Origin of the sequence: Nocardia wallacei (genome assembly GCF_029868745.1) — a bacterium.
Lineage (GTDB): Bacteria > Actinomycetota > Actinomycetes > Mycobacteriales > Mycobacteriaceae > Nocardia > Nocardia wallacei_B.
In genome coordinates this window covers 1-42,727 of the sequence record NZ_JARWOP010000053.1, presented here as the reverse complement: position 1 = coordinate 42,727, position 42,727 = coordinate 1, and the positions used below count along the sequence as shown (strand labels likewise).

Here is a 42,727-nt window from a genome sequence, read left to right as displayed (position 1 = left end):
CCCGTCGCCAACACCGCCCCCGATTGCGGGGTGCCGCCCATCCCCCAATTCAACCCCGAAACCCCCCCACCCCCCAGGGTTTGCGGCGGGGCGGGTTTTTCCGGGGCCGCCGCCCCGCGACGAAGGAGCAAGCGGTGGTCGCTGAAAACCGAGCCACAGGGCGCCGCAAACCCGCGACGCCGAAGGCGGCGCCATCAAAAACAGTTAGGGTTGGGGTGTTCGCGTTGACGGGCGGAGGTACTGGTGCCGGAACGATCGAAGGATGCGAGGACGGGCTTCATCGCGGGTAGATTCGGCGAATTCCCGGCACGCTGGAGCCAGGGCCTGTCCGATCAGCTCACTCGCATCGCGCGCAGCCCGTTCGGGCCGAGCGAGGAGGAGGTGCGCGCCAACCTGGCCGGTGAGGCCAGTGCCGACGCCGCCCTCGCGCTGCACGACGCCGAGCTGGAAGCCGGTGTGGCGGAACCGGATTCGGAGGTACCGCGGGATCTGACCGCGGCGGCGTTCTTCGACGTCGACAACACCATGGTGCAGGGCGCGTCGATCGTGCACTTCGCCCGCGGCCTGGCCGCCCGCAAGTACTTCAAGAGTTCGGACCTGGTCGACATCGCCTGGAAGCAGGTGAAGTTCCGGGTCACCGGCAAGGAGAACGCGGGCGACATGGTCAGCGGCAAGGAGAAGGCGCTGTCGTTCATCGCGGGCCGCTCCACCGCCGAACTCGCCGCGCTCGGCGAGGAGATCTACGACGAGATCATCGCCGACAAGATCTGGCCGGGCACCCGCGCGCTGGCACAGATGCACTTGGACGCCGGGCAGCAGGTGTGGCTGGTGACGGCCACCCCCGTGGAGCTGGCCCAGGTGATCGCGAAGCGCCTCGGCCTCACCGGCGCGCTGGGCACCGTCGCCGAGAGCGTGGACGGCGTCTTCACCGGCCGCCTGGTCGGCGACATCCTGCACGGCCTAGGCAAGGCCCACGCGGTCCGCACGCTGGCCATCCGCGAGGGCCTGAACCTCAAGCGCTGCACCGCCTACTCCGACAGCCACAACGACGTCCCCATGCTCTCCCTGGTAGGCACCTCGGTCGCCATCAACCCCGATTCGGACCTCCGCGAGGTAGCCAAGAACCGCGGCTGGGAAATCCGCGACTTCCGCACCGGCCGCAAGGCCGCCAAGATCGGCGTACCGACCGCCCTCGCCCTGGGCGCGGCGGGCGGCGCGGCCGCGGCAGTACTCACCCGCAAGCGCGACGCCACAACCTGAGCCCACGAACATGACCAAAAGTTTTTCGGCGCGAAGGCCGAAAGTACTATCCCGTAAAGGGATTTCGGCGCTTCATGAGCAGTTTGTAGAGCGTCTGCTGGATGGTTTCGCGGACCTGGTCGGTGACCTCGAACATGGTCATCGGGTCGTCGGCGGCCTCGGGTTCGTAGGCGGTGGTGGTGATCGGCGTGCCGAACTCGATGTACCACTTCGACGGCAGCGGGAGGGCGCCGAGCACGCCGAGGTGCGGGAACAGCGGGGTCACCGGGAAGTACGGCAGGCCGAGCAGGCGGGCGAGCGGCTTGAGGTCGGCGAGCTTCGGGTAGATCTCCTCCGAGCCGACGATCGAGCACGGAATGATCGGCACGCCCGTCTTGACCGCCGCCGACACGAAACCCCCGCGCCCGAACCGCTGTAACTTGTAGCGCTCGGAGTACGGCTTGCCGATGCCCTTGAAACCCTCGGGGAACACACCCGCCAGCTCGCCCGCGCGCAGCAGCCGCTCCGCGTCGGAGGGGCAGGCCAGGGTGTGACCGGCCTTGCGGGCCAGGCCGCCCAGCACCGGCAGCTCGAAGATCAGGTCGGCGGCCAGCAGCCGCAGCGCCCGCTGCTTCGGATGCCGGTCGTGCACCGCCAGCTGCAGCATCAGGCCGTCGATCGGCACCACGCCGGCGTGATTGGACACGATGAGCGCCCCGCCCGACTCGGGCAGATTCTCGATGCCGGAGACCTGCACCCGGAACCACAGCTCCGACAGCGGCCGCAGCGCGGGCAGCACCACCGACTCCAGCAGGTGCTCGTCGAGCCCGAACTCGTCGACCTGATAGTCGCCGGTGAGGCGGCGGCGGGCGAAATCGGCGGTACCGCGAATGCCGTCGGTGACGGCGCCCCGCACCATGTCGCCCAGCGTGCGCGGGGGCCGCGGACCCGCCTCGGCCAGCCGTTCGGTCAGCGACGTGACCGGACTCGGCGCCGATTCACCCGGCCAGCGGCGCGCGGGCGCGCGATGGCGCGCCTCGAAGTCCACATCGTGCAGCTGAATTACCTTGGCCACGTCATTCATTGGTGTGCTCCCGCTCCGGCCCCGACCAGGCCGAGAAGTTTCGTCTCTGCAGCGTCGATCCAGCGTGGATCTATGACGGGCCGCAACGCTGCGCCCCCGACGAAATCGTCGAATGCCTGCACTGTCGTCCAGCGCGGCTGGTATCCGAGTTCGGTGCGCATCCGGGTGGTGTCCAGTCCGCAGCCGAAATGGAAGTAGTCGATCTGTTCACTCGTGAATTCCCGCATCACCGGGCCCATGAACGAGCGGCCCACGCTGCGGAACAGTGCGAACGGGACCGGCAGCTCGATGCGACCGGCCCGGCGGACGGCCTGCGACAGCACCAGCGCCCCGTCGCCCGCCACATTGAAGGTGCCGCCCGGCGCGGCCAGCGCCGCATGGGTCAGCGCGGCTATCGCGTCCTCCTCGTGCAGCAGTTGGATGCGCGGGTCGCGGCCGAGAATCGTCGGCGTGACCGGGGAACGGAAATACTGCACGCCCCGGTGCGCCAGCCGCGGGCCGACAATCGGCGGAAAACGCAGAATGGACGCGGCGATATCCGGCCGGCGGCGCGCCAGGCCGCGCACGAAACCTTCCACTTCGATCATGTCGCGGGCGAACCACCCGCGCGGCGGCGTGCGCGCGCTCATTTCCTCGGTGAATTTCGCCGGGTCTTTCGCGCTACAGCCGTATACCGCCGACGACGAGCGCACCACCACCCGCCGCACGCTCGGCGACTTCTGGCAGACCGCGAGCAGCTGCATGGTGCCGAGCACGTTGAAATCCTTCATGACCGCGCGCCCACCGCCGGACGGCGGCCGCGACAGCACCGCCGGATGCACCACCGTGTCGACCTCGTTGCGGTCGAACACCTTGCGGATCAACGGATTTCGAATATCGGCGCGGACGAATTCGGCCCGGCCCATCCGGCGCAGCAACTCCCGGCCGGGCGTGCGGGCGTCGACGGCGATGATGCGTTCGACCGTGGGGTCGGCAGCCAGGCGCGCGACGACATTGCCGCCGAAGAACCGGCTTGCGCCGGTCACCAGCACCACCTTGGGCGTATGCCCGTCTCGCACGTTCGTAGCCACGCCGGATCCCACCTGTGCAGCCCCCATACCGCCGATTCCGCGTTCCAGAGTAGCCGCTGCCGAGAGCAACTCAGCCGGGTTTAACTTCCTTCTTACGATGAAATACGAAAACCCGCCACCACGGCGGGTGACGGGCTTTCGGCTACCGCAGCGTTACTTGCCGAGTTTGCGACGCTGCACCCGAGTGCGGCGGAGCAGCTTGCGGTGCTTCTTCTTCGACATGCGCTTGCGGCGCTTCTTGATCACAGAACCCATAGGGCTGTTCCTCGCGTTCTTTCTCTCCTCGGCGCGCACGCCGGTTCACGTACGCCCGTGTCCGCCCGGCCGGGACCAGCACTTCGGCTGGCGAACACGACGATGGTCCATGTTACCGGGCCAACCCTCGGCGAACGAAACGGGGATCACCGGGCGGTCGGCCCGTCTACAGGGTCGCCGAGCCCGCCGTTCCGGCTGTCGCCGCAACGGTTGGGGCCCGAGCGGCCGCCCTACCCCGCGTCGAAGTAGGACGTCTGCAGATAATCGTGCACGGCTTTGGCATGCACCCGGAACGATCGACCCACCCGCACAGCGGGCAGCTCACCGGAATGCACCAACCGGTACACCGTCATCTTGGAGACCCGCATCAGATTCGCCACTTCGGCGACGGTGAGGAACTGAGTCCCTCCACCGATAGCGGGACCGGTACTCGCAGAGCTGTTTCCAGACATCATTGCGCCACTGACACCTCCGGCACGTCCGCGCCGCCGGCTTCCCCACCGGCGGAACAGACACGCACGTGCTCCTTGAAGCTTAGCGGGACCAGTGGGATTACTGCGACGGGTGGGAGATAACAGTGTCGTTTGCGCGCTACTCCCCGGTCGATCCCTGTTCTACGGAGCGTCGCTTGGCGGCATGCAGCGCCTCCCAGAACGCCGAGCGCACGCCGCCGCGCTCGAGTTCACGCACCGCGGCCGCGGTGGTGCCGGCCGGCGAGGTGACCGCCGCGCGCAACTCCGCGGCGTCCTGTCCCGACTCTTCCAGCAGGGCGGCCGAGCCCAGCATGGTCTGGCCGACGAGCTGGCTCGCCACGTCACGGCTCAGGCCGAGACCGACTCCCGCCTCCACCATGGCCTCGACGACCAGGAAGAAGTACGCCGGGCCCGAGCCGGACACCGCGGTCACCGCGTCCATCTGCGACTCCGGCACGGTCACTACCTTGCCGACCGCCTCCAGCACCTCACTGACCTGCTGCAACTGCTCGGGCTTGGCGTACCGGCCCGAGGCCAGCACGCTCATCCCCTGACCGACCAGCATCGGCGTGTTGGACATGACGCGCACGACCGGGAAGCCCGCGGGCATCTTGGACTCGAGCCGGGCGGTCGGCACGCCGGCGGCCAGCGACACCAGGACCTGATCGCGGTCGTTGTCCAGTTCGGCCTTGCCCAGTTGGGTCAGCACCGCGTCGACATCGTGCGGTTTCACCGCGATCACCAGCAGATCCGCGGACGTCGCCGCGTCGGAGATGCTGTCGGTGACCCGGATGCCGAACCGTTCGACGAGAAACTCGGCCCGCGCCGGGGCCGTTTCGACGACGACCAGATCCTTGCTCGCCCGCCCCGATTCGAGCAGCCCGGCAATCAACGCCTCGCCGATCCGTCCGCCACCGATCACCGCAATTCTCGTCATGACGGTCAAGGCTAGTTGCGTGCTAGCGCGGCTGCGGGATCAGGGCGAGCTGCCGGGTCTGGGCGACGACCGCGCCGGTGGCGTCGAGCACCAGCTGATCCTCGTCGAACATGCCCGCGCCGATCTCCTGCGCGGTCGCGATGACCCGCAGCCAGCCCGGGGCCGGGCGGCGACGCAAGTACGTGGTCAGCTGCACCGTCGGCGCCCAGCCGAAGCGGCCCAGGTTCGCGGGCACCGGCGGACTCATATCTCCGGCCATCATGGCGAAGTAGGCGGCGACGTCCGGGTCCTGCTCGTCGCCCGGACGGGGACGGATCCACAGCCGCAGCCGGGGTTCGCCCTGCTCCCCCTTCAGGAAGACGGCCCATTCCGGATCGATGGCGACCGAAGCGGCCTGGGCGACATTGACGATGCGGCCCATCGGCGAATCGGGCTCGTAGCCGAGGGCGCCGGCGGGCGGCTCCGCGGGCATGTCGATGTCGATGTCACGGGTGTAGGCGGGTGCGGCATCGTCGAGGTGCGCGAAGGTGAAGGCGGTGTGCACCAGGGCGCGCCCGTTCTGCACGAGATCGGTGTCCACCAAGCTGATTCGTTTACCGGTCTTGCGGATGCGGACGTGGTACTCGACCTCGCCGGGATCCGGGGCGCCGAGAAAATCGCTCGAACCCGCGATCGGGAACATCTCGGACAGGGCGGGCGCGACGGTCCGCAACCGGCGAGTCGCGGCCGCGGCGCTGCCCGCGACCATGGTGCCGCCGTGCAGCTTGTTGCCGATGGTCCAGGTCGGGTCGATCTCGCCGCCGTAGCGACCGACATCCGGCAGGTCCGACGGCAGTTCGGTCACCGCGCACACCCGGCTGAACGGGGCATCGCCGAGCCCCGCACCGGTCCGTCCCACATCCATGGCCAGCTCCGTCACCGCCGCTCCTTTCTCCGAGCACATCCCACCCGACCCATGCTCGTACAGCGTATAAGCCTCGAGGTCCGCCCGCGATTCCCACCCACTGTGACGAACGCGGCACACCTGCTCACCAGTCACACTGGCCGGACCACGTCATTCCGGCATGCTCTTGGCCGGAATCCACGGTGGGTCCCGGCCAAGAGCATGCCGGGACGACGGGTTAGCACGCAGCGCTCAGGACTGCGGATCGCCGTCAGACGCGCTGGGCTCCGGTGGGTTCCGGGGTGGGCGCGGTCTGGAGGTCGTTGAGGTGGGCGCGGGCGAAGGTGAGGGCGCGGTGGAGGGCGGCGGCGCGGGCGGCCTTGGTGCGGGCGTTCTGGGTGTTGACCTCGATCACCGCGTGGCCGTGGAAGCCGTTGTGTACCAACGCTTCACAGACTTCGGCGCACGGCTGGTTGCCCTCGCCGGGAACCAGGTGCTCGTCGTGGGCGGCGCCGGTGCCGTCGGCGAGGTGCAGGTGGGCCAGGTTGTCGCCCATTCGGGCGGCGAGCGCGAGCGGGTCCACCCCTGCGGTCGCGGTGTGTGACAGGTCGAGGGTGTAGTTGCCGAAGCCGGTGTCGGTCGGGTCGTAGGACGGACTGAACGCGGTCAGCGAAAGTCCCGGTCCGCCACGGCGTTCCAGCCGTCGCGCCGACCCCGTCCGCCGCCCGAACAGGGTGTCGGCCCGCATCGGGAACATGTTCTCCACGGCCACCGCCACCGAGCTGTGCTCCTCCAGCTGCGCGACCTGCGCGGCGAACCCGTCGGCGTAGCGCCGCTGCCAGCGGAACGGCGGATGCACCACGACCGTGCTCGCTTCGAGCGCCTCCGCCGTGCGCACGCTGCGCTCCAGTTTCGCGATCGGGTCGGCGCCCCAGACCCGCTGTGAGATGAGCAGACACGGCGCGTGCACCGCCAGCACCGGCATCGAATACCGGCGCACGTAGTTCTCCACGGTGGTGATGCTCTGGCTGGCCGGTTCGGCCCAGACCATCAATTCGATTCCGTCGTAACCGAGTTCGGCCGCGTAGCGAAATGCCGCCTCGGTGTTCTCCGGATAGACCGAAGCCGTGGACAATCCCACCCGGATGTCGTTCCCCGCCTGCCTGTTCCCCACTGCCGCTCCCTGCTCAGTTGGTGCTGAGTAGAAAGGCTAGCGGGCCGAGCGTCACGAAGATGCCCACGATCACGGCGATCACGGTGCTCATGATGTCGTCGGTGCGGCGCAGGACGCGGACCAGGGCGACCAGGCCGAGGATCACGACCATGGCGAGCGTCAGGGCGACGAACGGCAGGACGTCCCACATCTTCTCGAAGCCCTTGAACAGCAGCATGCCCGCGACCGCGGCCCCGGCGACCTGACCGCCGAGCACCATCCACTGCTGCCGCGCCAGTTCGTCCGGGCTCTTGGCGGCGGCTCGGGCGCCACCGGACCTGGTGCCGGTCGCGCGGGAGGGGACCAGCGCGCGCGAGCGGGCGGCGAGGCGACTGGCGCGTTCGGCCCATGGGCGAGCCGGCTTGTCGAGGTCGTCGTCTTCGTCGTCGGCGAGGTCGGAGTCGAAATCCGGGTCGAACTCGTCGTCCGGGTCGAACTCGTCGGGCTCGATCGGCATGTAGACGTCGGTGCGATCGTCGGGGACCTCGAGCAGTCCGGCGGCACCGGCTCGTCCGGCACGCCGGTTGCCGCGAGGCGGACGCTCGCCGCGCTCGGCTCGATCGCGCAGCAGATCCCCGGCGACGGTGGATCCCGAGACCAGCTGTTGATCGGGGTTGGCCGCGGACCAGACCGCCGTGGGGTCGCCGTCCGGGGGCGGGGGCGGTGGTGCGCCGTTGCGGGCGGGATGGTCCGGGGGCGCGTCCGGTGGAGTTCGTCTTCGCGCCGACCACGCGGGCAGGGCGGCAGGGGCACCGCCGTCCCGGTTGCGGCGCGGCAATTGCGGTCGCGGCGGCGGTTCGGCGCGATCGGACTGATCGGGACCGCGGAAAGGCGTTGCGAACGGCTCGGACTCGGGGGTTCGCTGCGGGGCCCAGGCCGTGGGAGCGGCGTTTTCGACGGGCCGGAAGGGCCCGCCGCCGAACGGCCGGACCTCGGTCGCCTCGATGTCCGGTTCGCGACGGCGGCGTCGGCCGCCTTCCGATCCGGGGAGGCCGGGGTCGGGCAGTTCCGGCGCGGCCTGCTGCTCCGACAGCGCCTCGAGCGCCTCCATCCGTTCGCGCCGCGCGCGCCTGCCGCCCCGGGCGTTGGGTGCGAACGGGTCGGCTTCCGGTGCGGAAGCCGAAGCGTCGGAACCGGATCCGGGCCAGCCGAAGCCCGTCGGGTCGCGCAACGCGGCGTCGGACATGGCGGGCGACTGGTAGGAGTGCGCCTCGAAGGCGGGCGGCTCGTATGCCGCGGGCTCGAATCCGGGAGGTGCAACCGCGTTCGGCCCGGCGGCCCCGTTCGGCTGGTAACCGTTGCTCCCCGCGCCGTTCGCGCCGAAGCCGTTCGCGTCGTAACCGTTGCCCCCGGCACCGTTCGCACCGAAGCCGTTCGAGCCGTAACCGCTACTCCCCGCACCGTTCGCGTCGTAACCGTTGCCCCCAGCACCGTTCGCGCCGTAACCGTTCGAGCCGTAACCGTTGCTCCCAGCACCGTTCGCGTCGTAACCGTTGCTCCCAGCACCATTGGCGCCGAAGCCGTTCCGGTCGTAACCGTTGCTGCCGATGCCGTTGGCACCGTAACCGTTGCTGCCGTTCGAGCCGGGGTCGTAACCGTTGCCGTTCGCGCCGGGCGCATACCCGTTACCGTTCGCACCAGGGGCGTACCCGTTGCCGCCGTTCGGCTGGTAACCGTTGCCGTTCGCCCCGAAACCGCTGGGCTCGTATCCGCTCCCACCGAAACCGCCGGGCGCATAACCATTGCCCTCGGCACCGTTCGCGCCGTACCCATCGGGCGCGTAACCATTGCCACCGGACCCATTGGGCTCGTATCCGTTGCTCCCAGCGCCGTTGCCCGCGTACCCGTCGGCACCGTTACCGCTGTAACCGTTCGGCGCGTACCCGCTACCCCCCGAACCGTTCGCGCCGAGGCCGTTCAGGTCGTATCCGCTCCCCCCGGCTCCGTAACCGTTCGACTCCGAGCCGTTCGAGCCGAGCGGGTCGTAGTACGAAATCGGCCCGGACAGCGGCGAATCGGACGGCCCGGTGTCGGGTAACGCGGCGGAGTAGTCCGGCGTCGGCTCGGCGGTCTCCGGCTCGGGCGCGGCGTGCGCGGACGAGCCCTCGCGGACGGCCGGCATGTCACCGGTCAGGTCGGTGACGGAGATGCCGCGGCCGCTGCGGCGACGCCGGCCGCCGCCCGACGCGGGAACGCCCTGGCCGTTGCGGGCCAGCAGCTCGGCGACCGACAGCTGGGTGGATTCGTCACTCATCTCGACACCGTTTCGGTCGGTCCCGGTATTCCGCTCGGACGGCCGTTGCCGGCACCGGGTTCGCTGTCCAGGTCGGTATCCAGTTTGCGCAGGATCAATCCCTCCCGCAGCGCCCAAGGGCAAATCTCGAGAGTATCCAGCGATAACGCTCGCATACTCGCCTCCGCGACCAATGCTCCAGCCACCAGTTGCTGTGACCGATCGGAACTAACGCCCTCCAATTCTGCCCGGTCCGCCGCGGTCATCCGGGAAATGAACGCGATCAGCTGGCGCAGACCGGAACTGGAGAGGATACGCCGTTCCCGGGGACCCGCGCCGGAGGGGGCGGCGCCGGTGAGCCGGGCCAGCGTGCGAAACGTCTTGGAGGTACCGACGGCCAGATCGGGGCGGCCGGAATCCAGCAGCTGCTTCGCCGGGATGACCATCTCGGCGTCGAGCCAGTCGCGCAGGACCGCCACCCGGTGCTTGCCCGGCGGGTCCTCGCGCAGCCAGTCGCGGGTCAGCCGCCCGGCGCCCAGCGGTAACGACAACGCCACGTCCGGCGCCTCGTCGCAGCCGCTGCTCAGCTCGAGCGAGCCGCCGCCGATGTCGAGATTGAGAATGCGCCCCGCACTCCAGCCGTACCAGCGCCGCACCGCCAGGAACGTCAGCCGAGCCTCGTCGACCCCCGCCAGCACCCGCAGGTCCACCCCCGTCTCGAGCCGGACCTGGGCCAGCACCTCCTCGGAGTTGGTGGCCTCGCGCACCGCCGAGGTGGCGAACGACATCAGCTGCACGCAGCCGGAAGACTTTGCGATACTGGCGAATTCGGCGACCGTCCGGGTGAGGCGGTCGGCGCCCTCGGGGATGATGCGGCCCTGGTCGTCGATGTTCTCCGACAGCCGCAGCGTCGCTTTCCTGGAACTCATCGGCATCGGGTGGCCACCACGATGCGCGTCCACCACGAGTAGGTGGACGGTATTGCTTCCCACATCGAGCACACCGAGCCGCACAAGAACACGGTACTGGGTTGTGGTGCCGCGCAGGGGCAACGTCCCGTAAAGCCCGGAAATGCACGGTGCGGGCCGAAGCTGTTAGCGTCTGGCGATGTGACGGCAGGAGCTTCCGCGAGCGCCCCGACCGGGTTGCGACCAGCGGCGAAGATCGAACCCAGCCCAGAGGTCGATCTCGACTTCCCGCGGGAATGGATCGAATTCGTCGATCCAGCAAACGACGAGCACACCATTGCGGCCGACCTGACCTGGTTGCTGTCGAGATGGACGTGCGTCTTCGGCACCCCCGCGTGCCAGGGCATCATCGAGGGCCGCCCCGACGACGGCTGCTGTTCGCACGGCGCGTTCCTGTGCGACGACGACGATCGCAAGAAGCTGCACCGGGCTGTGAAGATGCTCACGCCCGAGGACTGGCAACTGATGGACCAGGCACTCGACGCGAACGGCAAGGTCCGCAAGAAGCTGTATCTGGAAGAGGACGACCTCGACGACGAGCCCGCCCTGCGCACCCGCCGCCACGACGGCGCGTGCATCTTCCTCAATCGCCCCGGTTTCGCCGGCGGCATCGGATGCGCGCTGCACAGCATGGCGCTGCGCAAGGGTCTGGAGCCGCTCACGGTGAAGCCCGAGGTGTGCTGGCAGCTGCCGATCCGGCGCACCCAGGACTGGGTGGACCGGCCCGACGGCGCGCAGATCCTGCGCACCACCCTCACCGAGTACGACCGGCGCGGCTGGGGCCCCGGCGGCCTCGACCTGCACTGGTACTGCTCGGGCTCCCCCGACGCCCACGTCGGCTCGCGCCCGGTGTGGCAGTCCTACGCCCCGGAGCTGATCGAACTGATCGGGCAGCCTGCCTATGACGAACTGGCCCGGCACTGCAAGCGCCGCGAGGGCCTGGGGATCGTCGCGGTGCATCCGGCGACCGTCGAAGCGGAACGCCGCGCCACACCGTAGAGACGCGGACCGGACGGAATAAGACCGCGCCGCGCGGCCCTTGACCGTGGTTGTGAGCGTACGAATCCTGCTGGTCTCCGGCAGCACCCGGCCCGGTTCCACCAATACCGCCGCGCTGCGGACCTTCGAAGCCGTTGCACCGCAGGATGTCTCGACCGAGATGTATACGGGCCTGCCCGACCTTCCGGCGTTCGTGCCGGGCGACGGGCCCGCGCCCGCCGCGGTCGCCGAGTTGCGCGAGCGCTTGGCGGCCGCGGATACCGTGCTGTTCTGCTCACCGGAGTACGCGGGCCTCATGCCCGGCAGCCTGAAGAACCTGCTGGAGTGGACCGTCGGCACCGCGGACCTCTGCGAGAAGCCGGTGGCCTGGATCAATGTGGCCGCCGAGGGCCGCGGCGACGGGGCGGTGGCGTCACTGCGCACCGTGCTGGGCTACGTCGGCGCGGAGATCATCGAGCCCGCGTGCCGCCGGATCACCGTGCTGAGCGCGATGGTCGGCGCCGCCGGCACAGTCGCGGATCCGGCGGTGCGGACGACGTTGCGCGAGGTCGCAGCAACTCTTCACGACCAGTACCGACACACCGCCGAATGCCCGCGACTCGCGGCGAAAAAGCTGGATGACACCGCCTCGACATGAAGGATTCACCCGATCCTGGTAGGCATCAGTTCCATGATGAGGAAAATCATGGCAACCGCAGTCCTGACCGTCGGCGCCGCGCTCGCACTGGCTCCGGTCGCGCACGGCGAGGACGCCGCCTTCGACCCGACCGACTACAACGTGCAGACCGACAAGTTCGTGACCTTCACGGACCCGGCCGCCCTGACCGCGCAGCAGAACGGCAAGCAGGTCGTCGTCACTCCGTACGGCACCTCGCGCACCATCGCCTGCCGCGGCAACGGCGCCGACATCCCGCTCTACGACTGCCTGCAGCACGACGACTTCGGCTGGCAGCCGCTGTCGAAGATGGATCTCCCGCAGATCGGCACCGCCTGGGTGCACGTCGTCTAGTCCCCGACGCGGCTCCGGCCGGGGACCGCACCCCGGCCGAACCGCTCTCAGGCCTCGAGCTTGTAGCCCAGGCCGCGCACGGTGACGAGGTGCTCGGGCTTGGCCGGGTCGGCCTCGATCTTCGAGCGCAGCCGTTTGACGTGCACGTCGAGGGTCTTGGTGTCGCCGACGTAGTCCGCGCCCCACACTCGGTCGATGAGCTGGCCGCGGGTCAGCACCCGGCCGGAGTTGCGCAGCAGGTACTCCAGCAGGTCGAACTCCTTGAGCGGCAACGTCACCGGCTTGCCGTTGACCTGCACGGTGTGGCGGTCGACGTCCATCCGCACCGGCCCCGCTTCCAGGACGCCGGTCTCGTTGCCGCCGTCCACCTCCTCGCCCGCGCCGCGCCGCAGCACCGCGCGGATGCGGGCGATCAGCTCGCGCGAGGAGTACGGCTTGGTCACATAGTCGTCGGCGCCGAGTTCCAGCCCGACCACCTTGTCGATCTCGCTGTCCCGCGCCGTCACCATGATCACGGGCACGCTGCTGCGGGTACGCAGCTGCTTGCAGACGTCGGTGCCACTCATGCCGGGCAGCATGAGATCGAGCAGCACGATGTCAGCGCCGGAGCGGTCGAACTCGGCCAGGGCGGACGGACCGTCGCCGACCAGGGTGACCTCGAACCCCTCCTTGCGCAGCAGGAACGCGAGCGGATCGGCCAGCGACTCCTCGTCCTCGACGATCAGCACACTCGTCATCGGGTTGCCTCCACACCGTTTGGTCTGGCCCGCCCGTTGGGGCGCGGACCGATTTCCTTCTTACCCACCGCGATTCCGGTGGGAGTCCTTCGCTCGCCCGTCACGCCCTCGACGCCTTCCTCGGCGTCGGTGGCGGGGATGCGCAGGGTGAACGTCGAGCCCGTGCCCAGCTTGCTCCACAGCGTGATCTCGCCGTTGTGATTGGCGGCCACGTGTTTGACGATAGCCAGGCCGAGTCCGGTCCCGCCGGTGGCGCGCGAGCGGGCCTTGTCGGCGCGGAAGAAGCGCTCGAACACCCGCTCCTGGTCCTCCTTGGCGATGCCGATGCCGCGATCGGTGACGGCGATGTTCACGTAACCACCGCGCAGCGAGCGGCTCACCGACACGTGCGAGCCCTTCGGGGAGTAGTTGATGGCGTTCTCGACCAGGTTCGACAGCGCGGTGACCAGCAGCGTCTCGTCGCCGAGCACCTCGAGCCCGCTGTTGGCGTCGGTGCTGACGGTGATGCCGGCGGCCTCGGCGGCGGTGCGCGAGCGCTCGATGGCGGCGTTGACGACGGTATCCACGTCGACGGCCTCGAGCTGCGGCAGCTTCTCCGCGCCCTGCAGCCGCGAGAGCGCGATCAGCTCGGTCACCATCTTGCCCATGCGGCCGGACTCGGCGTGCAGACGCTGGCCGAAGTGCCGCACCGAATCCGGGTCGTCGGCCGATTCCAGCAACGCCTCCGCCAGCAGACTCATCGCGCCGACCGGAGTCTTGAGTTCGTGGCTGACGTTGGCGACGAAGTCCCGGCGGGTCGCCTCCATCCGGGCCTGCTCGGAATCGTCGTCGGCGAACAGCACGACGAAGTTGGAGTTGTCCCGCGACAGCGGTCGCGCCACCCCGCGCACCGCGATGCTGGCGCGGCCGGGCGTCGGATTCTTCAGTGTGAGATCGAAATCCACGCTGTCCGCGGTGACCAGCACCTTCTCCACGGCGGCCCAGGCCCGCTCGTCGAGCAGCCGGTTGCGGACCAGGCCCAGTTCCTCCGCGCGCGGATTCACCAGCACCACATCGCGGTACTCGTCGACGACCGCGATGCCACTCTCCGAGGCAAGCACGATCAGGTCGAGCACCTGCGACATGGTCAGGCCCGATTCGGCCTCGCGGCGCTCCGCCTGCCGGGCGTTCACATAGGGAATGAGCAGTCCGCCGACAGCCAGGCCTACTACGGCCGCCAGAAGTGCCAGCAGCACGGCCTGAGGAACGCTCACACTTGAATCGTACGGTCGCGGACACGCCGACAAAGGCCGGGTCGGTGAAGTTTCGCGCAGGTCACAGGCGATTCCGCCGGTGTTAGCCCGGCGTTTACGCGGAGTTCCACCGGCGCGTCGGCATCTTGGTCCCGCAACTCTCCAGCACTCACTACGATGACGCGCGCACATTGCGTTGCGGCGCCGCGCATCTGGAGATCGCGCGACACCGGCGTGAACTGTCTCCCATTGTGCCCGTCGCGGGAGCGCGCGCCCACCCGGAGATCGAGTGTGACGCTCAACTCAGCAGGTTCCCTCGGCCCATTGACCCGGCGCGACAATAAGGTTAGCGTTACCTAACTTTACTGGGAGGTCCGGGTGAGCAAGGAAGCCGTTCGACTGGGTGCCGTGCAGGAAACTCTGCTCATTCCGCTGTACGGGCGGGCGCTCGACGCCCGCGCGCGACGGCCCGTACTGGGTGATGAGAAGGCGGTCGAACTCGTCGAGCGCATCGAGTACGACTTCACGGGATTCCGCGGCCCCTCGTTGTCCGGGTCCGTGCTGCGCACCTCGATCTTCGATGCCTGGGTCCGGCGATTCCTCGCGGAGCACCCGGACGGCACGGTGATCGAGCTGGGCGCGGGCTTGAACACCCGCTCGGACCGGCTGGACAACGGTCGGGCCCGCTGGTTCGACCTGGACCTGCCGGACACCATGGCGCTACGGCGCGCGTTCTTCGACGACACCGACCGCGTCACCACGATCGCGGGCTCGATCCTCGACTCCGACTGGTTCGACCGGATCGCCGCGACCGGCGGTCCCTACTTCTTCGTCAGCGAGGCGGTCCTGCTGTACTTCGAAGAGGAGCAGGTGCGCGCGGTCGTTCGGCAACTCGCCGACCGATTCTCCGGCAGCATGTTCGCCATCGATACCGGCGGGCGCGCGATGATGGACAACCAGGAACGTAATCCCGTCTTCCGGGCGGTCTCGGCGCGTATGCGGTGGACTTGCGAAGACCCGGCGTCCCTGGCGAACTGGGGTTTGAAACTGCTGGACAGCCGTACCTTCGCTGCCCCGCAGCCCGAGCTGGCCCGTACTTGGCCGTGGCGCTACCGGTTCGGCATGCCCTTGCTGTCGCGCCTCCTTCCTCGGACGGTCGGCGCGTACAAGCTGAACCTCTTCGCACTCGACTGACGCGTGCGCCTCGTCGCACGGGCAGGATCACCAACCGGGAGCGCCCGAGAGCGGGAGGTTCACGTAGCTCGGGTCGGCGGGATCCAGGAACAGGTGTTGAGGGCGCAGGCCGGATTCGAGGAGCAAGGGGGTCGGCGGCAGGCCCTTCGGGAAGTTGCCCGCGTAGACGTTGAGGCGCAGCCGGTGTCCCGGTTGCAGGACGGCGTCGACCGCCGGGACCGGGATATCGAGTGCGGTGGGCTGTCCGGGGACGGTCGGCTGCCGGGTGTCGAGGGACAGATCGGGTACCGGCTGGGTGTAATCGCCGCCGGCATCTCGTCTGCTGCGTGATTCGTCGATGGCGCGCAACGACGCCATCAACTGCCCGGTCGACAGAACGGTCGACATGCCGTCCGGCGCAACGTCGTTCACCTCGACCACCCAGAACCCGTCCGTCGCGTCCTGAATTGTGTTGAGGTGCACCGATATCGGGCCGGACACGGTGGTCGACTCCGCGACGGGTGCGCTGGTGAAGGTCAGTCCGTTCAGCTCGTGGACGCGATTGTCGTCCCCGCAGGCGATGACGATGGCCGCGACCCCGATCGTCTGCTGCGCGGCGTCGCGGGAACACAGCCCCGTCAAACCCGGTGCGACGGTGAGGGTGTCGGCATTCGCGCTCGGCCCGGTGAACAAAGATCCGTCGTGCACGCTGCCCGCGGTGGTTCCGCTGGGCGCGGCGGCGAGGTACATCCGCCGATAGTCCGACCGCGACTCCGGCTTGTGCAATACCGCGAGCGTCTTCCAGGCACCGCCCTGCTCCCGCACGGTGACCGGGCCGTACTCGTCGATGCCGTTGTCGATTCCCTTGAGCCACTTGTCGAACCAGGCCCGCTGCAACACGTCCATTCGTGGCGGCAGGCCTAGTTTACCGGATTCCGCGCCGTTGGTGATGTGGTACGTGTCGCCCATCAGGAGTTGTTTCCGGCCGGGCGGCAAAGGGATTCGGTCGTAGAAGTCGGCCTGCGAGGTGACAAACAGGTCGTGCCAACCGCCGGAAATGAAGACGGGAGTGCTGATTCCACTCGGGTCGGTCTCCCATGCCTGCCGAGTCGGGCTGTCGGCCTGCAACAAATCCTGGACCTTGGAACCCAGCTTGTCGATGTTCGGCGTAACGAAGGCGTCGATCAGCGCGTCCACGAAGGTGAATGGGTCGGCGAGGCGGTCGGCCAGCCACTTGCCGTCGAATCGGCCCTGCGCCAGCGACAACAGATCGGGCATCAGCTTGGCCATGTTGACGCCGAGCAGCCACGCGGGCATGAAGGTCGTGCCGATCGCGCCGCCGGGCGCCACCACGTCGCGAAATGGGTTGCCGCTGGGGACAACCGGGAAAAGCGCCTTCAACGCGGGCGGATTCTTCGCTCCTACCTGGAGCTGATTGATCCCGGAGTAGGAGACTCCGCTCATGCCGATGTCGCCGGTCGACCACGGCTGCCGGGAGGTCCAGTCGACCACCTCGACGGTGTCCTGCTGTTCCCGCCCCCGCAGCAGATCCCAATCTCCTTGGGAGAAGCCGGTTCCCCGGACGTCGACGATCACCTGGGTGTAGCCGCTCTTGACCAGTTGCCGGTCCACCGAGAAGTTGCGTACCAGCCCGCCGCCGAGCGACTTCGTCAGATCGGTGATCCCGGAGAAAGGCGTACCCGATAGATCGAACTCGTGCGTCAGCCGCATGAGTTCGTCCGAGAACCCCGGTATGGACATGGCGGAATCGATGACCATCGACCCCAATTTCGTATAGGGCGTGAGGTTCAAGACGGTCGGCGTCGGCTCGGCGATCGGCCGCCCCGCCGCGTCCGCCGGGTGGTACACATTGCCCTTCAACACCGTGCCGTCACTCATGGTGATCGGTACATCCCATTCGATGAAGACATTCGGATACCGCTGCGGCCCATCCTCGGTCGCCGTCCACGCCGCCCCCGCAGCCCCACCGTCCGGCCCGCCCGGCTCGGGCGCCGCCCCCGCCGACAGCGCCACAAACGCCACCAACGCCACAGCCGCCCCCACCACCCCAGCACGCAGCAGATACCTCATCGACGACCGCCCACTCCCTCGGAAACAGTTGCCCCTCAAGGTAGGACGGCCCCACCCCCACGAGAGGCGAATTCCCCCACTTTCAGTCAATTGCACAACCCCCCTCCCCGAGCCCCTCGTCAAACCACCGAAACCCTCCCCACGACGTGCAGTTCGGCGATGCCACCCCCCGATCCCGCCATGCGAAGAGAACCTCCAGCCCCTTTTTGCTCGAGACGCAGCACAACCTCACACCACAACATGACAGCTTCGCCAGACGAGTCTCCAGCGCCGGCAGGCCCACCCACACGACTCAGCGGTCCACAGACCCGAGCAACTCTTCCAGAAGAGGACCCGAATCCGGAATCCTGTGCCACCACCACGGAGCGGCCGACAAATCCGAGTCCACATACCTTCCGAGAACCCGCTTGTCATCGCGTACGGTAACGGAACGCAGACGCGTGTCATACACATCCACCACCCCGAGAACCTTGTCCTTCAACGGCTCCCCGAGACGTTCGATACACCCCGCCAAAAAATCGCGTATCGAATAAGCGGCAACCAAATCGTAGCCACCCCAAACCCCTCGATCTCCGGCCGATCCGAACCGATCCGAATCAATCTTCTCGACATGCAGAGCCCAACTGACAAGCAGGTCCAGAACACCAAAGGAACGCCATTCGTTCACTTGATGGCGACAGGATTCCAGCTCGAGCGCCTCGTGGCCGTCGAATCGCGCTCTTATTCCATTGACCAAATCGTCACCGACCATGTGTGTTCCATTTCCGCATGGGAGTCGATGTCCCGGATGGGTTACATTACATGAAACTGATGATGTCCACTCATTTGCACCAGCGTGGGAAGTGGCTAATCGTCTGATGCGACAATCAGATGTACTCGGCGTTCCGATCGGTCGACGAGGACTATCTCGTGGAATTCGTTGTGAATATCCGCATAGCCAACGGTAGCTGATTCACCGAGGTCTCCAAGAATGTAACAGCTGGCAGCAGATTCGGCCGGAATGATGATCCGATCTGATATTTCCCGTCGCAGATCTGACGATATTTCCCCACAACGGGCAAGCCAGCGGTCGATCACATCGGAAACATCATTCGCGCCCACGCGAGTGTAGGATTCTGGGGATATGCGGTCCAGTCGGTACGGACCATGGACCACGCCCCCAGGATCCACGCCTCCTCCAATGTAATCATCTCGGAACTCGGTCGTTGATACGAGCGCTTCCAACACATCGACATCGTCCAACTCTGAAGTGTCGAAGTGGAATACTTTGCCATCGATCCATTGAAAACAATGGCTACTGCCGGGGGCGAATTCGAAGTCGCGGAAATTCACGAACCACTGCTCGTCGAATCTTAGCGTCCGCGTACTTGTCACCGGGTCATCTCCCGCCTTCTACCACTCGCCGGATAAACTCTATGGTATATGCCATCGCTTGATAGTAACACCTGGTACATTGTTGTAATCTATCGTCGCACCGCCGGACTTGCTGAACGGTCGATAGGTGACAGTCGAACTTGGGTTGTCCGATATTTCCCAGTACTCGATATCGCCCTTCGGGGTCGACTTCACCTGCGGCGGACCGAGCTTTTCAACCAATTCCTGGTGAGCTAGCTCCAACTCATCCGCGGTCACCATCTGCACACCGGCCGAGTCCTCCTCGCCGATCAAATCCCCGGAATCATCAGTGACGACATCCTGGACAGCGCCCGCCTTCTCTGCCGTCGACTGAGCACCGACATCCCTCTTCCCGTCCGGCTTGACGTTGTCGTCGTCCAGGAGAACTCGCATCAGGATGATGGACTCGAGGGACTTGAGGGTGTTGTCCAAGGTGGGGACGGCGTCGAAGGCTTTGATCGTGCCTATGGCGCCTGCGGCGGCGGCTGTTAGGCCGACGGCGCGGAGGAGATTGCTGGACTGGTAGACGGTGCGGATGGTGTTGATGGTGTTGGTGACTATGGCGCTGACGCCGCCTGCGCCGGCGGCGGCGCTGCCGCCGAAGGTGAACCAGGCTGCGGCTGCGGCGGCTACGACGGTGAGGCCTATTGCCCATTCTGCTTGGGTGACGGCGGATTCGATTTGGTGGCGGACGTTTACGGTGCTGATGTGGTATTCGGCTACGGGGCCCGCGAGGTTGGTTGTCGCTGTGACCAATTGGGTGGCGCTGCCGTGGAGGGTGTTGAGGTGGTCTAGGACCAGGGGGAGGGTGTTCTTGTCTTCGATGCGGTCGAAGAGGCCGATGATTTCCGTTATGCGGCCGGCGGCACCGGTGACGGTCGCGTGGTCGGCGAACGTTCGCCATACCGATGAGGCCTTCTCGAGCTTCTTGACGTCGCCGTTGGGGAGCTTGCCGAACTGCTGGATGATCTGTGCGATCAGCATGTCGAACAGTTCCTTGACGCCGCCGCCGTGTTCTATGCCGATTCCGTTGTCGTGCACGGAGGTCGGGATGGTGACCTGGTAGACCGACATATCGCGGACGTTCGGCCGCTCCGGCGGAGGTTTGCTGCGGTTGGCGATGCCGTAGTTGTAGCCGTTGGCGTACAGGACATTGCCGAAGTTGGTCAGGGCGTCGGCGAGGTTCGTGCAGGCCTGCATCGTGTCTCGGGCGGTGCGGTCGTAGGACTCGCCCCACTGGCGGCAACCGGGTGCGTCACCGGCCATGCCTCCGCATTCGTTCTTGATCGCATCGTGGACCGGCTTGTCCGCGCGACGGAGATCTGCGGCGAGGGCGTGGCATTTCTTCGCGGCCTCGTAGTAGATCTGCCAGTCGATATTCACGGCTCAGTCCCCTCGCAGCATCCTTTGATTGAGGTCGATGGCTCGGGTGTAGCGGCCGTGTGCCTTGCGGGCCGCGTCGGTCATTTCGGCGACGCCGTCGACGAATTCCTGAGCGCTGGTGGCCCAGTCGCGGTGGGCGTCGTTGTATGCCTGGGCTGCGACGCTTTCCCAGGCGCCGTGCAGCGATCCGACTTTCTGGTCGAGTCCGTCGAGATGATCGCGAAGGAAGCCGACCAAGCCGTTGAGCCGGGCTACGACGTCGTCGAGATGGTCGAGTTTCACCGAGAATTCGGAACTCATGACATGTTCAGCTGGGTGAGGGCGGTGGTGGAGCCACCGTCGGTGTTGCGATAGTTCTCGGCGGTCACGCCCAGCTTTTCGGCCAGTGCGGTCAGGGCCGTCATGAGTTTCGTTCCGCCGTCGCGAGTGTCGGTCCAGCCCGCCGAGAACTCGTCGGCGGCATCGCCCGTCCAGCCCTCCGCGAGCAAGGTGTCGACCTCGCGGCTCGCGGCGTCCAAGGCCTGGCGCATGGTGTCGGCGATGTTGTAGACGTACTGGCCGATCGCCTGGACATCGTCCGGTACGACCGTTATGCCGGAATTCGGATTCGGTTGTCCCCCATCACCGTTCATGGACTCGATGGTAGTCCGGCGGCTACTGCGAGCGGGCCAGTTCTCCGGCCAGACGCAGTGTTCTCGCCTTCTCGGCGGCGTCGCCGACCAGACTGACCAGCAGGTCGGTCGCGCCCGCGTCGGCATACGCGCGGACGGCGGCGGCGACGGCTTCCTCGTCTCCGGCGACGACGGTTTCCGCGACGTTGCGCTGGCCCTGGCGGTCGAGAAGCGTTCGGTAACTGGCGAAATCGGAGGCGAAGCCGAACGTTTCGGCGATCTCCCGGCGGACGTCGTCCGGCCTGTTCGTCACGCTCAGCATCACCGATGCGACGACGCGCGGGTCCTTCGCCACGGCGTCGATGTGCGGGCGGATGTGGTCGGCGATCGTTGCGGGGGTCGCCCATACGGTGACGGTGCCGTCGGCCAGTTCGCCCGCGATGCGGAGCATCACGGGGCCGAGCGCGGAGAGCAGCACCGGCGGTGGTTGCACACCCGGGAGCTGCACGTGACCGACGCCCGAGAATTCGGTGCGCAGCGCGGTCAAGTACTCGCGAGTGTGCTGGGCGGGCCGGTCGAAGGACATGCCGTAGACGCCCTCGACGAACGGCTTGTGACTCGGACCGACGCCGAGGGTGAACCGATTTCCGATTGCGGCCGAGACCGTGAGCGCCTGCGCGGCAAGCGAAATCGGGTGGCGTGGGTAAGTCTGCGCGACGGCCGTGCCCAGCTCGATCTCCGGCACGGCCGCCCCGACGAGCGCCGCGACGACGAGCGGGTCCCACGCGAAGACTTGATTGAAGAACACGCTGGCCAGCCCATGCTCGGCTACCGCGCGCACCTGCTCGATCCGGGTCTCGATATCGCTCTGATCTCCGGCATACAGGCCGATCCGCATTGCCCCTCCAAGGTGAATTCTAGATTCCGCTTAACCGACGGTAGCATAAGATGAATCAAAGATTCCGGTTGATGGGAGCGTGGACAGTGCGAGCGGACGCGCGGCGCAACCGTTCGGCGATCACCACCGCCGCCCTGCGGCTGGCCGGCGAGCGGGGCGAGGCCGTGTCGATGGAGGACATCGCGCGGGCGGCGGGGGTCGGCGTCGGCACGCTGTACCGGCACTTCCCGGACCGGCGCGCCCTGCTCGAGGACATCGCGGTCGACACGCTGCGAGAACTGATCGAGGCCACGCGCGCGGAGGTCGGCCGGGCCCCGGCCTGGGAAGCGCTGCTGCGGGTGGTGGAGCACTGCGTGAGTTTGCCGCTGGCACTGATCAAGTCGCTGCTCACCGACGAACCGGAACGCCCGGAACTACCCGAGCTGGAGGCGGAGGCGAACGCGCTGATCGCCGAAATCGCGGCCGCCGCACAGCGCGAAGGCGACCTGCGGGCCGACGTGCCGCCGACGGAAGTGGTGCGAGTGCTGAACGTGGCGGTGTGCCGCTGCGGTGCGCGCGTCGATGATCACCTGACCCGCGTGCTGCTCGACGGTCTGCGTGCACGAAAGAGATAGCGTCTCGTCCGAACAGGTTGCAGCGGTGCGGGTTTCGATACGTGAAAAGCCCCGGGGCGCACGCCGTTGTGCGCACCCGGGACGACCGGGGTGGTCGGGCAGACTTACCAGCCGGGCTTACCGCGGACCGGGATGTTCACGAAGCTGGGCGCGTTCGGGTCGAGTTGGAGGTGCTGCGGCTTCAGGCCGGTGTCGAGCAGCATGGGCAGGATCGGCAGACCCTTGGGGAAATTGCCCGCGAACACGTCCACGCGCAGCCGATGGCCGGGTTGCAGCACCGCCTCGGTGGCGGTCAGCGCGAGGTCGAGCGTCGTCGCCTCGCCCGGCACCGTGGGCTCACGCTTGTCCAGCGAGGTGTACGCCCGCGGGTCGGTGTAGTCGCCGTTGGCCGAGCGCGCGCTGCGGGACTCGTCGACCTGCCGCAGCGAGGCCATCAGCTGGCCGGACGACAGCACCGTCGATTGTCCGTCGGGCGCGACGTCGTTGACTGTCGCCACCCAGTATCCGTCGGCCGCGTCCTGAATCGTGTTGAGCCGCACCGCGATCGGGCCGGAGATGGTGGTCGGTTCCGCCACCGGGTCGCTGGTGAAGGTCAGGCCGTTGAGTTCGGCGACCCGCGAATCCTTGGCGCAGCCGTCGATGATCGACAGGATGCCGGCGGTCGCCTGGGCGGCATCGTTCGAACAGAGGGTGGTCATTCCGGGTGAGACCGTCAACCGCTCGGTATCGCCGTTGGCGGAACCGGTCAGCGAGCCGTCGTAGACGCTGTTCGCGGTCCCACTCCGGTTGGCGGACAGGTACATCCGCCGATACTGCGACGCCTCTTCCGCCGGGGCGGACGGGCCGAAACCGTTCTGCCTGATCCAGCCGCCGCCCTGCTGACGCAGCGTGACCGGGCCGTAGGTGTCGATGCCGTTGTCGATTCCCTTGAGCCACTTGTCGAACCACGCCCGCTGCAGCACGTCCAGGCGCGGCGGCAGGCCCGGCCGACCCGACTCGTTGCCGGAGTTGAGGTGGTAGGTGTTGCCCATGAACAGCTGCTTCTGGCCGGGCGGCAGCGAAATCTCGTTGTAGATCTTGGATTCCGAGTAGGTGAACAGGTCGTGCCAGCCGCCGGTGACGAAGGTCGGGATGTCGATCGTGCTCGGATCACCAAGCCACGCTTGCCGTTCCGAGCTGTAGTCCGACAGCATCTGTTTCACCCGCGGATCCAGATCCTCCATCCGGGTGCTGGTGTATGCGGACAGCAGCACGTCCAGGTAGGTGTACGGATCGGCGGCGCGGTCGTGCAACCAGGTGGTGTCGAACTTGCCGGTGACGATCGACTGCACGTCCGGCACCCACTTGAGGGTGTTGATCGCGGTGAGCCACAACGGAATGAAGTTGAAGCCGAAGCCGCCGCCCGGCGCCAGCACGTCGTCGACCAGGTCGCTGCCGGGGACCACGGGGAAGATCGCTTTCAACGCCTCCGGGCGCTTCTCGGCGGCCTGCACCTGGTTGATGCCGGAGTAGGAGATGCCGTTCATGCCGACCTTGCCGGTAGACCACGATTGCCGCGCGGCCCAGTCGATCACCTCGACGGTGTCCTGCTGTTCGCGCTGGCGCAGCATGTCCCATTCACCCTGGGAGAAGCCGGTGCCGCGGACGTCGACCACGACCTGGCTGTAACCGCTGCGGATCAGTTGCCGGTCGACGGTGAAGTTGCGTAGTTCGCCGCCGCCGAAAGCCTTTGTGAGGTCGGTGATTCCGGACAGCGGGGTGCCCGACATGTCGATCTGGCGGAACAGGTTCAGGAGCGCGTCGGATAGGCCCGGAATCGCCTGCGCGTGGTCGGCGAGGTTGGAGACCAGCTTCGTGTACGGGGTGAGGTTGACGATGGTGGGCGTCTGCACATCGGCCGCGCGGCCGGCGGCGTCGGCGGGGCGGTACACGTTGCCCTTCAGGACCGTGCCGTCACTCATCGTGATGGGGACGTCCCAGTCGATGTGGATGTTCGGATACTGCTGCGGGCCATCCTGAGTGGCCGTCCAGGCGGCGCCTGCCGCACCGCCGTCCGGGCCGATCGCGGCGGGTCCGGCGACGGCCGTGACAGTGAGGAATGGGAACACCACGGTCGCGGCGACCGCCGCTACTGTGGCGCGCAGCGCGTACTTCATCGGACGTGATCCGCCTCTCCGAAATGGTCGAACGACCGGAAGTGTATCTACCGACGAGTAAGTTACAAACCATCGAGTTCGTATGTTGGAACGAAATTCTCTCGATGCCTCACCATCTCAGCCAAGGCGACGACCGGGCCGAAGAGTCGCGGACCTACCTACCGATCGCCGCCCACACCCGGCGCGACCGGCCCGAACCCGACTGCCACCACCCGCGCCGCCGACCGGAAACCGATCGGCGGCAACCTGATAGCCGCTCTGCCACAGAAGAGACGCAGCTCACAAACCGAGCCGTCCGAACCCTAGCCGCACGCAGCACGAGATGACAGCGGACGCTCCGTACGAGCCCGGTCTCGAGGGTGGCTACTTCCCGCCCTGATTCGCTACTGCGGCGGCGCCCGCGGCGGCGGCCTCGGGGTCGAGATACTCGCTGGGGCCGACGGGGCGGAGGTTCTCGTCGAGTTCGTAGCGCAGGGGGATGCCGGTGGGGATGTTGAGGCCCGCGATGTCGTCGTCGGAGATGCCGTCCAGGTGCTTGACCAGGGCGCGCAGCGAATTACCATGCGCGGCAACGAGAACGGTGCGGCCCGCCACCAGTTCCTTGGAGATGGTCGACTCCCAGTACGGGACCATGCGGGCGACGACGTCCTGCAGGCACTCGGTCTCCGGCACGGCCGTACCGGCGTAGCGGGCGTCGCCGTCCTGGCTGTATTCGGTGCCCGGCTCGATCGGCGGCGGCGGGGTGTCGTAACTGCGGCGCCACAGCATGAACTGCTCGTCGCCGTACTGGTCGCGGATCTGCGCCTTGTTCTTGCCCTGCAGCGCGCCGTAGTGGCGCTCGTTGAGTCGCCAGTCGCGGACCACCGGGATCCAGTGCCGGTCGGCGGCGTCCAGGGCGAGGTTGGCGGTGCTGATCGCGCGGCGGAGCAGGGAGGTGTAGACGATGTCGGGCAGGATCCCGTGCTCGGCCAGTAGTTCGCCCGCGCGCTTGCCCTCGGCCATGCCCTTGTCGGTCAGGCGAACGTCCACCCAGCCGGTGAACAGGTTCAGGGCGTTCCATTCGCTTTCGCCGTGGCGCAGCAGCACGAGGGTGTACGTCATGCGGGCTATGCTAACCCGCCCCCGCGGGCGTCCGGCGGGGTGCGGGCCTGGTCACGGGTCTCGCGCGGCTAGATCCATTCGACCTCGTCGAAACGAACCAGGGCGCCGTGGCGGCCGCCGCGGACGGGAATGTCGAGGTGTAGCTCCTCACGTCCGGGGTCGACCTCCCGGACCACACCGCAGACGCCCTGGAAAGGGCCGCTGGGCACGAAAACCACATCGCCAGGCGTGAATTCGGCTGCCACTCGTTGACGATAGCGCTTCTACCAGGTCAAACCGGTCAGGCGCGCGGTAGTGGGCGGAGACTCGCCGCATGTGTGCGGGACCACAGATGAGTTCTTCGCCTCGGCGTCGTCCTATCGGGCATGAGCGCAACACCGCAGTCGGCCACCGTCAAGGGCCCGGCCTCCTACTTCCCTTCCATCGAGAAGAAGTACGGCCGTCCCGTCGAGGAGTGGCTGGAGCTGATTCGAGGCTCGGAGCTGACCAAGCACATGGAGCTGGTGGCCTGGTTGAAGAGTGCGTACGGGCTCGGGCACGGGCATGCGAACGCGCTGGTGGCGCACGTTCGTTCGGCCTGAATTTCGGTCCTGGTTCGCGCCACGGAGGGGATCGCGCGAGCTGGGAGCGGGCGAAAGCGCTCAGTCGTATTCGTCGGCCGTGGCGTGGCCCGCGGCCAATACGCCCGCGCCTGCCAGGGTGGCTCCGTTGGTGATGCGAGAGGGCACGACGCGCAGGGCGCGGGTGAAATCCAGCCGGGCGTGGGTGGTGATCGCGGCGCGCATCGGTTCCCAGAGGGGCGCGCCCGCTTCGGCGAAGCCGCCGCCGATAACCGCGCGGTCGATGTCGAGCAGTGCGGCGGCCGATGAGATCGCTTGGCCCAGAGCGGTTCCGGCGCGTTCGAGGGCGGCCAGGGCGATCGGGTGACCGGCCCGGGCATCCCGCGCCAGTTCGGCGCCGGTGTTACCGGTCCAGCCTTGCTCGCGGGCCCACCGGGCCGAGGACATGCCGCTCGCCACCGCCTCCACGCACCCGACCCCGCCGCAGCCGCACGGCGCGGTCGAACCCGGCACCACGATGTGGCCGACGTGTCCGGCATTTCCGGTGCGGCCCACCGCGACTCGGCCGTCCATGATGATTCCGCCGCCGATCCCGGACGACACCGTCATCGCCAGGCCGTCTCGGACGCCGCGCAGACCGCCGATGTGGTGTTCGGCCAGCGCCAGGCATGCGCCGTCGACGGCGAGCCGGATCACTGCCGCGGGGAACAACTCCTGTACCTGGGCGACCAAGGGGAACCCCGCTCGCCATTCCGGAATGTTCAGCGGCGCAATGGTTCCCGCGCGTATGTTCACCGGACCCGCCGACCCGATGCCGATCGCGGTCACCCGCGCATCCCCGGCGACCTGCCGCAACAGCGTCCGGCACGCTTCCCACACGGATTCCGGCGGCACTTCGGTCCGGCGCACTTCCCGCACCTGCCGCCCGGCGTGCACCACCCCGGCCGCGAATTTCGTCGCCCCGATATCGAGAGCCAGCACAGTCATGCCGAGCCACCTCCTGCCGAACCACCGGGCCCCCGAATTCTCACCCGCCGGCCCGCTCGAAGGCCACCTCGCCGCACTGGTTTCCCCACGCGGATCTGTGCACCCGGCCTGAACGGACACAATCCACGGTGACGCGGCGAGATTTGCCGTCTCGAGCCGGATTGTGACCGGTCAGGCCGGACGGCGACGCAAACGGCTCCCATGACCCGCGGTTCGGGCGCGATCAGGAGTCTTCGTCTACCAGGTGCTCGAAGGCGCGGAGGTTCTTGAGGGATTCGCCGCGGGAAACTCGCCATTTCCATTCGCGGCGAATGGATTCCGCGAAGCCCAGCTCCAGCAGGACGTTGAAGTCGGCGTCGACCGCCTCGAGAATCTGGCCGAAGATGCGGTCCAGTTCGTCGGCGGTGACGGTGTGAGTGGCGAAGCGGCCGACCAGGTAGATATCGCCGACGCGGTCGAGGGTGTAGGCGACGCCGTAGAGGCGGCGGTTGCGGCGGAGCAGGAATTTGTAGACGCCCTCGAAGTTCTCGTCGGGCTTGCGGCAGACGAAGCACTCCACCCGCACGCCGTGCTTGCCGACGGTCAGCATCACGGAGGTCTTCAACTTGCGCTCGCCGGGCAGGACGACGATGAACACGTCCTCGCCCTCGCGGGTGTAGTCCACCTCGCGTTCGCGCAGGGTGTCTTCGATCAGCTGGGCGGTGTCTCGGATCGAGTCGTGCTCGGTCACCGGCGAACCACTCCCATCCGGCGCCGCCACAGCGCCCGCGACCTGGCCTGACTGCTCTCTGCCTGCAACGTACCCGCCAATCGCGAACGCATTCCCCGATATCCGGAGAGCGTTTGCGTGTAGCTGTCGAGCAGGCCCTCGGCCGTGTGCTCCCAGGAGAAATTGGCGGAGTGCCCGACCGCGGCGGCGCCCATCCGGCGCAGGCCGGCGGGGTCATCGAGCAGCGAGCGCAGCGCGGCGGCCCAGTCGTCGGTGCGGTGGCTCGGGACCAGCAGGCCCGAAACGCCGTCGCGCACGGCGGTGCCCAGGCCGCCCACGTGCGCGGCCAATACCGGTGTGCCGCTGGCCTGGGCCTCGATGGCGACCAGGCCGAACGACTCGTTGTAGCTGGGCACGGCCACCAGATCCGCGGCGCGGTACACCTGCACGAGACGGTCCGGCGGCTGTGGCGGCAGGAAGGTGACGCGATCGGCGATGCCGAGTTCGGCGGCCAGTTCGATCAGAGCGTCGGGGCGATCCAGTCCGGTGCCGGACGGGCCGCCGACGATCAGCACCCGCAATGCGCGGTCCGGCTGGCCACGCAAGACCTGCGCGGCGGCATGCACGAGCACGTCGGGGGCCTTCAACGGCTGGATCCGGCCGACGAAGGCCACGATCTGCTCGTGCGGGTCCAGGCCGAGTTCGGCGCGGGCGGCCGCCTGATCACCGGGGTGGTAGCGGGTGAGGTCGGCGCCCGGGAGCACCACATCGATCCGCTCCGGCTCGGCGCCGTACAGCTCGACCAGCTGGCGCGCCTCCTCGCCGGTGTTGGCCACCAGGCGGTCGGCCTCGGCGACGATCTGCTTCTCGCCGATCTCACGTGCGGGCGGCTCCGGGGTGTCACCGGCGGCGAGGTGGGCGTTCTTGACGGCGGCGAGCGTGTGCGCGGTGTGGACCAGCGGCACCCGCCAGCGGTCCCGGGCCAGCCAGCCGACCTGGCCGGACAGCCAATAGTGCGAGTGGATCAGGTCGTAGTGGCCGGGCAGATGGCGAGCCTCCTGCCGCAGCACCTCGGCGGCGAACGGGCACAGCTGGGTGGGCAGGTCGTGCTTGTCCAGGCCTTCGAAGGGGCCCGCCACCACATTGCGCACCAGCACACCGGGCGCGGCCTCGACCACCGGTTCGTCGTTGGAGGAGGTGGCGCGGGTGAAGATCTCCACCTCGACGCCGCGGCGGGCGAGCTGAATCGCGGTCTGCAGCACGTAGACGTTCATGCCTCCCGCGTCTCCGGTGCCCGGCTGCGCCAGCGGGGAGGTGTGCACCGACAGCACGGCTATCCGATGCGGCCGTAGGTCCGTGCGTTGACTCACGCCTCCAGTGTGCACGCCCGGTACCGACGGCCGTCGCGACCTCCGCCACCAAGTGATTGCCGTCACAAGGCAATTCGCCACCCGGACGAGCCGTTGCCCAGCCGCTGCCCGGCGATTTCCGGGCAAAGCGGTCACGCCCCACCGACCTATGCGTTCGATCACACTCGACCACACGCAGCGGTGCGCGCCCCGGTTCGATCCCAGCGGTTCCCCGCCACTCCCCGCCATCGCGAAAGGAAAGGAAATGGCGGTCCGCCACGAGGGCCAGGCGAGGTAGGGAACGCCCCGCGCCTTGCCAGTCAACCTGCCCAATACCCGTTGTGGCCAGCCTTCCCCGGCACCTGTTGTGGCGGCCCCTGCCCGACACCTGTTATGGCAGCCTTCGCCAGCACCTGTTGTGGCAGCCTTTCCCGCCACTTGTTGTGTCCGCCTTTCCCGGTACTTGCTGTGGCCGCCTTGCCCGACACCTCTTGCGGCAGCATTGCCCGACACCTCTTGCGGCCGCCTTGCCCGACACCTCTTGCGGCCGCCTTGCCCGACACCTCTTGCGGCCGCCTTGCCCGACACCTCTTGCGGCCGCCTTGCCCGACACCTCTTGCGGCCGCCTTGCCCGACACCTCTTGCGGCAGAACGCAATCGGAGGACACGCCTCCGGAGGGCAGCAGAGCGGGACAGCGCCGGACGGGGATTGTGACGAGCCCAGCTCGGGATGGCCGCGGCCACCACACGGCAGGCGCTCGGCCCAAGCCTGGGATGGATTCCGCTACCTGTCCGGCGAAGATGACTCGATGGCCGGACGCCCCGGATCAGCCCAAGCCGTCGATGAAATCGGTGACCTCGGCGGCGAAGCGAGCGGGGTTCTCGATGAACAGGCCGTGTTGGGCGTCTTCCCAGAACGAGGTGCGGGTGTCGGGGGCGGTGGTGGCGATGTAGCGGCCGTTGTCGAGGGGGACGACGGGGTCGGCGGTGCCGTGCAGGACCAGGACGGGGACGTCGAGGGTGCGGAGGGTTTCGGTGTTGTCGGTGGTGCGGTAGAAGAGGGCCTTGCGGACTCGGGGCGGTGTGGCCAGGCTGCCGCCGTAGAGGAGTTGGGCCTGTTCGCCCTTGTCGCGGCCCGGGCCGGTGTTGGCGTTGCCGAACGCCGCGAAGCCGCGCATGGATTTGCCGGGGCTCTCCTCGAAGACGTCGGGAATGGCCTGCTGCATGGCCGGGCCGGGGGTCGCGCCGGGCACGTCGCGTCCGATGCCGGCCTGCGAGCCGGTGTAGACAACACCCGCGATCGCGCCCGTGCCATAGGCGGTCAGGTAATCGCTGAGCACGATGCCACCGTAGGACCAGCCGAGCAGCACCGCGCCGGACTCGACCGACTCCCCCGCCAGCACGGCCGCGACGTCGGCCGCCCAGTTCTTCGGGTTGTCGTAGCCCGCCTCCGGCGCGTCGGAGTAGCCGTGCCCGCGCAGATCGACGGCGATCACGCGGAACCGCTCGGCCAGCAACTCTGCGGCACGCCCCCAGCACCGCAGGTTCCCGGCCCAGCCGTGCAGCAACACCAGCGGCCTGCCGTCGGCCGGACCGGTCACCCGATACACGATGGTGGTGCCGTCCGCGCTGACTACGTCCCGAATCGCCATGCCGCCAGGCTAGCGCCGCCGCATTATGGACCGGCGTCCACCACGAATCGTCGAGTGAATCGGCGGCACATATGCTCGGGGCCATGAGCAACCGCACCGCTGTCGTCACCGGAGCCAGTTCCGGAATCGGGGAGGCCACCGCGCGTGAGCTGGCCGGACAGGGCTACCACGTGTACGTCGGCGCCCGCCGGGTGGACCGGTTGCAGCGACTGGCCGAGGAGATCGGCGGCACGGCGCTGCCGCTGGACGTGACCGACGAGGCGTCGGTGCGGGCGTTCACCGAAGCGGTCGAGCGGGTGGACGTCCTGGTCAACAATGCCGGTGGCGCCAAGGGCCTGGCGCCGGTCGCCGAGGCCGACCTGGACGACTGGCGCTGGATGTGGGAGACCAACGTGCTCGGCACGCTGCGGATCACCAAGGCGCTGCTGCCCAAGCTGATCGCCTCCGGTGACGGCCTGATCGTCACCGTCACCTCGGTGGCCGCGTTCACCGCCTACGACAACGGTTCCGGCTACACCTCCGCCAAGCACGCGCAGGCCGTGCTGCACCGGACGCTGCGCGGCGAGTTGCTGGGGCAGCCGGTGCGATTGACCGAAATCGCCCCGGGCGCAGTCGAAACCGAGTTCTCGCTGGTCCGCTTCGGCGGTGACGGCGAGCGGGCCGCCAAGGTCTACGAGGGCATCGATCCGCTCGTCGCCCAGGACATCGCCGAGATCATCGGTTTCGTCGCCGGCCGCCCGCCGCACGTCAACCTGGACACGATCGTCGTCAAGCCGCGCGACCAAGCCGACGCCGGCCGGTTCGCCCGCCGCGGCTGACGCTCCCGCGTCAGTTCCCGCTGCGCACCGGACCCGGGGGCACCGGCGTCGCGGAGACGACCGCGGACGGCTCACCGTGCAAGGCGGACATGGTCTTCCAGGTATCCCAGTCGATGGTCCAGTCGTAGAGATCGCCGTCGGCGGCGGACAGGGCGATCGAGGTGCCGGTGACCTCTACCGGGTCGCCGTACATCGCGGTCGGGAAGAAGGCCTGCGCGTCGGAGGTGCTCAGGTTGATGCAGCCGTTGGTGACGTTCGTATTGCCCTGCGCCCCAGCCGATTCCGGGTTGGCGTGGATGAATTCGCCGTTGTTGGAGATGCGTACGGCCCAGCGCTCGCGAACGTTGGTGTAGAACGGCGGATTCGACATCATGAAGTCCTCGTACTTCTCGGTCACCACGTGGACGCCCGAGCGGGTCACGTTGCGCGCCTCGTTGCCCTCGCCGTAACTGCACGGGAAGTCGAAGACCGTCTGCCCGTCGCGGATCACCTGCACGCGGTGGCTGGGTGCGTAGCCCTTCACGATCTGACTGCGGCCGATCTTGAACTCCGAGCTGAGGTCGCCGTAACCGTAAGCGCCCTCGCCGAGTTCGAGTCCGTAGAGCTTGCCGGTGAACTTCACATCCGTGCCGGGCGCCCAGTACTCGCGCGGGCGCCAGTGCGCGCGGGAGCCGCCGTTGTCGTCCGGCAGCCAGGCCCAGCCGCCCTCGGTCTCCGGGGTGGTGGTGACGGTGAGCGCCTTCTCCACCGCGGCCTTGTTCGTGACGTGGCTCTTGAACTGGAGAATGATCGGCGCCGCGATGCCGACCTCCTGACCGTCACCGATGTTGATGGTGGCGGGCACGGTCTGGTTCGGGGCGACGGTGGTGAATTTGCCGTCGATCCGGACGGGCTTGCCATCGGTGCCGATCGCCGTGCCGGACCAGGTGTAGGTCACGTCGTAGCCGAGCGGCTCGGTGATCTTGAAGCTGCTGCCGTCCGGGGCCAGGGCGCCCGCGACCTGTTTGCCCGCGGCGTTGCTCAGGGCGACCTGATCGATGCGGCCGGACGACACCGACACCGACACCGGCGACACCGGATTGACGTCGGTGCTGTCCGCGCCGGGCTGGAAGGTGACCTTCGCGACCGGCGCCTTCTCCTTCGGCGCCGCATTGTCGCCGCCGCCGTTCGAACACCCGGCGACCAGCGCGGCGCCCGCCAGCTGAGCCATTCCGATCAGCACGGCGCGACGGCTGGAAACTCCTCGACTGCTCACTTCCTCGAATCTACCGCGAAGACCGAACAGCTCCGCGCGTGTCGCCCCGACAACCCCTAGAGGCCGATCCCCACGGTCACCGGTTCGGGCTCGAGCCGGATGCCGAACCGGTCCTCGACCCCGTCGCGGACCGTGCGGGCCAGCGCGACCAGGTCGGCGGCCGTCGCGGCACCGCGGTTGGTCAGTGCCAGTGTGTGTTTGGTGGACAGCCGCGCCGGTGACTCCGGGCCGGGATAGCCCTTCGCGAAACCGGCCCGCTCGATCAGCCAGCCCGCCGAGAACTTGACTCCGTCCACGGCCGGATAGGTGGGGATTGTCACATCGCCGAGCAGACTCGTGATCGCGGCGCGCACCTGTTCCACCGAGTCGTGCGGGACCACCGGATTGGTGAAGAACGAACCGGCACTCCAGGTGTCGTGGTCGACGGCGTCGAGCACCATGCCCTTGCCGCCGCGCAGCCGCAGCACCGCCGCGCGCACCTGCGCCGCCGGGCGGGTCTGTCCCTCCTCGGCGTCGAGGGCCCGGGCCAGCTCCCCGTAGCGCAGCGGCGCGCTGGCTCCGGTGGGGTCGAGGGCGTACTCGACCTCGAGCACCACGGCCCGGTCGCTGTGCTTGAGGACCGAGGTGCGGTAGCCGAAGCCGAGTTCGTCCGGCGTGGCCCAGCGGATCGCGCCGGTCTCGCGGTCCAGCAGCCGCACCCGGCACAGCAGATGCTCGACCTCGACGCCGTAGGCGCCCACGTTCTGCACCGGCGTCGCGCCCGCCGAACCCGGAATGCCCGACAGGCACTCCAGGCCGCCGAACCCGGCGGTGACCGTCGCCGCCACCACGGCGTCCCAGTTCGCGCCCGCCGCCGCGACGACCCGGTCCGCGCCGATCTCGACGCGCTCGGTCGCGACCCGCACGACGACGCCGGGGAACCCGTCGTCGGAGATCAGCAGATTCGAGCCGCCGGCCAGCAGCAACAGGGGAATTCCGGCGTCGTCCAGGGTGCGTACGGTCGCGACGAGGGCCTCGGTGTCGGCGCAGTCGGCCACCGTCGCCGCGCCGCCGACGCGCAGTGTGGTCAGCTCCGCCAGCGGAACCGAATCACGCACCCGCGCACCGGTCGCGGCCAGCAGCTCCCGCGCTTTGTGGATCGGCACCACTCTCGATGTACGCACAGCGAAAGACGGTAGCGTGTTCGACCATGGCGACACCCCTGGCGTATACGGCTCAGTACGCGCATCCGGCCGAGGCGATCCGTGCCGCGTTCGCAGACGAACAGTATTGGAAAGACCGGATCGAGGAGGTCGGCGGACCCAACGCGCGCCTGGACTCGTTCCAGGCCTCGATCGACCAGGAACAGCTGCACGTCGAGATGGTGCAGTCCATTCCGGCCGCCGAGTTGCCCAGCGCCATCACCTCGGTCCGCCCCGGCGATCTGATCATTCCGCGCACCGAGAGCTATTCCGGTTTCGCGGGTACCTTCACCGCGCAGGTGCAGGACGCGCCCGCGCAGGTGCGCGGCACCGTGACCCTCAGCGCGGTCGGTGAGGCGTCGCAGGCGGTCATCCAGGGTTCGGTCGAGGTCGGTATCCCGTTGTTCGGCAAGAAGATCGAGGCCGTGGTCGCCGAGAAGTTGCTGGAGCTGCTCGCCGCGGAGACCGACTTCACCAATACCTGGATCGCGAATCGCTGAATCGCGCACAGTACCCTGGCATCCCATGGCCCGCCGACTGGACTATTCCGCCCGCTACCCGCTGCACACCACCAAAGAGGTGTACGCGGCGCTGTCCGACCGCGCCTACTGGGACGCGCGGATGGAGGAGATGCGCAAGTACTCCCCCAACGACGTGACCGAGCTGTCCGCCGGGGACAGCGGCATCGAGGTCGAGATCCAGCACATCCTGCCGCGTGACATGCTGCCCGAGATCGCGCAGACGGTGATGCGCAAGGACATGACGATCACCCGCCGGGAGACCTACGGCCCGTTCGGACCCGAGGTCACCGGCGAATACGTGGCCTCGATCCCGGCCGGGCCCGGCAGCCTGAACGGGACGATGCACCTGTTCCCGACCGAGACCGGGTGCACGCTGCGCACCTCGTCCACCGCCAAGGTGTTCATCCCGATGCTCGGCCCCAAGCTCGAGCAGATGATGCTGATCAACCTCGTGGATCTGCTGCGCGCCGAGGCCGAGTTCACGGCGCAGTGGCTGGACGAGCAGCACCCCACCGCGGGGTGAGTCCGGGCCCGGCGGCCGGCTCGAGCGCCGAGGGCTCGCGGCCGCCGCCGGTTCGGCGCGGCTCGAAAGCACCGCACCCACCGATCGGCGAGATCACCCGCGGCACGACGGGCATCAATCGATTGCGGCGCAGCGATCGTTGGCTGATGCACGACGACCTGATTGCGAACCGGTTGCTGACGGCCGAAGACCCACTGGTGGTCGATCTGGGTTACGGAGCCAGCCCGGTGACCACGATCGAGCTGGCGGCGCGGTTGCGGCGGGTGCGCGCCGACGTGCGGGTGGTCGGGCTGGAGATCGATCCGGCGCGGGTCGTGCCCGGCCGCGACGGTGTGGTCTTCGCGCGCGGCGGCTTCGAACTGGCGGGCCTGCGCCCGGTGCTGGTGCGCGCGTTCAACGTGCTGCGGCAGTACCCGGAGGAGGCGGTCGCCGAGGCGTGGCGGACGGTGCTGAGCGGACTGACGCCGGGCGGGCTGTTGATCGACGGGACCTGTGACGAGTTGGGTCGGCGCTGCGCGTGGGTGCTGCTGGATCGCACCGGGCCGATGTCGCTGACGCTGGCATGGGACCCGTTCACCGTCGAACGTCCCTCCGATATCGCCGAACGACTGCCGAAGGCGTTGATACACCGCAACATTCCCGGCGAGCGAGTGCACACCCTGCTCACCGCCGCCGACCGGGCCTGGGCCCGCGCCGCTCCCCTGGCCCCGTACGGCCCGCGCGTGCGCTGGCGCGAGGCCGCGAAAACCCTACGCGCCGAAGGCTTCCCGATTCGCCGCTACCGCCGCCGCATGCGCGACTGCGTACTCTCGGTCCCCTGGGAGACGGTGGCGCCCCAGGCCGGATGAGGAACTGGTCAAGCCCGCGTCAGCGCGTGGTGGATACGGGCGGCGGTGTGGGGTGGTAATTGCTCTGCGGCGGAACGGATTTCCGCGCTCGCGCAGCGGAAGATGGCGACCGCGTCGGCCACTACCTCGTCCAGGGCGCTCTGGCCGATACCCGTCTCGGCGAGGTCCAGGACTGTTCGCACCGGGGTGGTGACCAGGAAGGTGCCCGCCGACTCGACATCGCGGCCGCACAGTGCGCGACGCAGCACCACCAGGCGGGGTGCGTTCGGGGCTCGCCCGGCACCGGCCGACAGGTGCAGGAAGCGCGGGCGCAGCCGGCCGAGGCCGTGCAGTTCGGCCGCGCTGTGGTGGGAGACCGCGGCCGTGCCCTCGAACCACGCGGACCACATCGCGTACTCGTCGAGCGGGCCGTCGGGCCACTCCGCCAGGCGCAGCAGGCCGACGCCCGCCCGGGTCACCGAGCCGTCGCGCAGGGCGGAACGCACCCGCTCCTGACACCGCGTGTGCGCGACGAGACGGGTGGTGAAGTAACCGGCGTGCCGGGCGGCCGACTCCCGCAGCGCCTGCCACTCCCGATCCGAATCGGGGGCGGGACGGGCGGCAGCTGCACCGGACATGTGACCCAGATTACGCGCGCGGGTTATGCGTCATGTCACAATCGCGGGCAGCCCTTGTGCCAAGCCTTCAACCGCCCCACAGAGCAGGCTCAGAAAGCTCGGGAAGAATCGTGGCCATGAGTTCGAACCCTCCACAGACCGCGACCGCTCCCGGCCCGCCGTCCGGCGGCCGGACCGGCGCCCGGAACCTGCGGCGGATCATCCTGATCGTCGGACTCGTCGTCGTGCTCGCCGTGGTCGGGACCGCGGCCGCGGCCGAGACCTACTACCGCCACCGGACCGAGAAGTGCATCGCCACCCAGGTGGAGCGGGATCTCGGCTCCAAGGTGTCGGTGGGCTTCGGCCCGAAACCGTTGCTGCTCACCGCCTTCGATCATCGGATCCAGTACGTCGACATCAAGAGCGACGACGCGAAGTTCGGCCCCGCCTCGGATATGAAGGTGCACGCCCGGCTCAACGACATCACGCTGATCGACAACGGCCGCGGCGGCGCCGATATCGGCAGCAGCAGCGCCGATGCCACCTGGAGCAATGCGGGTATCGCGCAGACGCTGCAGGGCCTGGTCTCCGGGGTCCAGTCGGACCCGGCGAGCGGCACGCTGGATGTCAAGGTGCTCGGCGGCATCGCCGACATGCGCCTGAAGCCGCAGATCGTCGGCGACCGGATCGAGGTGACCACGCAGTCCGCGCAACTGTTCGGTTTCGGGCTGCCCACCGATCTGGTCGACAGCATCGTCGACATGATGACCGAGAGCCTGCAGAGCTATCCCCTGGACCTGCAGCCGACCGCCGTCCGGGTGACCGACGACGGCATCTCGGTCTCGCTGACCGGCGGCACCACCAAGCTGCAACCGGCGCCGGACAACAACCAGAACGTCAGCTGCTGACCTACTCCGGGAAGCCCGCGAGCACCTCGCGCGAGCGCGACAATCCGAGCCGGGTGGCACCGGCCGCGATCAACTCGGCGGCCGCCGCCGCGGTGCGAATGCCACCGCTGGCCTTGATGCCCATCCGGCCGCCGACGGCATCGGCCATCAGCCGGACGGCGTGCGCGCTCGCCCCGCCCTTCGGATGGAAACCGGTGGAGGTCTTCACGAAATCCGCCCCGGCGCGCTCGGCGGTCCGGCACACCTCGACGATCGCCTCGTCGGACAGTGCGGCGGACTCGATGATCACCTTCAGCACCGCACGGTCGCCCAGGCCCTCGCGCACGGTGACGATGTCGGCCAGCACCGCGTTGTAGTCGCCGGAGATCGCGGCGCCGACATCGATGACCATGTCGACCTCGGCCGCGCCCTGGTCCGCCGCCAGCCGCGCCTCGGTCCCCTTGATCAACGAATGATGCTTGCCCGACGGGAATCCCGCGACGGTCGCGACCAGCAGGCCGGGCGCGCGGACCGGCAGCATCGCCGGGGACAGGCACACCGCGTACACCCCCAGCTCCCGCGCCTCGGCCACCGCAGCGGCGACCTCGGCCGCGGTCGCCTCCGGCGCGAGCAGGGTGTGGTCGATCATCGCGGCCACCTCGCCGCGAGTGAGCGCACGGGTACCTGATTCCGGAGCGGTATCGGCCATGAGGACAGAGTCTGGCACACGCCCGTGGCACACTCGTAAGGGTCGGGCCACGGGGCCCGGAACCATCTCGCTGGGGAGGGAGAAGCCACCGTGCTGATCCGTCGGGAACGGGCCGGCGACATCCCTGCGATCGACGCGGTGCATCGCCGCGCCTTCGCCCGCGACTACCCCGACGGCCTACCCGGCGAGGCGCCCCGCGCGGCCGCCGATCCGGCCGAGGTGGCGCTCGTGCACCGGCTGCGCAGCAATTCCGGCTGGATGCCGACGCTGTCGCTGGTGGCGCAGGTGCGCGACCGGGTGGTCGGGCACGTCTGCCTCACGCGCGCCGGTGTGGGCCTGTACCCCGTGCTGGCGCTCGGCCCGATCGGCGTGCTCCCCGACCACCAGGGCGACGGCGTCGGCTCCGCCCTCATGCACGCCGCGCTCGGCGCCGCCGACGCCCTCGACGAGCCGCTGATCGGCCTGCTCGGCAGCCTCGACTACTACCCCCGCTTCGGCTTCCTTCCCGGCTCCCGCGTCGGCATCGTCCCCGACGAATCCACGTGGAACTCCCACTTCCAGGTCCGCCCCCTCACCGCCTACGAACCGGCCATGACCGGCGAATTCCATTACGCCGAACCGTTCTACACGTTGTAGACGACCCGATCGGCGGTCGGTTGCGGGTCGCGGCGGGTTTGCTGGGAGGATCGGGGGTATGAGTTCGTCGTCCGTTGCCGATGACCGGCGCTATGTGCTGATGCTGGGCTGTCCGGATCGGCCGGGCATCATTGCCCGGATCACCTCGTTCATCGCCGAGTTCGGGGGGTCGATCATGGAGGCCGGTTATCACTCGGACACCGCGGCGGGGTGGTTCTTCACGCGGCAGGCCGTGCAGGCCTCGACGGTGCCGTTCGGACTGGCGGAATTGCGTGACCGGTTCGCGGCGGTCGCGGCGGAGCTGGGGCCCGAAACCGATTGGCAGCTCTTGGATTCCGGGGTGCGGCGGCGCGCGGTGCTGCTGGTCAGCCGGGACGGGCACTGCCTGCACGATCTGCTGGGCCGCGCCACCAGCGGCGAGCTGCCCGCCACCATCGAGGCGGTGATCGGCAACCATCCGGATCTGGCGGAGATGACCCGGGCGCACGGTGTGCCGTTCCATCACGTGCCCTTCCCGAAGGATCCGGGCGAGCGGGGTCCGGCCTTCGAGCAGGTCCGCGCGCTGGTGGACGAGCACGCTCCGGATGCCGTGGTGCTGGCGCGATTCATGCAGGTGCTTCCGGCGGAGCTGTGTGAGCACTGGGCGGGCCGGGCCATCAACATCCATCACAGCTTCCTGCCGTCGTTCGTCGGCGCCCGCCCGTACCACCAGGCGTACGCGCGCGGCGTGAAACTGATCGGCGCCACCTGCCATTACGTGACCGCCGAGCTGGACGCGGGCCCGATCATCGAGCAGGACGTGATTCGCATCGACCACGCCGACACGGCCCACGACATGGTCCGCCAAGGCCGCGACATCGAACGGGTGGTGCTGGCGCGGGGACTGCGCTGGCACCTGGAGGGCCGCGTTCTCGTGCACGGCCGCCGCACCGTCGTCTTCGACTGACGACGATCCTCAGCTGGCGACCGCGCCCCGTCCGCGCTGCCCGATCCGCACCATGCGGTGCAGTTCGGCGTTGAACTCTTGCGGCGCTTCGATATTCGGCAGATGCCCGGTCGGCAGCACCGTGTAGCGGTCCAGGCTGCCGGTCTCGGCGAGCACGTCGGCGATCCGCTGGGACATGCGCTTGGGCAGCAACCGGTCGTACTCACCGGCGATCACGCTGGTGGGCACGGTGATGTTGGCGGCGGCATCGGGCAGGTCCAGATCCGCCAGCGCCAGCGCGAACCGGCCGCGGACCTGCGGTCGGCAGGAACGCACGATCGAGAGCCCGAATTCGGCCTGCTCGGCCGTGGCGGCGCGATTCATGATGCGCGCCTTGAAGATCGACCGCACGGCGAAGCCGCTCGGCAACGGCACCGGGGTACCGAACAATGCCCGGCCCAGCCAGATCGGCGCCGGGACAAGGTCATTGAAGAACGGCAGCACCTGGGTCTCCGAGGCGATGGAGCCGAATGTCGTGGTGGCCAGCAGCACCGCGGACGCGCGCTCGGCGACCTGCTCCGGATAGTGCTGCGCCCACGCCTGAATCGTGATGCCGCCCATGCTGTGGCCCACCAGCACCGCCCGCTGCCCCGGCCGCAGCACCGCGTCGAGCACGTCGGACAGGTCGTCGGCCAGTTGCTCGGCGCAGAATTCGCGCTTGCCGACCTCGCTGGCGCCGTGGCCGCGCAGGTCGAACGCCACGACGCGATGCTGTTCGGAGAACGCGTTGATCTGCGGATTCCAGTACTCGATGCAACACGACCAGCCGTGGATCAGCACGATCACGTCGCCGTCGGCGGGGCCGTACGCCTGTACCCGCAAGTCGATGCCGTCGCGCGTGGTGACGGGGATGATCTCGGGTGACGGCGCGGCGTTGAGGGCCGCGGTGGCGTAGGTGCGGCCGCGCAATCGGGCGCGGTAGGCGGCGGTCAGCGCGTCGGGCCCGCTTCGCAGGCCGGTCACCGTTTCGGGCAGCTTCACCAGCATGAGCACTCCTTTGTGTCCTGGCGCACACTACCGCGCTAGCAGCAGTGCTTGCTAGTGCAAGCGGTCGGATCGCATTCGTTCCGCTTGCATCCCGCCCTCATCGAATACCCATCGACCGCAACGCCATTCGTGAAACGGCCCCGTCGATGAAGCGTTGTTATCTACAACACATATCGCCCCGGAACCATGCCGCGATAGCACGGTGGCGAATAACGAATTGCGCACGATCGGCTCACCGCGGGCGGCCGTCGGCTGTGCGCCGCAACGACTCCGGGCGGCCCTACGCGCTGATCTCGCGCGCGGCGTACGTCGCGGTGAGCACCCGCCCGAGTTCCTCGTTGAACTCCCGGTAGGCCTCGACATTGCCCAGATGTCCCGTCGGCAGCACCGTCAGACGCTCGAAACTGCCTGCGCCGCGGAGCATTTCGACAATCCGCCGGGAGTGCACGAGGGGCGTCATATCGTCGAATTTGCCCGCGACGACGGTGGTGGGCACGGTGAGGTTCGCGGCGCAGGCGCCGAGCGCCAGATCGGCCAGCAGCCGCCCGAACCGCGCCCGCACGCTCGCCGGGCACGAACGCACGATCGACAACCCGAACTCGGCGATGTCCCCGGTGGACCCGAGGCTCATGACCTGCCGCCGGAATATCCATTTCACCGGCGCGATCGGGGGAAACACGATCGGGCTGCCCAGCCCGTGGCGGCCGAGGGCGACCGGCAGGGCCATCAGCCCGCGGTTGTACAGCGGCACCACGGTGGTCTCGGCGATCAGGTCGCCGGAGGCGGTGTTGGTCAGCAGCACCGCCGCCGCGTGCCTGGCCACCTGCTCGGGATAGCGGCCGGCCCAGGCCTGGATGGTCATGCCGCCGAGGCTGTGGCCGACCAGCACCGCGCGGCGGCCGGGCCGCAGCGTGGCGGCCAGCACCGTGGCGAGGTCCTCGGCCAGCAGGTCGGTGGTCAGCGGGCTGTCGCCCAGCTCGCTCTCACCATGGCCGCGCTGGTCGTAGGCGATCACGCGGTAGTCGCCGGCGAAGGCGTTGATCTGCGGGTTCCAGTATTCGATGCAGCAGGTCCAGCCGTGCACCAGCACGATCACCTCGCCGTCGGCGGGACCGTAGGCGTGCACGCGCAGCCGGGTGCCGTCGGCGGCGGTCACCGGCACGACCTCGACCGGCGCGGCCGGCGGGTTCAGCGCGGCGGTCCCGTAGACCCGGGTGCGCAGGTTGGCGCGATGCGACCGCAACAGAGCCCGGACCCGGTCCGCGATCTGCGCCATCGGCGTAGGCAGCGTTGCCCGCATTGGAACACTCCTTTGTATGTTACTGATAGCCACAGTAACCCGAAGGAGTGGGTGCTTGCTAGTGCAAGCGGGGAAGGTGCCCGCTACCAGCGCGGTCCGCGCTGCACCTCGTCGACCTTCGGCCGCACGTCGGCCAGATACACGCCGGTGGCGACCACGGCGATGATGCCGAGCAGGCCGACCGGGGTGCGGGCCAGCAGCAGGAACGCCAGCGCGGCGACCAGGATGCCGACCCAGATCGGCTTGGTCAGCTTGTCGACGGCGGTGAACGCGTCCGGACGCTGCCGGACCGCGTGGACCAGCGCAAAGATGGTCGCGCCCAGCGCAGCGAGCCACAACACCAACAGGATCGCACCAAGTCCAGATCCAGCACCGACAGCATCTGCCCGAGCTTCATGGCGACGCCCTTCATGGTGCCGAGCACCATCACCATCTGCTCGGTGGCGCGGAGCATCGATTCCTCGGCCATC

46 protein-coding genes and 1 pseudogene are annotated in these 42,727 nt (G+C 68.4%); 14 read left to right on the top strand and 33 right to left on the bottom strand.

Translation table 11 applies throughout. From position 1 onward, the window contains the following. Nucleotides 1–243: 243 nt before the first annotated feature. Nucleotides 244–1,260, top strand: coding sequence for an HAD family hydrolase (locus tag QH470_RS03150; RefSeq protein WP_400181018.1), 1,017 nt, complete (start codon nt 244–246; stop codon nt 1,258–1,260). Nucleotides 1,261–1,306: 46 nt separating this feature from the next. Here the strand turns inward: QH470_RS03150 and QH470_RS03145 are convergent, their stop codons facing one another. The 9 genes and pseudogenes from QH470_RS03145 to QH470_RS03105 form a co-directional block, all read right to left on the bottom strand. Then, on the bottom strand, nt 1,307–2,323 hold the full coding sequence (locus QH470_RS03145; RefSeq protein WP_280270714.1) for a lysophospholipid acyltransferase family protein: 1,017 nt from the start codon (nt 2,321–2,323) through the stop codon (nt 1,307–1,309). After that, nucleotides 2,320–3,420, bottom strand: coding sequence for an NAD-dependent epimerase/dehydratase family protein (locus tag QH470_RS03140; protein ID WP_425302590.1), 1,101 nt, complete (start codon nt 3,418–3,420; stop codon nt 2,320–2,322). Before QH470_RS03140 ends, QH470_RS03145 begins: the two co-directional genes overlap by 4 nt. A 126-nt stretch (nt 3,421–3,546) precedes the next feature. After that, on the bottom strand, nt 3,547–3,648 hold the full coding sequence (locus QH470_RS03135) for a 30S ribosomal protein bS22 (RefSeq protein WP_003402602.1): 102 nt from the start codon (nt 3,646–3,648) through the stop codon (nt 3,547–3,549). 230 nt (nt 3,649–3,878) lie between these two features. After that, nucleotides 3,879–4,103 carry a helix-turn-helix domain-containing protein gene (locus QH470_RS03130; protein WP_024801963.1) on the bottom strand — a complete coding sequence of 75 codons (225 nt, stop codon included), beginning with the start codon at nt 4,101–4,103 and terminating at the stop codon, nt 3,879–3,881. Nucleotides 4,104–4,239: 136 nt separating this feature from the next. Then, the gene (gene proC / locus QH470_RS03125; RefSeq protein WP_280270712.1) at nt 4,240–5,058 is read right to left on the bottom strand and encodes a pyrroline-5-carboxylate reductase; all 819 of its coding nucleotides are present in this window, start codon (nt 5,056–5,058) and stop codon (nt 4,240–4,242) included. Between the two features lie 22 nt (nt 5,059–5,080). Continuing rightward, on the bottom strand, nt 5,081–5,962 hold the full coding sequence (locus QH470_RS03120; protein ID WP_280270720.1) for a thioesterase family protein: 882 nt from the start codon (nt 5,960–5,962) through the stop codon (nt 5,081–5,083). A gap of 250 nt (nt 5,963–6,212) precedes the next feature. Then, the gene (locus tag QH470_RS03115) at nt 6,213–7,115 is read right to left on the bottom strand and encodes a sugar phosphate isomerase/epimerase family protein (RefSeq protein WP_280270711.1); all 903 of its coding nucleotides are present in this window, start codon (nt 7,113–7,115) and stop codon (nt 6,213–6,215) included. A 13-nt stretch (nt 7,116–7,128) separates the two neighbouring features. Further along, a pseudogene (locus QH470_RS38180) lies at nt 7,129–7,377 on the bottom strand (hypothetical protein); the annotation flags it as partial. Nucleotides 7,378–9,404: 2,027 nt separating this feature from the next. Then, a complete protein-coding gene (locus tag QH470_RS03105; RefSeq protein ID WP_280270709.1) occupies nt 9,405–10,400 on the bottom strand; it encodes a Ppx/GppA family phosphatase in 996 nt (331 codons plus the stop codon). Nucleotides 10,401–10,496: 96 nt separating this feature from the next. On the opposite strand from QH470_RS03105, the gene QH470_RS03100 reads away from it, so the two are divergent. From QH470_RS03100 to QH470_RS03090, 3 genes are read left to right on the top strand one after another with little or no spacing between them, the layout of a single operon-like run. Next, complete coding sequence (locus QH470_RS03100; protein WP_280270708.1) at nt 10,497–11,354, top strand: DUF3109 family protein; 858 nt, start codon at nt 10,497–10,499, stop codon at nt 11,352–11,354. 52 nt (nt 11,355–11,406) lie between these two features. Beyond that, nucleotides 11,407–11,991: an NADPH-dependent FMN reductase gene (locus QH470_RS03095; RefSeq protein ID WP_280270707.1), complete on the top strand. Its 585-nt coding sequence runs from the start codon at nt 11,407–11,409 to the stop codon at nt 11,989–11,991. Nucleotides 11,992–12,039: 48 nt separating this feature from the next. Further along, nucleotides 12,040–12,363, top strand: a complete 324-nt coding sequence (locus QH470_RS03090) for a hypothetical protein (RefSeq protein WP_280270706.1) — start codon at nt 12,040–12,042, stop codon at nt 12,361–12,363. Between the two features lie 47 nt (nt 12,364–12,410). Here the strand turns inward: QH470_RS03090 and QH470_RS03085 are convergent, their stop codons facing one another. Both QH470_RS03085 and QH470_RS03080 read right to left on the bottom strand, forming a co-directional pair. After that, nucleotides 12,411–13,100 carry a winged helix-turn-helix domain-containing protein gene (locus tag QH470_RS03085; RefSeq protein WP_280270705.1) on the bottom strand — a complete coding sequence of 230 codons (690 nt, stop codon included), beginning with the start codon at nt 13,098–13,100 and terminating at the stop codon, nt 12,411–12,413. Continuing rightward, nucleotides 13,097–14,353, bottom strand: coding sequence for a sensor histidine kinase (locus QH470_RS03080; protein WP_280270704.1), 1,257 nt, complete (start codon nt 14,351–14,353; stop codon nt 13,097–13,099). The genes QH470_RS03085 and QH470_RS03080 overlap by 4 nt, the downstream gene beginning before the upstream one ends. Nucleotides 14,354–14,710: 357 nt before the next feature. Here QH470_RS03080 and QH470_RS03075 point away from each other — a divergent pair, with 357 nt between their 5' ends. Continuing rightward, nucleotides 14,711–15,526, top strand: a complete 816-nt coding sequence (locus QH470_RS03075; RefSeq protein WP_280270703.1) for a class I SAM-dependent methyltransferase — start codon at nt 14,711–14,713, stop codon at nt 15,524–15,526. A 27-nt stretch (nt 15,527–15,553) separates the two neighbouring features. On the opposite strand, the gene QH470_RS03070 is transcribed toward QH470_RS03075, so the two are convergent. The 7 genes from QH470_RS03070 to QH470_RS03040 all read right to left on the bottom strand — a co-directional run bounded on the left by QH470_RS03070 (nt 15,554) and on the right by QH470_RS03040 (nt 21,883). After that, nucleotides 15,554–17,596 carry a CocE/NonD family hydrolase gene (locus QH470_RS03070; RefSeq protein WP_280270702.1) on the bottom strand — a complete coding sequence of 681 codons (2,043 nt, stop codon included), beginning with the start codon at nt 17,594–17,596 and terminating at the stop codon, nt 15,554–15,556. Between the two features lie 292 nt (nt 17,597–17,888). Further along, a complete protein-coding gene (locus QH470_RS03065) occupies nt 17,889–18,347 on the bottom strand; it encodes a hypothetical protein (protein ID WP_280270701.1) in 459 nt (152 codons plus the stop codon). Nucleotides 18,348–18,442: 95 nt separating this feature from the next. Then, nucleotides 18,443–18,928: a hypothetical protein gene (locus tag QH470_RS03060; RefSeq protein ID WP_280270700.1), complete on the bottom strand. Its 486-nt coding sequence runs from the start codon at nt 18,926–18,928 to the stop codon at nt 18,443–18,445. An 81-nt stretch (nt 18,929–19,009) separates the two neighbouring features. After that, the gene (locus QH470_RS03055; protein ID WP_280270699.1) at nt 19,010–20,374 is read right to left on the bottom strand and encodes a hypothetical protein; all 1,365 of its coding nucleotides are present in this window, start codon (nt 20,372–20,374) and stop codon (nt 19,010–19,012) included. A gap of 3 nt (nt 20,375–20,377) precedes the next feature. Further along, nucleotides 20,378–20,674, bottom strand: coding sequence for a WXG100 family type VII secretion target (locus tag QH470_RS03050; RefSeq protein ID WP_280270698.1), 297 nt, complete (start codon nt 20,672–20,674; stop codon nt 20,378–20,380). Next, nucleotides 20,671–21,006 carry a WXG100 family type VII secretion target gene (locus tag QH470_RS03045; RefSeq protein WP_280270697.1) on the bottom strand — a complete coding sequence of 112 codons (336 nt, stop codon included), beginning with the start codon at nt 21,004–21,006 and terminating at the stop codon, nt 20,671–20,673. Before QH470_RS03045 ends, QH470_RS03050 begins: the two co-directional genes overlap by 4 nt. A gap of 22 nt (nt 21,007–21,028) precedes the next feature. Further along, a complete protein-coding gene (locus QH470_RS03040) occupies nt 21,029–21,883 on the bottom strand; it encodes a TIGR03564 family F420-dependent LLM class oxidoreductase (protein WP_280270696.1) in 855 nt (284 codons plus the stop codon). A gap of 71 nt (nt 21,884–21,954) precedes the next feature. Between QH470_RS03040 and QH470_RS03035 the strand changes: the two genes are divergently transcribed. Next, nucleotides 21,955–22,497: a TetR/AcrR family transcriptional regulator gene (locus QH470_RS03035; protein WP_280270695.1), complete on the top strand. Its 543-nt coding sequence runs from the start codon at nt 21,955–21,957 to the stop codon at nt 22,495–22,497. A 104-nt stretch (nt 22,498–22,601) separates the two neighbouring features. Here the strand turns inward: QH470_RS03035 and QH470_RS03030 are convergent, their stop codons facing one another. The 3 genes from QH470_RS03030 to QH470_RS03020 form a co-directional block, all read right to left on the bottom strand. Beyond that, nucleotides 22,602–24,653 (bottom strand): CocE/NonD family hydrolase, encoded by a 2,052-nt coding sequence (locus QH470_RS03030; RefSeq protein WP_280270694.1) that lies wholly within the window; start codon nt 24,651–24,653, stop codon nt 22,602–22,604. Between the two features lie 363 nt (nt 24,654–25,016). Next, on the bottom strand, nt 25,017–25,754 hold the full coding sequence (locus QH470_RS03025) for a phosphoglyceromutase (RefSeq protein ID WP_280270693.1): 738 nt from the start codon (nt 25,752–25,754) through the stop codon (nt 25,017–25,019). A gap of 68 nt (nt 25,755–25,822) precedes the next feature. Continuing rightward, nucleotides 25,823–25,999, bottom strand: coding sequence for a KOW domain-containing RNA-binding protein (locus QH470_RS03020; RefSeq protein WP_280270692.1), 177 nt, complete (start codon nt 25,997–25,999; stop codon nt 25,823–25,825). 120 nt (nt 26,000–26,119) lie between these two features. On the opposite strand from QH470_RS03020, the gene QH470_RS03015 reads away from it, so the two are divergent. Next, nucleotides 26,120–26,335, top strand: a complete 216-nt coding sequence (locus tag QH470_RS03015) for a DUF4287 domain-containing protein (protein ID WP_280270691.1) — start codon at nt 26,120–26,122, stop codon at nt 26,333–26,335. Nucleotides 26,336–26,395: 60 nt separating this feature from the next. Here the strand turns inward: QH470_RS03015 and QH470_RS03010 are convergent, their stop codons facing one another. The 4 genes from QH470_RS03010 to QH470_RS02995 all read right to left on the bottom strand — a co-directional run bounded on the left by QH470_RS03010 (nt 26,396) and on the right by QH470_RS02995 (nt 31,011). Next, nucleotides 26,396–27,301 (bottom strand): ROK family protein, encoded by a 906-nt coding sequence (locus tag QH470_RS03010; RefSeq protein WP_280270690.1) that lies wholly within the window; start codon nt 27,299–27,301, stop codon nt 26,396–26,398. A gap of 223 nt (nt 27,302–27,524) precedes the next feature. Beyond that, the gene (locus tag QH470_RS03005; RefSeq protein ID WP_400181001.1) at nt 27,525–28,031 is read right to left on the bottom strand and encodes a type III secretion system chaperone family protein; all 507 of its coding nucleotides are present in this window, start codon (nt 28,029–28,031) and stop codon (nt 27,525–27,527) included. After that, nucleotides 28,028–29,395 (bottom strand): D-inositol-3-phosphate glycosyltransferase, encoded by a 1,368-nt coding sequence (gene mshA, locus QH470_RS03000; RefSeq protein WP_425302588.1) that lies wholly within the window; start codon nt 29,393–29,395, stop codon nt 28,028–28,030. Before mshA ends, QH470_RS03005 begins: the two co-directional genes overlap by 4 nt. A gap of 791 nt (nt 29,396–30,186) precedes the next feature. Further along, on the bottom strand, nt 30,187–31,011 hold the full coding sequence (locus QH470_RS02995; RefSeq protein WP_280270688.1) for an alpha/beta fold hydrolase: 825 nt from the start codon (nt 31,009–31,011) through the stop codon (nt 30,187–30,189). An 83-nt stretch (nt 31,012–31,094) separates the two neighbouring features. Between QH470_RS02995 and QH470_RS02990 the strand changes: the two genes are divergently transcribed. Continuing rightward, a complete protein-coding gene (locus tag QH470_RS02990) occupies nt 31,095–31,829 on the top strand; it encodes an SDR family NAD(P)-dependent oxidoreductase (RefSeq protein ID WP_280270687.1) in 735 nt (244 codons plus the stop codon). Between the two features lie 10 nt (nt 31,830–31,839). On the opposite strand, the gene QH470_RS02985 is transcribed toward QH470_RS02990, so the two are convergent. Further along, on the bottom strand, nt 31,840–33,039 hold the full coding sequence (locus QH470_RS02985; RefSeq protein WP_280270718.1) for a L,D-transpeptidase: 1,200 nt from the start codon (nt 33,037–33,039) through the stop codon (nt 31,840–31,842). 101 nt (nt 33,040–33,140) lie between these two features. Then, nucleotides 33,141–34,229, bottom strand: coding sequence for a UDP-N-acetylmuramate dehydrogenase (locus QH470_RS02980; RefSeq protein WP_425302591.1), 1,089 nt, complete (start codon nt 34,227–34,229; stop codon nt 33,141–33,143). Between the two features lie 44 nt (nt 34,230–34,273). Here QH470_RS02980 and QH470_RS02975 point away from each other — a divergent pair, with 44 nt between their 5' ends. The 3 genes from QH470_RS02975 to QH470_RS02965 all read left to right on the top strand — a co-directional run bounded on the left by QH470_RS02975 (nt 34,274) and on the right by QH470_RS02965 (nt 36,157). Next, nucleotides 34,274–34,765 carry a DUF2505 domain-containing protein gene (locus tag QH470_RS02975; protein ID WP_280270686.1) on the top strand — a complete coding sequence of 164 codons (492 nt, stop codon included), beginning with the start codon at nt 34,274–34,276 and terminating at the stop codon, nt 34,763–34,765. Nucleotides 34,766–34,790: 25 nt separating this feature from the next. Further along, nucleotides 34,791–35,309: a DUF2505 domain-containing protein gene (locus QH470_RS02970; protein ID WP_187685516.1), complete on the top strand. Its 519-nt coding sequence runs from the start codon at nt 34,791–34,793 to the stop codon at nt 35,307–35,309. Nucleotides 35,310–35,455: 146 nt separating this feature from the next. Then, nucleotides 35,456–36,157: a class I SAM-dependent methyltransferase gene (locus QH470_RS02965; RefSeq protein WP_425302586.1), complete on the top strand. Its 702-nt coding sequence runs from the start codon at nt 35,456–35,458 to the stop codon at nt 36,155–36,157. A gap of 8 nt (nt 36,158–36,165) precedes the next feature. Here QH470_RS02965 and QH470_RS02960 read toward each other — a convergent pair whose 3' ends face one another. Continuing rightward, nucleotides 36,166–36,774 carry a hypothetical protein gene (locus tag QH470_RS02960; RefSeq protein ID WP_280270685.1) on the bottom strand — a complete coding sequence of 203 codons (609 nt, stop codon included), beginning with the start codon at nt 36,772–36,774 and terminating at the stop codon, nt 36,166–36,168. Between the two features lie 116 nt (nt 36,775–36,890). Here QH470_RS02960 and QH470_RS02955 point away from each other — a divergent pair, with 116 nt between their 5' ends. Next, nucleotides 36,891–37,661 carry an LmeA family phospholipid-binding protein gene (locus QH470_RS02955; RefSeq protein ID WP_280270684.1) on the top strand — a complete coding sequence of 257 codons (771 nt, stop codon included), beginning with the start codon at nt 36,891–36,893 and terminating at the stop codon, nt 37,659–37,661. A 1-nt stretch (nt 37,662) separates the two neighbouring features. On the opposite strand, the gene deoC is transcribed toward QH470_RS02955, so the two are convergent. Beyond that, a complete protein-coding gene (deoC, locus tag QH470_RS02950) occupies nt 37,663–38,349 on the bottom strand; it encodes a deoxyribose-phosphate aldolase (protein WP_280270683.1) in 687 nt (228 codons plus the stop codon). 90 nt (nt 38,350–38,439) lie between these two features. On the opposite strand from deoC, the gene QH470_RS02945 reads away from it, so the two are divergent. Together QH470_RS02945 and purU are read left to right on the top strand one after the other, a co-directional pair. Beyond that, complete coding sequence (locus QH470_RS02945) at nt 38,440–38,985, top strand: GNAT family N-acetyltransferase (protein ID WP_280270682.1); 546 nt, start codon at nt 38,440–38,442, stop codon at nt 38,983–38,985. Nucleotides 38,986–39,043: 58 nt separating this feature from the next. Beyond that, nucleotides 39,044–39,931: a formyltetrahydrofolate deformylase gene (gene purU, locus QH470_RS02940; RefSeq protein WP_280270681.1), complete on the top strand. Its 888-nt coding sequence runs from the start codon at nt 39,044–39,046 to the stop codon at nt 39,929–39,931. A 9-nt stretch (nt 39,932–39,940) separates the two neighbouring features. On the opposite strand, the gene QH470_RS02935 is transcribed toward purU, so the two are convergent. The 4 genes from QH470_RS02935 to QH470_RS02920 all read right to left on the bottom strand — a co-directional run. Further along, complete coding sequence (locus tag QH470_RS02935) at nt 39,941–40,957, bottom strand: alpha/beta fold hydrolase (RefSeq protein ID WP_280270680.1); 1,017 nt, start codon at nt 40,955–40,957, stop codon at nt 39,941–39,943. Nucleotides 40,958–41,237: 280 nt separating this feature from the next. Beyond that, nucleotides 41,238–42,257: an alpha/beta fold hydrolase gene (locus QH470_RS02930; protein ID WP_280270679.1), complete on the bottom strand. Its 1,020-nt coding sequence runs from the start codon at nt 42,255–42,257 to the stop codon at nt 41,238–41,240. A gap of 83 nt (nt 42,258–42,340) precedes the next feature. Beyond that, the gene (locus QH470_RS02925) at nt 42,341–42,607 is read right to left on the bottom strand and encodes a DUF2516 family protein (RefSeq protein WP_280270715.1); all 267 of its coding nucleotides are present in this window, start codon (nt 42,605–42,607) and stop codon (nt 42,341–42,343) included. Beyond that, on the bottom strand, nt 42,505–42,727 hold a 223-nt coding region (locus tag QH470_RS02920), incomplete at its 5' end, for a hypothetical protein (RefSeq protein WP_280270722.1). The genes QH470_RS02925 and QH470_RS02920, both read right to left, overlap by 103 nt.

Excerpts from the sequence above, each read along its gene's own strand:
- QH470_RS03030 (WP_280270694.1), bottom strand. The coding sequence starts at position 24,653 with ATGAAGTACGCGCTGCGCGCCACAGTAGCGGCGGTCGCCGCGACCGTG.
- QH470_RS03130 (WP_024801963.1), bottom strand. The coding sequence starts at position 4,103 with ATGATGTCTGGAAACAGCTCTGCGAGTACCGGTCCCGCTATCGGTGGA.
- QH470_RS03145 (WP_280270714.1), bottom strand. The coding sequence starts at position 2,323 with ATGAATGACGTGGCCAAGGTAATTCAGCTGCACGATGTGGACTTCGAG.
- purU (WP_280270681.1), top strand. The coding sequence starts at position 39,044 with ATGAGTTCGTCGTCCGTTGCCGATGACCGGCGCTATGTGCTGATGCTG.
- QH470_RS03010 (WP_280270690.1), bottom strand. The coding sequence starts at position 27,301 with ATGACTGTGCTGGCTCTCGATATCGGGGCGACGAAATTCGCGGCCGGG.
- QH470_RS02955 (WP_280270684.1), top strand. The coding sequence starts at position 36,891 with ATGAGTTCGAACCCTCCACAGACCGCGACCGCTCCCGGCCCGCCGTCC.
- QH470_RS02995 (WP_280270688.1), bottom strand. The coding sequence starts at position 31,011 with ATGGCGATTCGGGACGTAGTCAGCGCGGACGGCACCACCATCGTGTAT.
- QH470_RS02990 (WP_280270687.1), top strand. The coding sequence starts at position 31,095 with ATGAGCAACCGCACCGCTGTCGTCACCGGAGCCAGTTCCGGAATCGGG.
- QH470_RS03040 (WP_280270696.1), bottom strand. The coding sequence starts at position 21,883 with ATGCGGATCGGCCTGTATGCCGGAGATCAGAGCGATATCGAGACCCGG.
- QH470_RS03065 (WP_280270701.1), bottom strand. The coding sequence starts at position 18,347 with ATGGTCGGTGACGATTTGGTCAATGGAATAAGAGCGCGATTCGACGGC.
- QH470_RS02930 (WP_280270679.1), bottom strand. The coding sequence starts at position 42,257 with ATGCGGGCAACGCTGCCTACGCCGATGGCGCAGATCGCGGACCGGGTC.
- QH470_RS03035 (WP_280270695.1), top strand. The coding sequence starts at position 21,955 with ATGGGAGCGTGGACAGTGCGAGCGGACGCGCGGCGCAACCGTTCGGCG.
- QH470_RS02975 (WP_280270686.1), top strand. The coding sequence starts at position 34,274 with ATGGCGACACCCCTGGCGTATACGGCTCAGTACGCGCATCCGGCCGAG.
- QH470_RS03015 (WP_280270691.1), top strand. The coding sequence starts at position 26,120 with ATGAGCGCAACACCGCAGTCGGCCACCGTCAAGGGCCCGGCCTCCTAC.
- QH470_RS02960 (WP_280270685.1), bottom strand. The coding sequence starts at position 36,774 with ATGTCCGGTGCAGCTGCCGCCCGTCCCGCCCCCGATTCGGATCGGGAG.
- QH470_RS03090 (WP_280270706.1), top strand. The coding sequence starts at position 12,040 with ATGGCAACCGCAGTCCTGACCGTCGGCGCCGCGCTCGCACTGGCTCCG.
- proC (WP_280270712.1), bottom strand. The coding sequence starts at position 5,058 with ATGACGAGAATTGCGGTGATCGGTGGCGGACGGATCGGCGAGGCGTTG.
- QH470_RS03070 (WP_280270702.1), bottom strand. The coding sequence starts at position 17,596 with ATGAGGTATCTGCTGCGTGCTGGGGTGGTGGGGGCGGCTGTGGCGTTG.
- deoC (WP_280270683.1), bottom strand. The coding sequence starts at position 38,349 with ATGGCCGATACCGCTCCGGAATCAGGTACCCGTGCGCTCACTCGCGGC.
- QH470_RS03050 (WP_280270698.1), bottom strand. The coding sequence starts at position 20,674 with ATGAGTTCCGAATTCTCGGTGAAACTCGACCATCTCGACGACGTCGTA.
- QH470_RS03085 (WP_280270705.1), bottom strand. The coding sequence starts at position 13,100 with ATGACGAGTGTGCTGATCGTCGAGGACGAGGAGTCGCTGGCCGATCCG.
- QH470_RS02970 (WP_187685516.1), top strand. The coding sequence starts at position 34,791 with ATGGCCCGCCGACTGGACTATTCCGCCCGCTACCCGCTGCACACCACC.
- QH470_RS03025 (WP_280270693.1), bottom strand. The coding sequence starts at position 25,754 with ATGACGTACACCCTCGTGCTGCTGCGCCACGGCGAAAGCGAATGGAAC.
- QH470_RS03135 (WP_003402602.1), bottom strand. The coding sequence starts at position 3,648 with ATGGGTTCTGTGATCAAGAAGCGCCGCAAGCGCATGTCGAAGAAGAAG.
- QH470_RS03140 (WP_425302590.1), bottom strand. The coding sequence starts at position 3,420 with ATGGGGGCTGCACAGGTGGGATCCGGCGTGGCTACGAACGTGCGAGAC.
- QH470_RS02985 (WP_280270718.1), bottom strand. The coding sequence starts at position 33,039 with ATGGCTCAGCTGGCGGGCGCCGCGCTGGTCGCCGGGTGTTCGAACGGC.
- QH470_RS02965 (WP_425302586.1), top strand. The coding sequence starts at position 35,456 with ATGCACGACGACCTGATTGCGAACCGGTTGCTGACGGCCGAAGACCCA.
- QH470_RS03120 (WP_280270720.1), bottom strand. The coding sequence starts at position 5,962 with ATGGATGTGGGACGGACCGGTGCGGGGCTCGGCGATGCCCCGTTCAGC.
- QH470_RS03045 (WP_280270697.1), bottom strand. The coding sequence starts at position 21,006 with ATGAACGGTGATGGGGGACAACCGAATCCGAATTCCGGCATAACGGTC.
- QH470_RS02935 (WP_280270680.1), bottom strand. The coding sequence starts at position 40,957 with ATGCTGGTGAAGCTGCCCGAAACGGTGACCGGCCTGCGAAGCGGGCCC.